The sequence below is a fragment of the Orenia marismortui DSM 5156 genome (assembly GCF_000379025.1).
Taxonomy (GTDB): Bacteria; Bacillota; Halanaerobiia; order Halobacteroidales; family Halobacteroidaceae; genus Orenia; species Orenia marismortui.
In genome coordinates, this window is the sequence record NZ_KB900619.1 from 186221 (window position 1) to 243891 (window position 57671).

Here is a 57671-nt window from a genome sequence, read left to right on the forward strand (position 1 = left end):
ATCATAGCTAAACTCTGCGATTAACTCTTCATTCTTGTAGACTTTAGCTAATCTACCTTGTAGATTATACTTGTATTCCCAGTACTCTACACCATCACCACTTATTTCAGTGAAGTTTACTATTTCACCTTCTATACTATATTTATTCCCTTTTTTGATTAGATTTCCTGCAGGGTCATAGACATAGGCATACTTATTCTTACTATCTATACTATAGGATTTCAAGCGATTTGTACCTTTGTAATAATTATAGACTGTATTCTCTACTCCTGCTGGATCGATTATCTTCTTACTGATTCGATTGCCGACACTATCATAATCATAGACTATGTTAACCTTGGTCTCGCGGCGATAGACCTTGACCATAGCTTTTAGATATTGTATTTTTATACAAAAAATAAAAAAATCCCCAGCTATTTCAACCAGGGAATCTTAACTATTTTATTCCACACTATCCATCTCTTTATCTACTTTATCTAACATTTCTTGCTTATATCCCTCTACATCTAAATTCTCTTCATCTAAAACATGGGGAGTAATATAAATAACCATCTCAGTCTCTTGATAATCTATAGACTCATCTCTAAATAGCCTTCCCAGTAAGGGAATACTACCCAAAATAGGTACTCTAGATTCAGTCTTTATACCTTCATTTCTAATCAATCCACCTAAGACAATCGTCTCTCCACTTTTAACTCTGACAGTAGTTGAGATATCCCTACGGTTAATATTTGGTGGTCCTTCTTCACTGGTTCTAGTACTAGGGTTACTGACAGTTGGCTTTAATTTTAAAGTAATCTCTTCAGAACTACTAACCCAAGGAGTAACTTCTAAGGTAACTCCTGTATTAATACTCTCATACTCTACAGTCTCTTCATCATTATCATTATCTCTACGAACTACTTCATAATACTGAACAGTCTCTACATTAATCTTAGCCTCTTGTCCATTCAAAGTAGTAATATTAGGCTTAGCCTTTACTGTAACCTGACCTTGTTTGACAAGAGATTGTAAGGTTAAATTAAAATCCTCAGGCAAGGTTAAAATAGATTTATAATTTAATAACCCATTCACACTATCCAATAAGGTTGTCCCATCCTTATCCTCATAATTAATCCCTAATTCAGCCCTAGGGCTTTTACCTGCGGTATGAGATATATCTATAATCAAGGCTTCAACTACAATTTGAGGAATCTTCTTGTCGATTTTAGCCATATAGTCCTTTAGTTTAAGAAGATCTCTTTCTGTTCCTGTAGCCATAATAGCATTCTGTTCCTTTAAAACTTTGATATTAGAACCAGAAAAATTATTTGTCAATAGCTTAGGTACCTGTTCAGCTTCTAAGTATTGTAAAGGAATTAACTCAGTAGTAGTTAACAAAGACGCAGCTGGACTATTAATATTCTTGTCTCCAATCAAATAAATTCCATCTATCTTACGATAAGTACAGCGAGTTCCAGATAGTATAAGTTCAATCGCATCTTCTATTGGAATTTCATCTAACTTTAAATCAACCCTTTGTCGTACTCCATCAAATAAAACCATATTAATCTTACCTAATTTAGCGATAGTTCTCAATACTTCTGCCATATCTGCCTGTTCTACATTAATAGATACTTTTCCATCAAAGACTGATATAGCCATATTGGTTTTTTTATTTCTACCATCAAGCTTAAAGACCCTATAAACACCATTATCTTCAGTTATAGAAAATCCATTTACCTCTAAAAAATTCCTTAATCCATGTTTTAGAGGAACCTTATCTAAATCTATTGAAAATTTTCCTCTTACAGAGTCCTCCATAATTATATTTATTCCTGCTTCTTCTCCAATTTTATTTAGAATACTCTTAATATCCCGCTCCACTACATGGAGGGTTAATAGTTTATCAACAACCTTAACTACCATAGACTTGCTAAAAGAATTTTTACTAACTAAAAAAGTATTCTCTTTAATCTTTTCAAATTTATATCCATAGGCAACTGTTAGTATATTTAGAGCATCTTCTAAATTTACATTATTTAAATTTAAAGTAACCTTTCCTTTGACAGTATTATCAGGAACCATATTAATCCCACTCTGCTCTGTCAACATCACTAGAACATCCTCAATATCAGCCTGTCTAACAGTTAAAGTAACTAATTTATCCTCAGCATTTATTGCCAAGGAAGTAAAAATCAAAAATAAGACCACAATAAACTGAATCTTAACTGCTCTCTCTCTAGCTCTACTCATTAATTTCACCTTCTCTATTAATCGCTTTAATTGTCAATTCAATTGACAATTGACTCTCCCTTGAATCAGCATTTATATCTAAATAATCTACCGCTAACAACTTCTCATTCTCTGTTAATTTTGATAAAAACAAAATCAAATTTTTTAAGCTTCCTTCTAACTTTAGCTTATAATTAATCATAGATAATTCCTTAATAATAGCTTTTTCCTGTGGACTAAGATCACTATAAGATAAATCATACTTAGTCAAATCCTCTAGATTTACACTCTTATCCTTAATCTTAAGGCTACTCTCTTTTAAGTATTGATCTATAATTTTTAATACTTGCAATTTAATCTTAGCTTTTTGACCATGAAAGTAGGTTTTATTTAAAGCAGCTAATTCACCCTTAATTGATTTCAACTTATTATTGTACTTCTCAGCATCCCTTAAGATAAACCTTCCTTTTTTTAGCTTATTCTCTGCCAAACTCAACTTAGTATCAATACTTTGATAATCATTCCAAATTGGAATCAAAATCCACTTTAATAATGATCCTCCTCCAATTATGATCAATGCTATAATCAGCATCCTTCTTTCTCTCTTATTTAATTGCATCTGCTAAATCACCTGCAATTCTAAATTCTTCTCTATCCTCTTTACTCACAATACTTCCTTCAAAGTGTAAGTTCTTAAAATAATCTGATTCTTCTAATAAACTCATAACTTTGGTAGCAGAGGTGGCTTCTCCAGCTAATAGAACTAATTTTTCTTCTTTAAAAATAACTTTATCAACCTTTACATCTTCAGATAATATTAAACTCAACTCTTTTAACCAAGGTAGATAGCTATAATTTCTTCTAAGCTGCCCTTTTAAAAGCTTAACTTTCTTTTTATTAACCTGATAATCGATTTTAACCTGCTGAACCTTCTCTACTAAAGGACTAATCTGCTTATTACTTACTTCAAAATTATTCAGTTTATTAATCTTAAGCTGCCATGCTAAAAATAAGCTTATCCCATTAACTAATAAGACTAAAATAATTAAATAAAATAACCTACTATAATCTTTCTTCTGCTTTTCTTTCTGTTTTAAAGAAATTTGGCTTAAAATATCCACTCCATCAAAGTTCTTCTCCACCACTCTTATCTTCTTCCAAAATAGATTCTTTTCTCTTATTTCTTCAAAACTGTTTAAAGTTACTGCCTTCTTAGCATCAATCTTCTCCCCATTCAAAAACAACTTTGGATCATCTTCTAAATTATATTTCTGCTTTAAATAGATAACAGTATCAGCAGTCTCTTCTGCCAAATCCTCAATATTTTGGCTACTTCTAATGTAGATGTCATTTTGATTATAGAAAGTATAATGTATGTAATTTGGGCTTAAATCAATGTATAATTGATTCTTTAAATCAATCTTATCTGTTTGATATAGATAATAAAAGACCAAACTTGAGGGAATAATACTATCAATTATTAATCCTAAATTAGAAGAAAGTTCATAGACCATATTAATATAATCTTTAGTAACTGTGAATACCAAAACAAGCAATTTATCCTTCTTATCCAAAATCTGATAACTATAATATAAATCTTCTATTCTATAAGGAAGCTTTCTTAAGACCTGTAACTTTATAATGTCTTTTAATTTATCTTTAGCAGTAAGCGGTAATTCTAGCCTACGAATAAATAACTTAGTGGCTGGTACAATTAAAGATATCTTTTTAATCTTATATCGGGCTTGGTCTAAATAATCTTTTAAATCGATATCTTTAAGCTCCTCTTCAAACTTAAAACTATCTTGGTACAGAATATTATTTTTGTCAAGTTGAACTAACCTTATATAATTATCATCAACTTCTAAATAACTTCTCTGCTTAGTAAATAGATCCATTTTTAACACCTTTCTCAGTTAATATTCTTGTCCCAAATAAATCTCCACTATCAATGGAGCAAAATTAACCTTCTCTAATTCAACTTCCAATTTCACAGCTATAGGTAATCTCTCCTCTTCCTGATAAGACCAGCTATCCTTCCAAAACTGATCCTTAGCATCATAAAAGTTAAACTCTACTCTCTTGAGATTTAAAGTTTTAAAAAACTCTATCTCTTCTATAACTTCATCAGTTTCTAGATTTTTTAGCTTTCTAACTAAAGAATTATTATTCGAATCATAAAAATAAGCAAATTCTTTTAAAGAGCCATCCTCCAAAAGAATACCTGATATACTTTGATAACTCCCTTGCAGCTTATTCTTCTGATAAAGTGATGATATAAACAGCTTATGAATATCCCTTCTTAGAAAAGAAGCTGCTACTCTCCATTCTTGTTCATATTTATTATTAGTATCACTTCTTTCCCATGTTGAAAAACCTAAATCTAAAGAAGTAAAAACACTTCCCAAAATAATTCCTGTTATTGTGATAGCAATTAAAATCTCAATTAAAGTAAAACCTTCTTCCTTCATCCAATCTCCCCTAATCTTCTCCTAGGATGTATCTAGTTAATGAATAAGATTTACTTTTATCATCTTCTTGCCACTGAACCCTTAAAATTAATTTCTTTAGCTTCTGAGTAATAATTTTCTCTTCTGTTGACCACCTATAATTTAAACTTTGATATTGAAAAGTACCATGATTATTTAAATCGATTCCAAGAGCTACCTCTTTTAACTTATTCTCTGCCCAACTAGAAACATAGGTATAATTCTTATTAGTCTCTAAACCATCATTAACCTCCATAAATCCTTGAATCAAAATACTGAAGCCAACTCCCAAAATTACCATCGCTATTAATACTTCTATTAAAGTAAAGCCTTCTTTATAATCATTCACTATTTTACTCCCCTACTTCAGTTCTTCCTGTAACTTTATCAATAACTAACTCAAACTCTTTATCATTATTCATCACAAAGTTTAAACTAGCTCCAGAACTCGTCCCATTTGGAAAGAAGCGGATCGTTTTTCCTTCACTGCTATCTTCTTTTTTATTATTTACAGTAATTCTTTTAATAGCTTTATTAAATTTAATTTTCTCTCCATTATCTCCTTGATAGATCAAAGTATCATCAACAACTAAGATACTTTGCTTACTATTGCTAGTTATAGCTTTATTTCTTATCTTAGCAAATAAATTAATAACTTTACGTTCTGTTGTCTTACCAGTAACTGAATCAAATAAGATATCAAAGGCCGGTAAAACTATTCCAATTATTAAAGTAATTAAAACTATACTAATTAATACCTCTAATAAGGTAAACCCCTTCTCCTTACCAGTTAGTAATATCTTCATTCTCTCCAGTTCCACCTTCTTTATTATCAGCTCCATAGGACCATAAATCATACTTGTGACTATTGTTTTTACCTGGAAAGCGGTAATTATATTCATTCCCCCATGGATCTAAAGGAATCTTATCTACATATGGTCCAGCCCAACTATCAGAAGATCCTGGATCTTCAGCTAAAACCTTAAGTCCTTCTGTTGTTGTAGGATATTTACCATTATCAATTCTATAATTATCTAACGCCAATTTAAATACATCAATTTGGTTATATGCAGATGTCTGCTTTGCTTGTGAAACACGATTAAATAAGTTTGGTCCTACCATTGTAGCCAAAAAACCAATGATAACTATTACAATTATCATCTCAATTAATGTAAAACCATCCTCTTTATTTAAAGTTCTGAACATCTTATCTACCTCCTTATTAATAACTATTATCGCTCACTTGTCACTTGTCACTTGTCACTTGTCACTTGTCACTTGTCACTTGTCACTTGTCACTTGTCACTTGTCACTTGTCACTTGTCACTTGTCACCTTTTTTACAATGAAAGATTACTAATGCCTAAGATCGGCAACAATATAGAAATTATAATAAAACCTATCATCAATCCCATAAATAAAATCAATAATGGTTCAAAAGCTTTCATAAATTTCTCTAAGTTCTTCTTGCTATCTCTTTCAAAATTTTTAGCTACCTCTAATAGCATAGCTCCCAATCTTCCTGTCTTCTCTCCCACACCTATCATATAGATTAAAATCTCAGGGAATATCTCTCTTTTGTTTAAAGCTTCTGATAGAGTTCTTCCCTTCTTCACTTCCAAAGAAGCCTCTTCTAATGCTTGCCTTAGAATAATATTATTACTAATATGCTGGCTAAGCTGCAAAGCTTTTAATAAAGGAACCCCACTTTCTAACATAGTTCCTATACTTCTACTTATCTTGGCTACTGATATCCCAACTATTAAATTACTTACTATAGGTAGGCTTAATATATATCCATCTACTTTTACTTTACCTTCTTTACTCTTATAATATTTCCAGCTAACTATAGCTATAGTAATTAAAGCTAGCACAATTACTATCCAATAGTTACTAAGAAATTGGCTAATCTTTAATAATATCTCAGTTGTAAAAGGTAAGGTTTGCCCATAGTTATCATAAATAACTAAAAATTTCGGCAAAACATAAGTTATCATTACTATAATAGCTAAAATAGCTACTATCGATAATATGGCTGGATAAATCAAACAAGAGATAACAAAGGATTTTAGTTGAGCATCATCTTCTAAATCTTTGGCTAATCTCTGACAAGCAGAATCCAAAAATCCACCTTCCTCCCCCGCCTTAATAATATTAATATAACTGGAAGAGAAATAATTGGGGTAATTAGCTAAAGATTCTGCAAAATTCTTTCCGCTTTTTATGGAATCATAAATATTTTTAATAATATTTTTTAATTCACTAGGCTTTAATAAGCGATGAACTATCTCTAAAGCTTCTCCTAATTGAATACCTGCCTTTAATAAATTAGCTAATTGATGAGTAAATAAGATTAGATTTTCTTCTCTTTTAGTAAAAATAAATTTCTTTTTTCTCTGTTTATCCTTCTCTTCTGTCAAATTAAAAGGAGATAAACTCTGAGCTTCTATCTTTTCCAAAGCCTCATCTTGACTTTTAGCTTCAATACTTCCTGTTATTGTATCACCTGTATCAGGGTTGATGGCTTCATAAGCAAATTTAGCCACCTTTATTCCTCCTATCATTAATTTTTAGTCGCTCTTAAAACTTCATCAATCGTAGTAATACCAGCTTTTATCTTCTTCCAACCAGCTTCAACTAGCATCTCCATCCCTTTTTCCTGGGCGGCTTTTTTAATAATATTTGTTCCTTTATGATGGCTGATTAAAGATTGTAGTTCTTGATCGATTTTTAATAATTCATAAATACTTGTCCTACCTTTAAATCCAATCTGATTACATTCTTTACAACCTTGATTATGATAAATTCCTATCTTTTCTTCTACTTCAGTGTTAATAAAACTTATCTCCTCAGAATCTGGATAATAAATTTCCTTACACTTTGGACATAATACTCTAATTAATCTTTGGCCTATCACCCCTCTTAAAGCTGAAGCTAAAAGGTAATCTTCTACTCCCATCTCTAATAAACGGGTTATCGCTCCAACAGCATCATTTGTATGTAAGGTAGCTAAAACTAAGTGGCCTGTCAAAGCAGATTGGATAGCTATTTTAGCAGTTTCAACATCACGAATTTCTCCTATCATAATTATATCGGGATCATGGCGTAATATAGCTCTTAAACCACTAGCAAAACTAAAATCAATCTCAGGCTTAACTTGAATCTGATTAATACCATCTAACTGATATTCTACAGGATCTTCAATAGTTATTATCTTTTTATCAGAAGAATTTAAATGATTCAAAGTTGCATATAATGTTGTAGTCTTACCACTTCCTGTAGGTCCTGTTACCAAGATAATTCCATGAGGGTACTTGACCAGATCTAAATAATCTTCCAAAACTCCTTTACTAAATCCTATATTATTAATATCTAATAACATTTCAGCTCTATCTAATAACCTTAAGACTACACTTTCTCCATACAAGTTTGGAATAATAGAAATTCTAATATCCAATTCTCTGCCCAGAACCTTAATTCTAACCCTTCCATCTTGTGGTAGCCTACGTTCTGCTATATTCAAATTAGACATTATCTTAATTCTAGTAACTATTGCTGGAAAGAGCTTTTTTGGTGGAGCAGGTTCTTCATATAAAAAGCCATCGATTCTATATCTGATCTTGCCTTGGTCTTCAAAAGGCTCAATATGGATATCACTAGCTCCTTTCTTAAGACCAGTAGTAATAATAGTATTAACTAATCTAATAATTGGTGCCTCTTGAGCCAACTCCTCTAAACTCTCTACTTTATAATCTAAATTGAGATCACTATAATCAGCTAATTGATTAGAATCAAAATCATTTAACATTCCTTCCACAGTATCTAAAGGTGCTTCAAGGTATTCATTAATTAGCCTTTCAATAATTTCTTCCTTGATTAATTTAAAATTAATTATAGAATTTGAATAAACCTCTAAATCATCAATAAGCTCCAAAGAAGGTCTATTATCACTAATAAATAGTATCTTCTTTCCTTCTTTTTTTATTGGTAATAATCTATATTCACGCAAAACCTCTTTAGGGAATTCTTTAATCAAATCCACTTTAATCTTTTTCTCAAAATAATTATAATCCATCTTATTCCTCCAGTTTAGTTAGAAAAATTCAATCTAAACTCTGCTTCTTTAAAACTCAAGATTACCTGATCTTCTTTAATCTCTTTAACTAAATAATCTTTAATCACTGCTCCCTCTTTTAAGATATAACTTTGTGAATTACTTTTATCTATTATAATAGCTCTACTATTTCCATCTTGCTTAGATATAGCCGATAAAGAAAAAAGCTCCTCAATCTTATTCTTCTTTTTTTCTGCTAAGAAAGTAGGTAGGTTGGTGTTGGGGAAATCTCCTTTTAAATTATCTGCTTCTAGATCTTTATCAATAATCTCCTTCATATTAAAAAAGTTATTATCGGCTATATCCTCCCATTCTTTACCTCTAAGATCAAGCTTATACTTAAATTTACTATCTTCTTTTATTTTTATATCCTGCTCTAATATCTTACTTAACTTAGCTAAATCTATATTTTGGGAAGCAATAACTGGATTATTCATCTGGGAAAATTGATAAAGATGCCAACAATAAATTATACTGATTCCAAGAGTGATTAATAACAGTATTTTTAATAACGATATAAATCTTAATGGCAATAACTTCACCTCCAAGCTTGCAATTATTCTTCATCCCATTTTAAGATTTTTATTTTCCAGTTATCATCTTCATCTTTATTTCTTTCTACAATACACTTTATCTCTTTAAGAGGCTTTCCATCATTTGAAAAAACTCTACTTGTAATTAAGAATAATTTAGATGACACTGTAAAATAGTTCAATAGATTTTTTTGAGATGTACTAATTTCAGACAACTCTTTTATACCTTCTCTTTGACGTAACTTAATTATCTTTTCTTTGTAACTAAGATTTATATTTAAACCCTTTAAAACTACTTCTAACAAATCTTCTGAAATAAAATTAATATTTAAATTTGAATTAACTGCCAGATATGGCCTGATACTATTTAAAGTTCTTTCACTTAAACCTTTTAAATATAGAGTCTCTAACTGTTTGATCTCTTTAATTCTTCTTCCTGCCCTCCTCTCCTTATTTAAATATCCATATATTAAATTTCTTTCAACACTATTCAACTCCAAAAATTCTAATAATCTCCTTAATTTATTTAAATCATCAGAATTCAGATTAAAATATCCATATGTAGTTAAACTATCTATAGCTTTAGAATAATCTTCCCCTAAGATATCTTTAATTAATAAAAGATTAATAACAAATCCTTGTTTAGCAATTTTTTCTTCTATCTGCTGCTCAACTTCTTCATTCCACCAATCTAACTTAGATAAGATATCTTGTTTAGTATAATTAATATTCAATTTACTACCTATATCTTCAATCTCCACTTTATATTCAAGCTGATCCTCTGTACCTTCTAAATTCTTATTCCATTCATCTTCTGGAATATCATATTCTGTATTATCACTTTTAAGCTTATCTATGCCCATAATAATCCCTGAAAGAGAAGTATTATATATTTTTTTCTTATCTAAATTATTGCGAATCAAAAAACTATTCAATTGAACCTCATCAAATAGATTAACAAAAATCACACTTAAGATTACTAGAGTCCATAAAACAATTATCAACGCATATCCATCACAATTTTCTTTTAAACTCTCCATCTTTACTCCTTTATTTATATAAATGATGATAAATTTTCATCCATTAGATTTTATTTACATATATTATATTCTCTCTCAACTACTCTTTTCCCTTTTAAGTATTAAAATTAATTCATTCTATACTAAGTAAAAAGGTAGCCCTAAATTTAGGGCTACCTTTTATCTTCTGCTAGTCTTATTATACTTATAAATTTAATTGTTATTTTAATTTACCATCTGCTCCTACTAAATAGGAGTCACCAGCTCTACTTGTAATAGAAATATGACCCCCTTTAGTTACTACTGGACTATTTAACTCTCCAGCATCAGCTAATTTAATGCTCCATTTCTCTTCTCCATCACTATTTACTGCATATAAGAAACCATTCTCTACACCAAAGTAAATAGTTCCATCTTTAGCTACTGCTAAATCCGTTAAAGCTAATTTTTCATCTTCATCATCATCTAAAATTAGACTTCTATCATCATTGTCTTCTACTGGAACTTCAAACTTCCAATCCAGTTGACTATCTGATTTTACTGCATATAAGACCCCTTCACTAGTACCCACAAAGATAGTTCCATTACTTGCTACTGCAGGTGAAGTCAATTTTGCATTTTTGAAGATAGGAAATTGCCACTTCAAATCACCTGTTGAATCAATTGCATATAAGAAGAACTTATTATCAGTAAAGTAGATCATCTCATCATCTATAGCTGGAGTTGTATCTGCTGCTAATTTCTTAGCTTGATTATATTTACTATAAGTATAGCTCCACCTTACATCACCATCTCTGTCTACTGAATATATAGAACCATTTCTTTGAACTATATTCTCAGCTTGGACCCCAATATTAGAAATTATCAAAACTGACAAGACCAACATAATCATAAATATTTTCTTATTAAACACTTTAATTACCTTCCCTTCTTCTAATTGTATAAACTGACTAGCTGGTCATTAATTTCTTGATTCAAGCCCAAAATCCTTCTTTATATCAACAAAAAAAATAAATTTTTTATTTTTTTCATTATTTTGTAACAGTAATTACAATGTTTTAATTATATTTACCTATCTATGGTTAATTAAGGTAAGTTTCAAAATTTTATTATAGAAAAAAGTTATCCACAATCTCTAAAAAAGCATAGTTTCCTAAAAAAAAGGTTGATAGCTTTTAGCTACCAACCTTAAATATTTATAAGAAAATTACTCACCTTTAAACAAACTCTTAACCTCTTGCTCTGGGACTATAGTAGAAATTGCATGCTTATATACCATCTCTTGTTTGCCTTGACTCTTAATTATAATAGTGAAATTATCAAAACCTTCTACAATTCCTGTTATCCGAAAACCATTAACCAAAAACACAGTAACTTTAACTTTATTCTTTCTGACTTCATTCAAGAAAGTATCTTGTAAATTAATCTGTTTTTTCATTAAGATTTCCTCCCCTTATATCATATCAGATAAACCCCAAGCCTCATTTCATTATCTACTTATATATTCTTTATTAAATATTTTTTTCCTTCTTAATGGATTTATACTCTAGCTCATCATTACATAATATACAAATTCCTTCCTCTAAACTCTTTCTTCTTAGAATTAAAGGAGCTGCTGCTTTAGCTTTTTTAATTCCATCTTTTTTACCAATATACCTCCCCCAAAAATAACCTATCACTAATGAGATTATTAATAATAAAATTATATACCTTAATTCCAAAAACTCACCTCCTAAAAAGGAGATTCATAATTAAATTTAAATAGATCTTGATGGAAAGATAATGCACACTTTTATATCTATTTACAATTGATAATCATTTAAATTAAGAGTCATGTTTTCAGACTCATAGGAACAAGTAAAATATTTCAAGATCTTTAAAACGAAAAAATTATTGTTTGAACAAAGCAAACATTCTCAAATAAATATAACAGTAGCACAATTTTTGAAGTAGCAGTACTATATTTGTAAATCTCAACAGACCTTGATTGCGTAGTGAGTTTTAACTTTTTCTAGACCTTTTGGTGACTTTTAGGGCAATGCTAAAAGTCACTCGTCCCTTTAGGACGAAAACTAAAAAGAACTCATCTATGCAAAATCCAAACAACAATATTAGCTATAGCAATTACTAATAATCCCCTTTGCCAATCAATCACCAAAGCCCCAACTAAAGTAAGTAATGATAAAAGTACTGTTCCTATCTTACCTAAGTAATTAATAAAGTTACCTCTATTTATATATTCTTCCAAATAATAATCAATATAATCATCAGTTAATTGCACAAAAGAGATTATCAATATAGAAAATAAAAAGAGCCTAGAATCTAAGACTAAAAAACCAAAAATCAACATAATTATAACTTCCTGATATGACTTTAGACCAGTGGGCAATTCATCAGAACCTATACCCATTCCTACAATATAACTAGCCCAAAACAGTGAAATCGTTAATTGGTAATCGATCAAAATAGAAAAGGTCAATAAAATTAATGAATAAGGTACAATAGCCCTATCTAATCTCATTGCTAAGGTAGTTCGCCCATTTAAACGATCAATTTCTTGATCTAAATAATCATCCATTAACTTAATTACTATACCAGTCAAGAAAACAACAGACATATCATTCAATAACTCCATTTTATCCTCCTAGATATTCTCTAATAAAAATAACTTTATCTTATCAAATCCCTCTTGATAGATTGCTGAAATTGGTATAAGCAATCTTTTATCAACTATCTTACTTAACTTCTCTAAATTTGATTTGTCAATATCTAGGTCTAATTTATTGGCTAAAATTTTATACCCTGATTCATCCTTTAAAAAATCATAAATTTCTTGATCTATTCTGGTTAAATTTTGATTTGAACTTAGTTGATTTAAATCAATTATATGCAATACAATCTCACTAAGCATTAACTCCTTAAGTGTTTGAGCCATTGATTTCCTAATATATTCTTGGGGATGAATCTCATCCACCAACCCACAACTGTCAACTAATCTAATATCTTTATCCTGCTTACCTACAGGTAATTTAAGCTGTATACTTTGTATATTGTTAGTTTTATGGGGCTTATCAGAGGTTAATTCATCATAAGCTTGCTCTAATTCATAAGTTCTAGTTGATACAAATCCTGCTGGCTGTCTAATCATAAATCTTAACTTCCTTATCCCTAAATAATAAGCAAAATTTATCAAAAAAGAAGTCTTCCCCACATTAGGTTGACCTATTATCAAAGCTGATGTCATACTATCACCCCAAAACTACAATTATAAGTAATAATTAAAATTTATCTTCAGCCTTACATAATATCCAAGACTTAAATACTTAGCTATTATAAATCATATGATAATTTATTAACCTATTACAGTTAAAAAGTTAAAATATAAATCAACTATAGTTACTAACTATCATTGAAATCTTCTCTATTAATCATCATTAAATCTACCTTGCTAATCTTCTCTTGCTTAACCAACCTAACAGCTTGATTCCTAATAGCCCTTTCTATCAAATTACGCACTGTTCTAGCATTACCTTCTTCAGGGCCAGCTTCCTTTCTTATCTTACTTAAGATGTTATACAATTTAGCTTCTGATCTTTGAGATAATTTATATTCTCGCTCTTTAACCATTAGTTTAGCTATCTCAATTAACTCTTCTAAAGAATAATCCTCAAAATTCACTTTAATAGGAAACCTAGAATTTAATCCTGGATTACTTTCTAAAAAATATTCCATTTCTTGAGGATAACCAGCCAAAATCACTATCAAATTCTCTCTATTATCTTCCATAAGCTTAACTAAAGTATCAATAGCCTCTTTACCAAAATCCCTATGTCCACCCCGTGCCAAAGAATATGCCTCATCAATAAATAAAATCCCACCTAAAGCACTTTGAACTAACTTTCTTGTTTTTTGAGCAGTATGTCCAATATACTCTCCTACCATATCTGCTCTTTCTACCTCTTTTAAATGTCCTTTTTCTAATAACCCTAGTTCTTTAAATAACTTAGCTAAAATTCTAGCTACTGTCGTCTTACCAGTTCCAGGATTACCTTTAAAGATCATATGCATTACTAAAGAATCAGACTTTAATTCTTGTCTCTGTCGTTCTTTTTGTATAGTCACAAAAGCTCTTAATTGCTTGACTAATTTTTTAATATTGTTTAATCCAATCATTTTATCTAATTCTGCAACTATCATATCTATCAGATTATTATCTTCCCTAGATACTGGATTATCCTTAGTATTAGATTTATCATCTTTTATTAGCTCAAAAGCTTTTATAAGAGAAATCTCTCCCATTTCTAATCTACGTAATACTTCTCTTCTTTTGGAACTATTATTTAAGGGCATTGCAATCCCTCCTAATAGCTTCTATATATAATATATGATTTGATAGTAATAAAATAGAATTCAAAGCAGAAATAATAATAATTTTCTAAGCCAATCCTGTGTAATGGTTCAAAATAAACTTAACTCCATAACCCTTTTTCGAGCTTAGTGACTCCTTTATGCCTATTAGAATTAGAGTTAAAGTGAAATATAAAGGATTTTAACTTTTAAATATAGACTTACACAAAAGCTATACCTATACAATATAAAAATAAGAAAGAGGAATTATTCCTCTCTCTTATTTAATCACAATATTCACATAGCATTATTATTTCATTATTATCATTAAATATTTCTTTACCTAAAGCTTTATTTACTAATTGATAGTCATTACATAATTCATAGCGGCAACAAGTATCACAAATGTATGCACCTATTACTTCACAATGAACATATTTCTCGTGATCTCCAATATTGCATTCACATATTGGACACTTTAAACCTTCTAAGAGCTCATTATCTGAAGTTAAAATATGGTGTTCTTTCTTCTCCTTAAGCTTAACTATTAACTTACTAACTTCTTTATTGTACTTCATCGTGAAGTTACCCCTCCTAAGTTATAAAAGCTTAATTAATAATTAACTATTAATTAAAAACTACTTGATTTTAGAACTAACTATTTCTTTTACTTCATTAAGTAAAGAATCAAAATCATATTCTTCCACATCAAACCAATTAATAGATTTATCCCTTTTAAACCAGGTAAATTGTCGTTTAGCAAAATGCCTAGTATCTCTTTTAATTAATCTAATTGCCTCATCTAAATCATACTCACCTTCAAAATAAGCAATTATCTCTTTATACCCTAATCCTTGCATTGAAATTAAATCTCTATTATAACCTTCATCATAATATAATTCTCTAACCTCATCTATTAATCCTTCTTTTATCATTAAATCTACTCTTTGATTAATTCTCTGATATAAATTCTCCCGACTACGACGCAGTCCAATCTTTACTACTTGATAACGAGGAGGAGTATTTTTAGCTTTCTCTTTGAAATAGGTTGTAGTCTTACCGGTTTGTTGATAAACTTCAATTCCACGAATGACACGCCGCAAGTCATTAGGATGTAGCTTGTCTGCTAATTTAGAATCAATCTCTCTTAACTTATCATGAACATGTTGAGTTCCATATTCTTCAGCTTCTTCTTCTAATCTTTTTCTAAGTTCCCAGTCAACCTCCATATCAGGAAAGATAAATCCATCTATAACTGATTTAACATATAATCCTGTTCCCCCAACAAGTAAAGGTAATTTACCCTTTTGACTAATTTTAGGTATCAACTCATCAACTCTTGTCTGAAAATCGGCTACACTAAACTCTTGATTAGGCTCTATAATATCTATCATATAATGTGGAACTAGTTTTTGTTCTTCTTGGCTAGCCTTAGCAGTTCCAATATCCATCTTCTTATAAATCTGCATTGAATCAGCGGAAATAATTTCTCCATCTAAATCTTGAGCTAAGGCTAAGGATAATCTTGTTTTCCCCACTGCAGTAGGTCCAACAATAGCTACTAAAGGCTCTTGCATAATATCAACTCCCTTTAAAGACAATTGATAATTGACAATTTAGAATTTATAATTAAAAGATTTAAATCGTACATTAAAGAATCGACTTCATTCTTTACCAATAAAAACATATAATCCCCTTATAAAAAACAATTAATACCAATTCCTTTTTAATGGAGAGCATTTTAGTTTTTTAATTATCAATTATCAATTATACATTTTAAATTGCTTTATATTCTCTTAAACTCTTTTTCCAATTCCTTCTTAGATAAGTGCATCATTACCGGACGACCATGAGGACAATTGCTAACTTCATAGCGTTCCATATCATCAATTAACTTATTCATCTCTCTTAAGGATAATTTATCTCCTGCTTTAATAGCAGTCTTACAAGAAATCATAATAATGATATTTTCAACCAATTTATAAGCTTCTCCTACTTCTTTTTCATCTAATAACTTATCTATACAATCTAAAATTAACTGTTGATCCTTTAAGTTATAAAGGCCTACTGGAACACCACGAACTATATAGCTGCTCCCACCAAAATTCTCTATACTAAAACCTAAAGCTTCTATCTCTTCTTTATTCTCATTTAAAAGTTCTACCTCTTGATGAGTTAATTCTAAATTCAAAGGTATTAACAATTCTTGAGTCTTAACCTCACCAGATTTAAATTGGGTTAATAATTCTTCATATCTCACCCGTTCATGAGCTGCATGTTGATCAATAATATACATCCCATCTAATCCTTGAGCAACAATATAAGTCTGATGAATTTGACCTATAGGTATTAAATTCAATTCTGCTTCTTCTGCCACAAATTCTTGATCATATTCTGGCTTATCTTCTTTAACCATAGTATCTTCTATAACTTCAGCTTTTATTTTACTTTTAGTCTCTTCTTGCTTTAAATCATCACTTTCTAATTTTAAACCCTCTACATTATAAAGTTTATCTATCTTTTTAACTCTAATTTCTTTGCTTTCCTTATTACTTTTAGGTGCAATGAAACTATAATTCTGTTTACTTTCTTTTTTAGATTTAGAAACTCTTATATCTTTTCTTGCCTCTTCTTTTTGATTAGAAGATTTACTGTCCAAGTCTAATTCATTCTGTGTATATTTTTCTTCTGCATCTGATTTGTTATTTTTTTTATTTAACTTTAATTCAGGTACCAAATCGCTGGCTTTTATCGCTTGGCTAACCCCTTTTTTTACTAAGTCATAAACCACACTACCCCTACTAAACTTTGCCTCCAATTTAGTCGGATGAACATTAACATCTACCAATATTGGATTTAATTTAAGACTTAAAATTACAATTGGATTACGATGAATTGTTAACAAGGTATGGTATGCTTCTTGTACAGCCTTACTCATTAAGGCACTCTTTACATAGCGACCATTAACAAAATAAGACTGATGTTTGCGCGAAGATCGAGTAATACTAGGCTTAGAAACATAACCCTTTAATTCCATATAATCATCCGAATAATCTACTTCAAGCATCTCTTTAGCCACTTGTCGACCATAGATATTAAAGATAACATCTAATAAATTACCATTACCTGTTGTCTCTAAAATTTTCCGTCCATTATGTTCTAAATAAAAAGCAATCTTAGGATAAGAAAGACTAAGTCTATTAACTATATCACTAATATGGCCAATCTCTGTTGAAGTCTGTTTTAAATATTTATACCGGACTGGTGTATTGAAGAATAGATCTTTTACAATAATATTAGTCCCTACCGCTGCACCACAACTCTCTTCTTTCTCTATCTCTCCACCTACTAATCGTAACTTAAGTCCGCTTAAACTATCCTCAGTTCTAGTAGTTAGACTTAATCTTGATACTGCAGAAATACTAGGTAAAGCTTCCCCTCTAAACCCTAAAGTTCTTAAAGCAAAGAGATCATTAGCCTTTTCCACCTTACTTGTAGCATGGCGTTCAAAAGATAACTTAGCATCTTCCGGAGACATCCCCTCTCCATTATCAATTACTTGAATCCAATCCTTACCACCATTTTTGATCTTAACTTCAATTTTAGTACTTCCAGCATCAATAGAATTCTCTACTAATTCCTTCACAACTGAGGCTGGTCTCTCAACAACCTCACCAGCTGCTATCTTATTAGCTACATTTTCTGCTAAGACCTTAACTTTTCCCATTTAAATCACCTCCGTTTTTAGGAATTAGGAGTTAGAATTTGGGTAATAGATGTTAGTCCTATTATCTATTATCTATTATCTATTATCTATTATCTATTATCTATTATCTATTACCTATTACCTATTACCTATTACCTATTACCTATTACCTATTACCTATTACCTATTACCTATCTACTAATTCATCTCCTCTTTAGCTTCTTGGTGTAATTTATGTAAAACATTCATCGCATCTAGGGGAGTTAACGACATAATATCTAATTTGCTCAATTTACTTAAAACTTCACTACCACCATTAGAAAATAATAATAGTTGAGATGGATTCTCTTTAACCTCATTATCTTCTTTCTCCTGAGGACTTGTCTCTTCTGATTTCTCTATTACTTTATCTCTTTTTAGTTTTTGAGTAGTAATCTCTATAGTATGCTCTTCTTGTTCTTCTAATTGAGCTAATATCTCCTTAGAACGATCAATTACTAGATCTGGAATCCCAGCCCTTTTTGCAACTTCAATCCCATAGCTTTGGTCTGCTCCCCCAGGAATAATTTTACGTAAGAAGACTACATCTTCTCCCTCTTCTTGTACTGCTACATTATAATTTTTGATTCCTTCCAAACGATCTTCAAGTTCTGTTAATTCATGGTAATGAGTTGCAAATAAACTTTTGGCACCTATCTTTTCTGAATCACTAATATATTCGATTACAGCCCAAGCAATACTTAAACCATCATAAGTACTTGTCCCACGACCAACTTCATCTAAGATAATTAGACTTTGAGAAGTAGCATTATTTAAGATATTAGCTACCTCATTCATCTCAACCATAAAGGTACTCTGTCCTGTAGTCAAATCATCAGAAGCACCTACTCTAGTAAAGATCCGATCAACAATTCCAATCTCAGCCTGCTTCGCAGGTACAAAACTACCAATTTGAGCTAACAAAGTAATTAAAGCAACTTGGCGCATATAAGTAGACTTTCCAGACATATTTGGTCCAGTAATAATTGAAAACCTCTCATCTTTTTGGTCAAGATAAGTATCATTTGGAACAAATACTTCAGCATCCATCATCTCTTCCACTACAGGATGGCGTCCAGATTTAATATTAATTGCTTCATTCTGATTAACTATTGGTTTAGTATAATTATTATTTAAAGCAACTTCTGCTAAAGAAACTAAGGCATCTAATTGTGCCAAAACATTAGCTGATCTTTGAATACGATCTGTTTGCTTAGCTACTTGATCTCTAATCTCTACAAATAACTTATACTCTAAATCTATACTATTCTCCTCAGCCCCTAGAATAACTGCTTCTTTCTCCTTTAATTCTGGAGTAATGTAACGTTCACTATTACTTAAAGTCTGTTTTCTAACATAATCCTCAGGCACAGAATCCAAGTTAGCTTTAGTAACTTCAATATAATAACCATGAACCTTGTTATGGCCTACCTTTAATGAACTAATTCCTGTTCTTTTTCTTTCTCGTTGTTGTAACTGTATAATCCAATCCTTACCATTGGTCATAGCATCTAGGTATTGGTCTAATTCTTCATCATAACCTTCTTTGATTATATCCCCTTCAGTAATAGTTGTCGGAGGCTCTTCTTTAATCGATCTTTCAATTAAATCATTTATATCTTCTAGCTTATCTAATCTTTCTCTTAAACCTTTAATCTTTTCACTATCAAATTGCGATAATAATTCCTTAACCTCAGGCAAAATAGCTAAAGAATTCTTTAAGGCAATTAAATCACGAGCATTAGCAGATCCATAAATCACCTTACCCATCAATCGTTCAATATCATAAACCTGATTTAATAATTCTCTTAACTCTTCTTTAAGCAATATATTTTCGCTAATCTCTTCTACACTATCTAAACGTAAAGTAATCTCTTCCACATCTAATAGAGGCTGTTCTACCCAACGTCTTAACCTTCTACCTCCCATAGCAGTTACAGTCTTGTCAATAACCCACAATAGACTACCCTTTTTTCGCTTATCACGCATAGTCTTGACCAACTCTAAGTTTCTTCTAGTATTAGCATCTAAAACCATATAATCGATAGTAGAATATGTAGATAATTGATTAATATGTCTTAAACTTCTTTTTTGAGTCTCAATTAAAAAATCTAAGACTGCTCCGGCAGCCATAATAGCTAAAGCTAAGTCTTCACATCCAAACCCCTCTAAATTTATCGTTTCAAAATGATCAGTCAATAATTCATAAGCTCGATCATGGCTGAAACTTTCTTTAATATCAGTTATAATCGGATTGATCTGTAATTTAATAAAATCCATAATTTTTGCTGATTTTTTAACCTGTTGATCTAATAACACTTCAGCTGGACTTATTCGTGATAACTCATCAATTACTTTATTAACTGCTTCTTTACCATCTAATTGTGTTACAGCAAACTCCCCTGTAGAGACATCAACTAAAGCAAAACCATAACCAGCTTGATTTGATACAATAGCTGATAAATAATTGTTGTTCTTATCTTCCAAAATATTATTATTTACTACTGTACCTGGAGTAATTACCCGTACTACCTCTCTTTTAACTAAACCACTGGCTTCACTAGGATCTTCTACTTGCTCACATATTGCTACCCGATAGCCCTTTTCAATTAATTTTGAAATATAAGATTCAGCTGAATGACAAGGAACTCCAGCCATAGGAATCTTATCCCCTTTGCCTTTATTTCTGGCAGTCAAAGTCAACTCCAATTCTCTGGCTGCAATTTTAGCATCATCATTGAACATTTCATAAAAATCACCCAATCTAAAGAACAAAATAGCATCTTCATACTCTTTTTTTATTGAAACATATTGTTGCATCATTGGCGTCAATTTTGCCATTACTTATACCTCCTGTATGAAAATAAAAATGTTTATTTTCCGCTGTTCTAATATATCTGCAACATAGTATTATATCACAAAGTCTTTATATAATAAAGGTGTATTCTCCCATTCTTAGTGTAAAATAAGTGTAGGTAAATTTAATCAAAAAATTAGAAAAAGGACTCCTCTTTTGATAAAGTGTTAAGTACCTAATCAAAACACATCAAGGAGGAGTCCCTATGGATACAATTATACAGCAGTTTGGAGAAAAAATTAAGGATAATTCAGAAGAATTTTTAAAAAATATTCTATTGAGTGATAAAGAAGATATTTCAGACTTTATAAATACTCTAAGAAAAGACTTTGATGAATTAGGTAAAGAGTTGTGTAAGTATATTATAGAAGTAATAGATGAAGTAATTAAGGAAAGTCCTGAGCGTAAAAAGAATTGGAAGATAGTAAGAAAAAAGAAGAGAAAATTGATAACAGAGTTTGGTGAAGTTGAATTTGAGAGAAGGTATTATAAATCTAAGTTCAATAAAGAGTATGAACATTTAGCAGATAAAAAATTAGGTATAGATAAGTATCAAAGGATAGATACTGGCTTAGAAGCAAAGATAGTAGATTTATCAATTGATAAATCTTACGCCAAAGTAGGAGAGGAAGTAGTGAATAATTTAACTATAACAGGTCAAACAGTTATGAATAAAATAAGAAAATTAGGTAAAATAGAAAACGATAAATTAAGTAATCCGAAAGCAAAAAGAAAGATTGATTATTTATATATAGAAGCTGATGAAGACCATGTTTCTTTGCAAAACGGGAAGAATGCTGTACCAAGATTAGTTTATGTTCATGAAGGAATTATTAAAGAAAATGGTAGAAATAAGTTAAAGAACAGTTATTCCTTTTCAGGTATGTATAACAAGTCGGAAGACTTGTGGCTAGAAATTATGGACTATATAGAGGATAATTACGACTTTGATAGCATAAAGCAGATTTATATTGCAGGAGATGGGGCACTTTGGATTAAAGAGGGTTTAAAGTGGTTGCCTAAAAGTAAGCAGATACTAGATAGATATCATTTAAATAAGTATGTTTTAAAGGCTACAGGACATGCCCAAAAGCTTAGATTTGATCTTTGGCAAGGAATAAATAATTTAGATAAAGTACAGATAAAAGAGATATTTAGTGAATTGATATCTCAAGCTGAAAAGGAATCTAAGAAGAAAGCGATAAGACAAAGTAGAAGCTATATTTATAATAACTGGGCTGGAATAGTAAACTATTATAAAGATGAAAATGCTATTGGTTGTAGTGCTGAAGGTCATGTTAGTCATATATTATCAGATAGATTAAGTTCAAGACCAATGGGTTGGTCTGAAGTAGGAGTAGATCAGATGGCAAGATTAAGGTCTTTTAAATTTAATGGAGGAACAGAATACGAATTAAAAGAAATTATTCTAGAGAAAGCAAGAAAAGAGCAAAAAGAAGAAAAAATAGTGGAAATAGAATCAAAAGTAGTGAAAAATAATTTGAAAAAGAAATTTGCTGAACCAAGCAATAATATCCCAAGTATAAATAAAGGAGTAAGAACTAGACTGTTTAAAGCAGTAAAGTCATTGCTTTAATTATCAAAAGAGGAGTTTTAAACTTTTACCTACAGAAACTTGACACTATCTCTCCCATTAAGCTTTTAGATCTTTCAAATTAATCATAATTCTAAATAAAAATTTAATGTTTGAAAAACTGTGTTTAGTCTGTGAAGATTCTTGGCTAAAAAATTTTTGAGGTTTTTATAAAAATATTTCACTTTAAGTTCACAAACCTATGGTAGAAAAATATTAGAGAATAATAAAAAATCAGTTTCAGAAATTATTTCTGAAACTGATTTAAAAAATACTAAACTACTTAGCAAAAGCATGATCACCAATTATTATCGTCTTTTCTCTAGTTTCTAGCCACCATAAAGTTTTTGCTGTTTTAGGATTATAAAAATACAGTGCTCCAAGTGATGGGTCACTTCCCTTTAAAGCCTCTTTAGCAGCCTTAAAAGAGGATTCACTTGGTGTTAAATAAATTTGCTTATCATCAACAGAACTAAATTGTCCTTCCTGATGGATTACATCATAAACATTATCGGGAAACTCTAAACTTTTCACTCGGTTAAGAACTACTGCTGCTACAGCAACTTGTCCTTTAAAAGGTTCACCTCTTGCTTCTCCATTAACTGCTCTAGCTAGCCATATTAAATCTTCATCACTATAATCACCTATACCATTAAAATCACTCTCATCTTTATTAAAGAATTTATTTGCTAAATACATCAATAGTAATGATATAGCTAAGCCTTTATATGCATCTTTCTCATCCATCTCTTGTGCATATGCAACTCCCGAAGATAAAACTGAAGTGAAGAAGGGAGCGACTAAAGAAAAAACTAGAGTTATAGCAATAATTTTAAATAACTTGCCCCTATTCTTCATTCTATCCCTACTTTCTAGTTACTTAATGATAATAATAAAGAGATTGCTAATCCCCCACCCAACCAATACATCTTTCTTTTCAAGTCTTCAATCTCACTTTGGCTTCCTGTATTATTTTCTAATCTAGTTACTTTCTCTTTTAAAACTTTATTTTCCTCTTCTAAACTATCTAACTTACTTTCTAATTTAGAAATTCTTCTTAAATCATTTAATATTTTACTTACCTCTTCTTGCAATTGGTTAATTCGATAATTGGTATTAATTAAATCTTCTTTAATTACTTTTTCCTCTTTAGCACTCTTTTTAATCTCTTCTTTTAAATCTTCATTCTGGCTAATAATATCTACTAATTCAGAACGAAACTCTGTAGATAACTTTTTTAAAGTTAAAACATCTCCCTTTTCTGAAACAACTTGACCCTGTTCAATATTATTTAAAATCTTAGCAATTACTTTAGCCAACTCATAGCGTGTAACTTTATTTTCTCCCTTAAATTGATTATCTTGATATAAAGATAAATAACCCTTTTCTACTAATTCTTTAACACTTTGATAAGCCCAATGATTACTAGGCACATCTTTTATTTTAGTACTCGCTAGAGCAGGCAAACTACTACTGGCAAGTAAGATAAAGACCAAGATAAGATTAATAACTTTACTTTTTAATTTCATTCTAATTCCTCCTAATATTAAGCAGATTATCAGTTAACTCTAATTTTATTTTCTCTTCATTCTCATTATAAGCTTTAAAATCTACAAAATGTAAATCAAAGCTACCCAAACTTTTAATTTTAAAGTGAATATTAGCTACAACCTCATTGTTAATACTCTGTTCTTGATTTAAAGAAGCAGCAATATTCTTAATTATTCCTTCTTTACTATCAATCACAGGCATATTCCATTTTAAATACTTACCTTTTTCTACAAATAAACTCCCTCTAGAAACATAAATAGCCTCTAAAACATCCTTATTATATCTAATATTACTTTTCAAACTATAAAAATCAGCTAAATTCTTAAGTTTGATTTGAGCTGTTATATAATCTCCAACCATATACCCACCTTTTTTAGCTAAAATTTCTATTGTAGCTTTAGGATCTAACTTTGGTATATAAATCTTCTTACTCTCTACTTCAATTGGAGCATTAGTACTATTAATCTCTAGTGAATAAGCTAATTCACCATCAACAAGAGAAATAGGTTTAATCTTCCATGGAACTACAATTGATTCTCCAGGTTCTAAAAAACCTAAAAATTTGTTATACTTATCTCCTTTACTTAAAGTTAGTCCTGGAGATAAGGCTAGATAAGTATCAATTCCATAAGCAGTGGAAGCACCTTGATTGGAAATTTTTGCTTCTAAGTTAAAGTTGTCCTGGGCTAAACTATCATTTTTAACTCCAATCTTATTAGGAGCTCTTAATTCTAAGGATAATTTAGGTGGACCAACTAATTTTAATCCTCTACTAACTTGATTATCATCTGTATTTTCAGCTGTAGCTTTAACACTATATTCTAGTTCTTGCTCTGATAAATCTAAAGGTCTAACTTCCCACATAACTTGGCTTGTTTCTCCAGGTTCTAAATTCCCAATCTTCTTAATCTGATAATCCCTTATTAATTCTAAATTATTAGGAAGGTCTAATTGAACTTTTACATCTTTTACAGTAATTTCTGCTGTGTTCTGTATATAAGCAACAATATCTAATGTCTTATTTGGATTATCCATTACTACTTCGGCAGGTGAAGTAACCCCTAGGGATAATAAACCAGGAACCATAGTAATTCCACCTAAACCATAGTTAGTAACATAAGTTCTAGTCTCTCCAGGCTTTAATCCTTTAGCTTGCCAGAATAAAGCTGTAGCACTATCTAATTCAAATTCACCTTTTCTCAAAAACTCTTCAGCACTATTAAATTCAAATTCCCATAACCCATCTGCTAAACTTCCCCAATCAGCAAAATATACCTCCTCAGGAGTAGTTAAACCAGGACCTTTAATAGTTCCTTGAGCAGTTACCTTAGGATCAGTTAACTCATCAAAAGCTTGCCAAAAGCTTGGAATATCATCTTTTGAAAATAGATTATCTCCAGTAATTGCTTGATTTTTCACTCTAAAAGGAGCACCATCATTTTCTCCTAACATAGTATCAATCATAACTCTAGTACCAACTTGATGATCTTTATTATCTTTATTACTTACCCGATAAGTAATTTGTACTGTATCAGGTAGACCAGTTGTACTACTTTTTACTAAATTTAAAATTTGGCTAACAATTATTTTATCAAATTTGTATTTAGTAATGATACTATTATTTTTAATAGTAGGTGCTTGAAGTAACTCTCCATAATTTCCATTCTTTCCAGCCCTCTTATCTGTTTTACCTCCAAAGACATAATTTTTTCCATCTATTTTAATGGTTGTGTAAGAACTCCAAGGATAAGGATGTCCATAGACTAAAGGCTTTCCATCATCTCCACTCCTCATGGGAGCTCCACCTGTAACATCAATCGCAAAACGTCCCTTATTGAATTCATTTTGATTAACAATTACAGAAATATAATTATTCTTTAGTTGTAAATTACCATATTGATCTATACTGGCAAAGGCTGAAGAAGAGAGGATCACCAGGAATAGCAGAATTAAAATAACCTTATTTTTCACTAGTTAACACCTCATTTCTCCTCAAAAGATAAATCAATATATTCTACGTCTACTTGATTTTGATGATTAATATTACGGAAATGAACCATCAATATAATTTTATAATTCGATTTATCAGCCTTAAATTCCCATCCATATTCTATTGTTCTTTTAGCTATATTATCTAATCTCTTATCATCTGAAGATTCTAAAATCTCTACCTGATCTATACTCCCATCAGCTTTTATCTTGACTAATAATTTCACATCTCCCTCAACACCAGAGTTCTGTGCATTTTTAGGATATTTCGGAACTATATTAGTAGCGATCATATCTTTAGGTGTTGGTGGTGGAGGTGGTGGTTCTTCTTCCACTTCCTCTTTTGTTTGTTGCTTGCTAGCTTCGCTTTCTGTTGCTGTTTTTTTAGATTTTTCTTTATCTTCTTTAACTACTTTTGGATCTTCAGATTTTTCAGAAACTTTAATCTCTTCTGTACTTGTCTTACTTGTTAAAACCTCGTCATCTTTTTCTGCTATATTTTGAGTTGATTGATCTTCACCAACTTCTTTTTGGATGACTTCTTCAGCTGTCTTTTTAGATGAACTTTGACTCTTGTCATCAACTTCTTCTCTTTCTTGTAATTTATCATTCTTAACAACTTTTGCAGCTGAATTTGTATCTTCTTTCAATTCTTCTGTTTTTTGATTTTGGGCTTCTTTCTTTTCTTCTTTCTTTTCTTCTTTCTTTTCTTCTTTCTTTTCTTCTTTCTTTTCTTCTTTCTTTTCTTCTTTCTTTTCTTCTTTCTTTTCTTCTTTCTTTTCTTCTTCTGGCTCTTCTTTAGATATTTGAGTGTTAGTTTGTGCATTATCTGTTAAGTAAATTAAATCAACTTTAGTATTATAATTACCCGAATCAGTTTGAAAAGCAGGCTGAATTCCAGTAGCTAAATATGAAAGAACATACAATAGTATAGCATGAAAAATCAGTGATACAACTAAATACTTGTAAAATCCCCCTTGTTTTCTACTCTTATTTATCATAATTATCACCTAATCCATATCTTCTTGCTGAGCAGCCAAGGCCAATCTATAACCGCCAACTTTACGTACTGTATCCATTACTCCAATAACTTTTTCATACTTCACTGCTTTATCAGCTTTAATGATAAAGATAGCATCAGGAGATTGATCGATAATTTTAGAAACCTCAAATTCTAAGGATTCTTGGTCAATATTTCTTTTATTTAAGTATAATTCTCCATCTTTAGAAATATTCAAAGTTAATTTAACATCTTTTTCTTGTTTGGTTACAGTCTTAGCCTTAGGTAGATTAATTTCTAACCCAGCAGGAGTTGTCTTAAAGGTTGTAAATAACATAAAAAAGACTAATAAGAAAAATATCACATCAATCATTGGGAGTATCTGAATATTAGGTCTTTTCTTTAAATTAGACTTGAACATCATTACCACCCTGACCTAATAACTCTACTAAATCTACAAAACAACGATTAATTTCATCAATTCTATCTTGTATTAAACCTAATAGGTAAGTATAAACTAACATTGTTGGAATAGCTACAACTAGTCCAAGAGCTGTACTGATTAGTGCTTGAGCTATACCAGAACTTAATGCACTAGGTGATGCCATCCCTTGAGCTCCTGCTAAAATATTAAAACTATCAATAATTCCTAAAACAGTACCTAATAAACCTAATAATGGAGCTATTGTAGCAATCAGATCTAAAACCCCTAACCTCTTTTCCATTTTTTTAATTTCAGTCTGCCCAACAATTTCCAAATTACTTCTTAGCTCTTGTTTCTCCTGACCATAATATTTAATACCCTCTTCTAGTATTCCTGCAATCACACCACTTTCTTGACTAATAATTTCAGAAACCTCATTAATTTTACCTCTATTTAATTTTAACTTCACCTTCTCAATCAATCTAAAATTATTGCCTTTAGCTTTTTTTAAATAAATTAACCTCTCTAGACTCACAGCTAAACCAACTATAGAACAAATTAATAGTGGTATAACTGTAACCCCACCTTCTCTTAAAATATCTAACATAAGCTTGTCCTCCTTCTCTCTTTTAAGTATTCTTAGTTTGCTTATTAATCAATTAATAGAAGTAATTAAGTCTGAATTCAGACTTAATTACTTCTATACTGCCTTAAGCTCTCCAAAATATCATAAGAAGCTTTTATTTTCCCTATTAAAACCTCGCCTTTTCTCCTTGGACCATGACAATCGGAACCACCAGTTATTAATAAACTATTTTTTTGGGCAAATTCTAAGTATCTCTTACTGTCCTTATCATCCTGCTCAGTATGATAAACTTCTATACCTTCAATTCCCCATTCAATTAGTTGATCTAATAATTCATCCCTTTCAATTAAAACAGGATGAGCTACAACTGGAATCCCCCCAAACTCTTTAATTAACTGAATTGCTTCCTGAGGAGTTAGTTTCTTTCTCTCTACATATGCTGGGGCTCCCTTAGCTATATACTTATCAAAGGCTTCACTCCATTCCTCTACATAGCCTTTATCTAGCATAATCTGAGCAACATGAGGACGACCTAAAGCTCCACCATCAGCATTCTTTTTTACCTCCTCAAAGTCAATCTCTAATCCTAAAGCATTTAACTTCCCAACAATCCGCTTAATTCTATTATATCTAGCCTCTTTCAAGGATGCTAGTTTATCTATAAATTTCTGATCTTTATAATCAATATAATAACCTAACACATGGATTTCGGTATTTTCATAATCAGTATTCATTTCAATTCCAGGCACTAATTCAATATCTAATTTTTCAGCTAGATCTATTCCCTCTGTTATTCCATCAATTGTATCATGATCTGTTATAGCAATAGCACTAAAACCTAATTCTTTAGCTTTAGTTACTAATTGACTAGGTGTAAAACTACCATCTGATGCAGTCGTATGCAGATGCAAATCTATATATTTTTTCGGCATTATATTCTCTCCTATTCTATAAAATCCTACCTTCTATAACTAATCTTTCTAAAAATTTTAAATTTAATATTAATTCAAAAAACTCGAAGATAGATAAAAACTATAGTTCCATTTTTAAGATTAACATTATATTTAATTCGATATTACTAGTCAAAAATCCTGCTTTTATCCAAAGACTAATCGACAAATGAATACAGCAGCTAAAAAACCGGCTAAATCAGCAATTAATCCAGCTAAAATAACATGCCGACTATTTTTTATTCCTATAGCTCCAAAATAAACTGCAGCTACATAAAATGTAGTCTCTGTACTCCCTTGCATTGTAGAAGCTAATTTTCCAATAAATGAATCTGGACCATACTGCTGAATCAAATCAGTAATTATCCCCAAAGCACCTGTACCAGATAAAGGTCTAATTAAAGCAAGAGGGATTACTTCTTTAGGAATCCCTAATAAATTCATGGGTCTTGCCAATAAATTCAATAATATATCTAAAGCTCCTGAAGCTCTAAAGATTGAAATTGCCATTAACATAGCAAGCAAATAAGGTAATATTTTAAAACCTACCGATATACCTTCAACAGCCCCATCAGTAAAAATTTCATAAACTTTTAGTTTTTTAATAAAGGCAATTGAAATAATCACAGCTATAATTAATGGAATAGCCCATTGTGAAAAGCAGTTAATTAAATTAATCATATCTTGACATCTCACTTAATTTAATTAAGATTTTATTTACACTAACGCCTACCAAAGTGGAACAGGTAGTAGCAAAAATAGTAGTACCTATAATTGATGTAGGAGAGCTAGAAGCAGCACCTATTCTTAATGCTAAAACTGTCGTGGGAATTAAAGTAACACTAGATGTATTAATTACTAAAAAAGTACACATAGCATTTGAAGCTATTACTTTATTTTCATTTAATGATTGTAACTCTTGCATCGCTTTAATCCCTAAAGGAGTTGCTGAATTACCTAGCCCCAAAAAATTAGCACTCAAGTTCATCATTATTGCCGCTAAAGCTGGATGACCTTCTGGAACATTTGGAAATAGAACTCTAGCCATTGGCCTAAACATTCTAGATAATAATTTAGTAAGATCAGCCTCTTCTGCTAATTTCATCAGCCCTAGCCATAGAGCCATAGGACCAATCAATTTAATAACTATCATCACACTAGCTTCAGCACTTTGTAATATTGCTATTGAAACTTCTTCCATTCTCCCATTAATAGCTGCTGTAATAATTCCTGTTATTATCATAATAAACCAAATTATATTTAACATAGTTTCCCCTCCTCACTTAATTTTATGTTCATTAAGCAAGGATATGAAATTAGATTATATCTAAATAAATATATAGTTATCTTTATAGCTATGACAAGCTTCTTGTTCATATTTCTTAGGCTTTATCGAAAATAATTTTGCAAAAAAATAACCTATTTGCCAAAATGGCAAATAGGTTATTAAGTATAGATCTAATTTTCAAATAGGTCTCCAAATACATCGCCTAACTTAACACCAGATCCTTCATCTTCATTTTGAGTATTAAATTGAGGCTTTGCTTTACTTTTCTTCTTAGGTTTAGATGCCTTAACAGGCTCTAACTCTTTCATGCTTAATCCTATTCTGCGATCATCTTCTTCAATATTAATAACTTTAGCTTCTACTTTATCTCCACTAGAAACAACTTCTTCAACAGTATCTACATGCTTTCTAGAAAGCTGAGATATATGAATCAAACCTTCTACACCTGGTTTAATTTCCATAAAAGCTCCAAAATCTACAGTTTTAGTAATTTTACCTTCTACTACATCTCCAACTTTATACTCTTCTATAAATTCTTCCCAAGGGTCTCTTTGAGTTTGCTTTAAACCTAATGAAATTCTTCCCTCTTCAGGTTTAACAGATAAAACCATAACTTTTATCTTTTCTCCTTCTTCTAAAACTTCAGTAGGATGATCAATTCTTCCCCAAGAAATTTCAGAGATATGCAAAAGCCCTTCGGCTCCACCCAAATCTACAAAAGCACCAAAATCTACTATTTTAGTAATAGTACCTTCCACTACTTGACCTTCTTCTAAAGAATTTAAAAGTTCCTCTTTCTTCTCTTCTCTCTCTTTTTCTAAAATAACTTTATGAGATAAAACAACATTATTATTTTCTCTTTCAACCTCAATCACTTTTAAGCTTAAAGTTTCTCCTACAAATTGACTTAAATCTTCTACATAATCAACTGAAACATGAGAAGCAGGAATAAACCCTCTTAATCCTATATCAGCAACTAATCCACCTTTAACCTCTTTAGTCACTTCTGCTTCAATAACCTCACCAGAATTATATGCTTCTTCTATTTTATCCCAAGCTTCTTGACTATCTGCTCTTCTTTTTGATAAGATTGCTTTTCCTTCCTCATCTTCTGGATTTAAAACAAATACTTTAACTTCTTCTCCTTCTGAAAGAACTTCCCCAATAGCTTTCCCTACATTACTCACTTCATTAACAGGAATAAAGCCTTCAGTTTTAGTTCCTACATTTACATACACTCCATCTTCAGTTATCTGTTCCACTTGACCACTAACTACTTGACCCTTAGTTAGTATATTCTCTTCTAAATTTTCTTCATGCTTTTCTTTAATTTCAGACATTCTTTTTAAGACCTCCTTAATTATCCAATTGGGGGTTGAAGCCCCAGCAGTAATACCAACTTTTTTAATATTTTTAAACCAATCTTTGTTTAACTCTTCTGCCCTTTCTATATGATGGGTTTGAACACCACTTTCAGAGCAAATTTCAGCCAAACGATTGGTATTTGCACTATTATAACCACCAATTACTATCATCATATCTACCTTTTTAGATAAATGTGCAGCCTCTCTCTGACGCTGACCAGTAGTTGTACAAATAGTATTGTAAACCTTTAATTCTGATACGTTTTTGAGCAAATAAGTAGTTAACTTCTGTAGCCTTTCTAAACTTTGAGTTGTTTGAGCTACAACTCCAACCTTCTTTAGGTTGTCTAATTTTTCAAAATCAGATTCATCTTGCACAACAATTGCCTGATTATCTGTATATCCTAAAATAGCAATAACCTCTGGGTGATCTTGATCTCCACTAATTACAACATCATACCCTTCCTCCATTAATTCTTTAGCATTTCTTTGGGCAGTTTTAACAAAAGGACAAGTAGCATTAACTACTTCTAACTCTTGTTTTCCAGCTTGTTCTAATATCTCAGGTGAAACACCATGAGATCTAATAATTACTGTACCCTCTGTTATTTTTTCTATATCTGACTCTACCCTAACATCTACTTCTTCTAATTTCTTAACTGCTTGTGGATTATGTATTAAAGGCCCTAGTGTATGTACTTTTCCATCTTTATCTTTTCCAATTTTTAATGCTAAATCCATTGCACGATTAACTCCAAAACAAAATCCTGCATGCTCTGCTAAAATTATTTCCATTCTTGTTTCACCTTCCCAACATTACAACTACTTACAATACCATATTTTTATTATTCCCAGTTAGCAAACAATTATTAAATTTTCTTAATATCACCTATATGATTAGACTTCTTTACTTATTAAAAAACACCTTTAGATAACTCAAAATAAAATTTTGCTTCATTGTAAAATCAAATTGAACAAAATAAAAATAGCCATAGGGCACCAACCTGTAATATAATTAAATCACCACAAAATAACCAGTTACAGGAGGGTGCACACTATGACTTACTTAAATGATACACCAAAATCCCGAAAAAATAAACACCTAAATGCTTATGAACGTGGTCAAATTGCATTATTACATTCCGAAGGAATGAATCCAAATGCTATTGCAAAACGTTTAGGTAGAGCTTCTAATACCATTAGAAACGAACTAAAACGTGGTACAGTTTCTCAAATTAAAGCTAATAAAAAGATTATGGTCTATTACCCTGACACTGGTCAAAGAGTTTATGAATCTAATCGCAAGAATTGTGGTCCTAAATTTAAACTTTTGCAATGTGAAGAGTTCATTGATTATGTTATAGAACAGTTCTACGAAAAAGGACATTCTCTTGATGCTATATGTGGTGCAGCAAAACTTCATAATAAATTTCCAAAGCCAGAGATGGTATCTACTAAAACGCTTTATAACTACGTCAACGCTGGATTATTGACAATTAAAAACATTGATTTACCTTTGAAGCTTAAGCGTTCTTCAAAAAGAAAGCACACTAAAAATAATAAAAAGAAGCTTGGTACAAGTATAGATCAACGCCCTGAAAGTATTAATAATCGTAGTGAGTTTGGTCACTGGGAAATTGACACTATGATAGGCAAAAAGACTAAAAATGAATCAGTTTTACTTACTATGACAGAACGTATGACTCGTAAAGAAATTATTCGTAAAATCCCTGCCAAGACTGCTCAAGCAGTTCAAGATGCTATTTTAAAGCTCGTTAATGAAGCAGGAGATTGTTTTCCAAAAGTATTTAAAAGCTTCACTTGTGATAATGGCTCTGAGTTTGCTCAAATGTCATTTTTAGAGCAAATTAGTGATACTAAAGTATACTTTGCACATCCATATTCATCATGGGAAAGAGGAACTAATGAGCGTCATAATGGTCTTATAAGACGCTTTATCCCTAAAGGTAATAGTCTAAACCAATTCTCTATTGAATCTATTGCTAGAGTCCAAAACTGGTGCAATACTTTACCAAGAAAAATCTTAGATTACCTAACCCCTGATGAAATATTTGAAGATAAATTAAAACAAATTCTTTATGACTAAATAACCAAATTATTACAGTTTGAAAATGTTCAATTTATTATTGCAATTTAAGAAAATAAAATTTTAACTTTATAACTACAATTTATTATAACAAAAAATAAAATAAAAAATAATTTAATTCCTATTTATATAAAATCAAAATACAAATTTTTAATAATAGTGATATAAAAATTCAAAAATAAAATTAATATTAATAAGGTTTACCAATTAAAAATTTATAAAATTATCTTTTAAAACTATTTTGAAAAATTATTTGGAGCTTAAAAGAAGGTTTTTTTTTTTCTGAAAAAATATTTAGAAAAAAAGCAGATTACTTTAATCAAAAGGAAATAAAAAAATCTTTTTTATTTAAAAAAAGAAATTTTAAAAAAAGTATATTAAAACTAAAAATGAGGAAATAAAATTGAACTCGAAGATGAATTATTAGATTGGTAAAAATTAAAAAAGACAAAATTTTAGCCTCTATTCCTTTAATGAATTAAAAATTAAATTACTCAAAAATTATTACATTTTTTGAAAAAAATGATTTTTAACACCAATTTTATTAATTTGACAAATTTTTAGAGAAAAAAATAAAATTTTTTTTTTAAACTTTTTTTTTATAAAATTAAAACAATTTATTTTAATTATAACAAAAAAAATTAAAATTAAAAAAAAAAGGAATTTTTTTTTAACTCCTATTTTTTAAATTGAAATTCAAGATTTTTTATCACTGAAAATATGCAAATTTAAAAAATATTAATTATGAAAATATAAAATAATTAAAATTTTCAATTTACAACTTTGTTTTATTCAAAAGATACTTTTTGTCTATTCTGAAAAAATAGTTTGGATAAAAAGCATATTTAAGCAGGTATTCTTTATCAATTAGAAGAAGATTATACTAAAAAGGAGGTATCTAATTATGAAAGGAAATAGATCTATTGAACTCGAAGATGAATTATTAGATTGGTGGGATAATACCCCTAATGAGACAATTAAAGAAATTTTATTAAATAAAATAAAAGAACTAAACAATTTAGTTGATGATTCTTTTAATAAGAAGAATTATATGTTTATAGATAATAATAGTTTAAAAGTAAGTCCTAAAGAAGATATTAATTATAATAAAGATTTCTTTGAATACTTTACAAAAAACCATATAATATACTCTACTGCTCAAGCAAAAAAAATCAAAGAAAAGTCTACAGAAAATAAAATTCAAGTACTAAGTTCTCAACTAAAAGATAAAACTCTAATCTGGTGGGGCTATATAGACTTCTCTGTCCCTGCTGTTATTATCAATGATGGATATAAAACTTATTGTTCTCAAAATGGACTTTTAGAAGAAAATATTACAGAGATCTCTGAAAATACTATTATCAAATACTTTAAAACTGTTTATTCTTTATATCATAAGTACTTTGCTAATGAAGATAAAGCACAAATTAATACTCATGTCAAAACTGACTTTGGTATTGCTGATATGATTATTGAAGATAAAGAAAATACTACAATCTATGAATTTAAAACTGATCTGAGAAAAGATAATGTTAAAAGAGCTATTGGACAAATTTTAACTCATTCTCAAAACTATGATGATCCAAAATTAAAAATTATCGGTTTAGAAGGAGATGGAGCAGAACTAGCCACCATTGTGAATGAATTAGGTATAGAATTACACCAAATTTCAAAAGAACTATCATTAGTTATATCTCACATGAATAGTAGAGGCTTAATATAACAACTAAAAATAATGTAAATTTATAGTCAACAAACTCAATCTTAAAATATCAATTTTTATAATATAAGTTAATTTTGGCTCATCAAAGAACTTTGTGATTAATATTAATTTTAGATTTAAGCTAAAGATCAAAAATCAAATCTTAAAAATAAAATACAATTATTTAACCACGCCCCTGAGAGAAACCATAAAAATTAAAATCCTACGAAGGGTTATGTCTCTAAACCCGAAGGGAAACTTTAAAACTTAAAATCTTGCGAAGGATTATTTTGGGCTATGTCAGGTCGAATTATTTTTTCAAATTCGTAGGTCAAACCCGAAAGTGTTTTTCTCACGGAAGTACTCCTTGGGTCGAGCAATCACTAGTCAATAGCCGCTAGCTAATTACTATTCGTGTTAATTCGTGCTAAAAATAAGGTTTTAAAAATTACTTCCACAAAAGTCCTGGAAGAATCTTAATATTTTATTGAATATCCCATTAAAAATTAATCATTAATTTAACAAAATGTTACAATATAAATAATTTACTTAAGATTAAAAAATTATAGACTTAATAAATCTACTCCTCTTTCTTCCCTTCCTCAACCTAAAGTTTCTCTAATATATTAATCTCTTTCTTCTAATACATGTTCTAAACCTTGATTAAATAGTTGTACAATATGATAGTCGTCTAATGAATAATAAACTATACGGCCTTCTTTTCGATATTTAACTAAATTAAGGTCTCTTAACTTTCTTAGTTGATGAGAAATAGCAGACTGACTGATATTTAATAATTCTGAAATATCACATACACATAACTCTTGATTGGCTAGAGCATGAATAATCTTTATTCGTGTTGGATCCCCTAAAACTTTAAAAGTAGCTGCTAGCAACTTTATAATATCTTCTGATAACTCTTTTTTCTTCAAAGTTGTTATTACCTTTTTATGAGGACAATACTCTTGACATACCAAATCTTCATCTCCCATTCTACCCCTCCTTTTTTTATTACAACTACCTTTTAAACCAAAGAAATAATTTACTCTCTATTCATTAAATTCTTTTTAATTTGATCCAATTCTGATTTGCTAACTAAGCCTCTTTTTATATATTGGATCTTACCTTCTTGATCAATAAAATAAGATGTAGGAATAACTGAAGCACGATAAACAAAACTAAGTTGTCTGCTTTGATCTAATAAAACAGGATAATTATAACCTCTGTCATTAATAAACTTTTTAACAGTTTTTTTATCCTCACCAATATTTACTCCTAAAACCACAAATTGATCTTTATTCTCTTGATAAAATTGATCTAAATCCGGCATTTCTTTACGACAAGGAGGACACCAACTAGCCCAAAAATTCAGCATAATATACTTCCCTCTAAAATCAGAAAGACTCACTTCTTCACCAGTTAAATCATCTAAGCTAAACTCTGGAGCATAATTACCTATCCCTAAGCCATAATTAGATTCTTTTTCTTGCTTAGACAGATTATTATCTTTTTGCTTAAACTGATCTTCCTTTATAAATTTATCTTCTTTAATTATTAATTTATCATCACCTTGCTTATTATTGTTATAAAATATCACTCCACTAATTACTACTATAATAATTAAAGTTAATATTCCAAATTTAAGATTATTATTACTCATCTTTTCCTCCAATCCCTAAATATTTAAATATATTTGTAATCTCTATTAACATTTTAATGATTTAGCTCAAATACAAAGATAAGGGTGTAAAAGACACCCTTATACCTATAATAATTCAGCTATTTTAGCCATAATCTCTTTTCCAACTTCCTTCATTTCTTCTTTATCTAGCTTCCGGTTATAATATTTATCTAACATAAAAGCCTTACCTATATTAATCATCAGATCTTCTTTAAAGGGTTTTTTAGTCCCTTTCAAACCTACTGGAACAATAGGAACTTCCGATTTAAGAGCAAGCATTACAGCCCCTAATTTAGCCCTTTTTAATTTTCCAGTCTTACTTCTAGTTCCCTCTGGAAATATCCCTAATACTTCACCATTTTTTAATAACTTCAAAGCAGTCTTAATTGCTCCCATATCTCCTCTTCCTCTTTTAACTGGAAATGCTCCTACACTTCTCATATATTTGTTCTTTATAAAGCCATCAAAAAGATCTTCCTTAGCCATAAAATGAACTTGTCGATTTAAAGAGCAACCTAATATTGGAGGATCATAATTACTTTGATGATTGGCTACTACAATTACCCCTCCTTCTTCTGGAAGGTTTTCTAGCCCCTTAACCTTCCAAGCAGCTCCAATTCCAAATAGACCCCTTAATGCTAAGCAAGTAGCTTTATAAGTAAAACCCATACTATACCTCCTGACAAATTGAAATGATATTTTGAACAACTTGATTGATATCTAATTTTGTAGTATCAACCCTAATCGCATCTTCTGCTTCTACTAAAGGAGACACTTCTCGATTTTGATCGATCTCATCACGGCAAGTGATTTCTGTCTTAATCTGTTCTAAATCAACTTGCTCTCCTTTAGAAATTAATTCTTGGTATCTTCTTTCTGCTCGTTCTTCCACAGAAGCTGTAAGAAAAATTTTAACATCGGCATTCGGTAAAACTACTGTACCTATATCTCTTCCATCCATTACTACTTTTCCGCTCTTAGCCATCTGACGTTGTAAACTTACCATCTCTTCTCTTACTTGTGCTACTTTAGCAACTAAAGATACATTATTACTTACTTGATTACTTCTAATCTCTGTTGTTACATTTTTATTATCTAGCAGAACAATATTATTTTCACCTTGCTTTGCTAGCCTTATATCGGTATTATGTGCTAACTTTGATAGTTCCTTTTCAGACTCCAAATCAATATTATTATTTAAAGCTTTTAAGGTAAGAGCTCGATACATAGCTCCTGTATCAATATAAACATATCCTAGCTTGTCCGCTATAATCCTCGCAACTGTACTCTTTCCTGCACCTGCTGGTCCATCAATAGCTATAACTAATTCTTTTTCTAATTCCATAAAATATCATTTCCTTTCTCTCTTACTATCTATTTCAATGTACAACTTACTTTATTCGATAAAAATTAGATTTATCCTTTAGTAATATTTAATCTATTAGATATAGCTAATCTTATAATAATAATTACAATCCTTATATTAACCAATTATACCAACTGATAAACTCATAAATACATTGCTAGTCTTCATATTTTTAAATTCGAAATATTTCATAATAATCTAATTTTTAGGAATTAATTAATGATTCTAATAAACTATCCGGAAAATAATAATAACTATTTTCCGCATGCTATAAAATAAAATAAAGTGGCAGCTGCCACTTTATTTTATAAAAAATCTTTCAATTTCTTACTTCTAGTAGGATGTCTCATCCTCTGTAAAGCTTTTTTCTCTATTTGTCTAATTCTTTCACGTGAAAGATTATAATCTTGACCAATTTCATTTAATGTTCTTCTTCTCCCATCTAATAAACCAAACCTTAATTCTAAAATTCTTTTTTCTCTTAAAGGAATTGTATCTAAAGTTTCATCTAATTCTTCCTTAAGTAACATATCATGGGTAATTTGATCTGGAGTAGGCATAGTCTGATCTTCAATCACATCCCCTAAATAAAAATCATCTTCTTCACCGACAGGACTATCTAAAGAAGCAGGTTCTTGGATTAACTCTTTAATCAATCTTATCTTTTCCTCTGAAATATCCAACTCTTCACAAAGTTCTTCAATACTAGGATCTCTTCCTAATTCTCTAGTTAACATATTTAAGACTTTCAAATATTTATTCATCATTTCCCACACATGTGCTGGAATTCGAATAGTTCTAGATTTATCAGCTAGAGCACGATTTATTCTTTGTCTAATCCACCAAGTTGCATAAGTACTAAAACGATATCCTTTTTGGTAATCAAATTTCTTAATAGCCTGCATCAATCCTAAATTACCTTCTTGAATCAAATCTAAAAAATCCAGACCTTGACCCAAGTATTTTTTAGCAATACTAATTACCAGCCTTAAGTTTGCTTCAATTAAAATTTGTTTAGCCTCATTATCTCCTTCAGATATTCGTTTAGCTATCTCTCTTTCTTCCTCTGCTGATAATAATTCATGAGCTGACTGCTTTAAATATAATTTAATCCCGTCATTTACTGGTGATTCCAAATCCTCCCCCTCCTCAAAACATCTTTCTTTATTATATCTATTCTTTTACAAGACAAAACTTTCCTATAATAATTATTTCTCAACAGAAAAATCTTTTCCTGCAAATTTATAAATTTTATAAAAAACTATAATACTCAGCCTATTAGATGATTTGTTGACTATTATGCTTTGAAGAGATTATAAAATATATATTAAAGAACTAATTTCAGTAATTATTATAATATAAATATATTGCAATCCTTTCACTTTTGAAAAATAAATAATATTTATCCAAAATCAGATCAATCACCTATATATTATAACTATATTATGGATTGATATTTAATTGATATATCATTTTAACCTTCCAATAAAATATAGATATCCAAGTCTAAAGTAAAACTTAATGAGTATAAAGAGACACTTTTAGGTGCTAGGTGATAGGTCATAGGAGTTAGTAAGATCTTTCTATGTCCTAGCTCCTAACGCCTAACTCCGAAACTGTCGCTTTATCTATAACGATATATTTAAATACCATTCTAAAGTTGGGTGACTATAATTCAAATATAATAATAGCTAATTTAATATTAAATTAGCTATTATTCCACAATTATAAATACCCAAAATAAAAACCTCTGCAAGCAGAGATTTTTATAGCTTATCTAATATTTTTTTAAAATTAGGAAATGAAATATTAATACAATCAGAATTTTCAATCTCTATATCATCTTTAGAAATTAATCCTGCTACTGCCAAAGACATAGCAATTCGGTGGTCATGATAGCTCTGACAAACTACTCCACCTTTTATTTCTTGTTTACCTATAATTTCCATTCCATCTTCTCTCTCTTTAACCTCTACACCCAATCTAGTTAATTCTTTAACCATAGCATCAATTCTATCGGTCTCTTTAACTCTCAATTCTTTAGCATCTTTAATAATAGTCTTACCATCTGCTTGACTAGCTGCTACTGCTAAAATTGGAATTTCATCTATTAAAAGTGGAATTAAATTACCATCAATTATTGTTCCTTTTAGTTGACTATTTTTAACCTTGATATCTGCTATTGGTTCGCCGTTAACCTCACGTTCATTTAATAATTCAAAATTACCATTCATCTTTCTTAAAGCTTCAATCACTCCATCTCTAGTAGGATTCAAACCAACATTCTCTATGATTATTTCTGAATTCTCAGTTATCATTGCTGCTACCATTAAAAAGGCTGCAGAAGATATATCACCAGGTACTACTACTTTCTTAGCAGTTAATTTAGGATTACCTTGTACTTTAACTTTTAAACCATCAACCTCTATATCAGCTCCAAAATACTCTAACATTCTTTCAGTATGATCTCTTGATTTAGCCGGTTCAATAACTTCAGTTTCACCTGCAGCATATAATCCTGCTAACAGAAGTGAAGACTTTACTTGGGCGCTAGCCACTGGGGAATTATAAGTAATTCCTTTTAAATCTGATCCTCCCAGAACTGAAATCGGTAATAAATTTGCACCATCTCTACCATAAAAACTGCCACCCATTTTACTTAAAGGTACCGTTACTCTATCCATAGGTCTAGTTCTCAAAGAATCATCACCAGTAACTACAGTATAAAAATCTTGTCCCGATAATATCCCTAACATCAACCTAGTAGTAGTCCCAGAATTCCCTAAATCCAATACATTATCTGCTTCTTTCAGACCATGTAGACCAACACCATGAACTAACATATTTTCAGTACCTACACCTTCAATTTTAACCCCTAAATCTTGAAAAGCCTTAACAGTACTTAGACAATCTTCACCAGTTAAAAAGCCTTCAATTTCCGTCTTTCCTTCAGCCAAAGAACCTAACATTACAGCTCTGTGAGAAATTGACTTATCTCCTGGGACCTTTATTTTTCCTTGTAATTTATCCTTTGGACTTATTTTTAATTTCATACTTCAATCCTCCCTACTTTTTGGTCACTTTATAACTATTTTGCTGCAATAGTTGATAAGCTTCCAACTGCTCATCTTCTTGTCGAAAACTAAGTCTAATTGTTCCTCCATCTTCTCTAACTTTTAGCACTTCAATATCTTGAATATTTATTTCATTATTCCCTAACAGAGTAGCTACTTTGGCGATAGCTTTTGGTTTATCTTCTAAAGTTAAAATTAATTCAAAATTACTTGGAAGTAAACCTTTCTTCTTCATTGGAAGTTTTAACCTAGCATCTCTAGTTTCAGATAGCATAGCTGTTAATTTTTCTGTAGAATCTCTATTTATTATTTCCTTTAAATAACTTAATTTCTCTTCAAATAAACTAATAGTATCTAAAACTGCATCTTTATTATTTAAAAATATATCACGCCACATAATAGGATCTCCAGCAGAAATTCTAGTAGTATCTCTAAAACCACCTGCAATTAATGAGGTTACCAATTCATCTTCTTCTGCTAATTCGGCAATTACGCTCATTAAATTTACTGCTACTAAATGGGGAAGATGACTAGTTATGGCTACAATTTTATCATGTCTTAAAGGAGAAAGAATAAGAGCTTGCGCTCCTACTCTCTCTATTAAATCTTTTAATAGTAATAAATAATCTTGCTTAGTATTTTCAGTTTCTGTCAAGACATAAATAGCATTTTCAAATAAATATTTATCAGCCCCTCGAGGTCCAACAGTTTCAGAACCAGTCATTGGATGACCACCAATATAATTATAACCCTTTGTTAGCTTTTCTAATTCACCTACCAAATTAGATTTTGTACTACCAACATCAGTAATTATAGTATTTGGATTAATATAAGGTAATATCTTTTGAACCAAATCCTTGATGATACCAACAGGAGTAGCTAATATAACTAAATCAACATTTTTAACTCCTTCTTTCAAAGAATCTGTTCTATTGATAGCTCCTATATCTAAAGCTTGTTGTAAATAATCAGAATTCTTATCAATACCTATTACCTCTTCAACTTCATTAATATCCTGAAAAGCCAAGCCCAAAGATGAGCCAATTAAACCTACTCCAACAATTGCTACTCGTCTAATCATCAAAACCATCCTTTATAATTTTCGGTTAACAGCAGAAGCTATAATCTTCATCTCTTCTACCATAGTCTTGAATTTCTTAGGTTTTAATGATTGAGGACCATCACATAAAGCATTCTTAGGATCCGGATGTACTTCAACCATAAGACCATCTGCCCCAACTGCTAAGGCTGCTTTAGCTAATGGTGATACATACTTCCAATTTCCTGTTCCATGGCTTGGATCTATAATTACAGGTAAATGACTTAACTCTCTAATCACGGGAACAATAGCCATATCTACAGTATTTCTTGTTTCAGTAGTAAAAGTTCTAATTCCCCTTTCACATAAGATAACATTATAGTTACCTCCAGCCATAATATATTCAGCTGCCATCAATAATTCTTTATATGTCGCTGTCATCGCTCTCTTTAATAAGACAGGTTTATCAGTTTTTCCTACTTCTTTTAGTAATGGGAAGTTCTGCATATTGCGAGCACCAACCTGTAATATATCAGCATATTTAGCTATTAATTCTACATCTCTAGTATCCATTACCTCAGTAACTATCTTTAGTCCTGTTCTTTCTCTAGCTTCTGCTAATAATTTTAATCCTTCTTCCTTCATACCTTGGAAGCTATATGGCGATGTTCTTGGCTTAAATGCACCACCACGCAAGATCTTAGCTCCACCCTCTTTTACCTGTTGGGCAGCTTCAAATAATTGTTCTCTACTCTCAATTGCACATGGCCCTGCCATAATTACAAAATTATCTCCACCAATTTTTACACCATCAACATCGATTACTGATGGCTCAGGCTTAAACTCTTTACCTGCTAATTTATAAGGTTTACTAATCTCCACTACCTTATCTACACCAGGAAAAGCGCCAACAGAGTTAAGTAATTGCTCTCTCTTTCCTTCGCCTACTACACCAACAATAGTCTGATTCTTACCATTATCAGGATGGGCCTCAAACCCTGCCTCTTCAATCTTTTTAATTACATTTTTAATCTCCTCTTGCTTTGCATTACTTTCCATTACGATTACCATTTAAATCTCCTCCTTATTTTCTACTTTCTTCTACCTTCTCTTAAATAAAGATTTTTCTTTATATAATTTACTTTAATAAAATCACATAGTAATTTTATATCATGTAATATCAATTAACTTATATTAAACTCCTAATACATTTTTAAGAACTTTAACAAGCTTTTTATTCTCCTCTGGTAAACCAATTGTAATTCTAACTTCAGTATTATAGCCGTAAGAAGATAAACTTCTAATAATAACTCCTTCTTTCAACATTTCTTCAAAAACTTTGTCATTTGACATAGGTAAATCTACTAATATAAAATTGGTCTCTGTTGGAACATATTCTAAGCCTAACTTCTCAAACTCTTGATATAAATATTCTTTACCTTGTCTATTATAATCCAAAGTTTTAGCTACATGGTCTGAATCATCCAAACTAGCTGTAGCACCTATTTGAGCAATTGTATTGACATTAAATGGTTGTCTTACTCTTTCCATATAATTGATTAAACTCTGATTAGCAATACCATAACCAACTCTCAAGCCACCTAAGCCATATATTTTAGAAAAAGTTCTTAAGATAATAATATTATCATAATCTGATAGATAATTAATTGTCTCTGGATAATCAGTGCTCTCTACATACTCATAATAAGCTTCATCAAAAACTATCACTACATCATCAGGTACTTCTTTTAAGAATTTCTCAACTTCATCCTTCTTTACTATAGTTCCAGTTGGATTATTAGGGTTACAAATAAATATTACCTTAGTTTTATCAGTTATTTCTTTAGCCATAGCTTCTAAATCATGAGTATTATTCTTTAAAGGAACTTTATTGATCTTAGCTCCCATCAGCTTAGTAGCAAATTCATATTCACTAAAAGTAGTTTCAGCCATAATAACTTCATCATCACTTCTCATAAAAGCCTGACCTAACATTACCAATAATTCATCTGAACCATTTCCAAAGATAAGTTGATCTGATTCAACACCTAGGTTAGTACTTAACTTACTTCTTAAATTATGTACATTACCATCAGGATAGATATTAACCTTGTTAATTGCTTCCTTCATTTGCTCAATAGCTTGAGTTGAAGGTCCTAAAGGATTTTCATTTGAAGCTAATTTAATTACTTGATCTAAACCTAGTTCTCTCTTCACCTCTTCTATTGGCTTTCCAGGTATATAAGGTTTAAGGTTCATGATTTCCTCTCTTACTATCTTCTCATCTACCATTTATACCCTCTCCTTTCTTTATTAAATCTGGCCTTAACTTTTTTGCTTCTCTTAGATAAATATGTCGAATTTCATCGGCTTTTTTATTGGTATTATAATGGATTAAAACTCTAATACATTTTTTTAAAGCCCCCTCAACCTCTAATTCTTGAGAACAGAACAAAGGAACAGCAGTCCAACCTATTTCTCTAGCGGCTACTGCAGGAAAGGCTTGATTTAAATCTGAAGTCATTGAAAAAATAACTGAAGCTATCATATCTTGATCGATATTATTAGATTCAACTATTTCTTCTAATAATTCTTTAGTAGCAGATAAAATTTCATTTTTATCATTATTCATTACTGTAATTGCTCCTCTAATTCCTCTAATCATAATAATCACTCCTCCATACTCTAATCAATAATGAACAACTAAATTAATATATAATTTATGTAACTGCTCTATGCCCCAATCCGATTGCCATTTCATTTAAATGTAATAATCCAATCGCAAAGAAGATTGCAACACTAATATGATCATCTTGTCTTGCAATTCCAATTTTTCCTCCTACATTAAAACCTATTGCTTTAGAATTAAGCTGAGTCAAAGCTTCTCTGGTAGCACCTGCTACTGCACCTTGATCAGTATGTGTTTCTTTAATCACATTCTCCCGTTTGGCTGCTATAATTGCCCGTTCAATAATAGTCTTAATAGAAGAATTATAATCACCACCAAAATCCACTGCGGCTACCTTCATCTCATCCTTTTTATAATCTTTCTTTAATTTTCCCTCTTCTTTCCGATCACTCAGTGCCATTTTTATTGCTGCTGTTGCAACTTTCTTACTATTTGAATCTTTACTTGCCATTTTAATCACCTCTTTTATCTTAATATTATGACTATAAATATTATTTGTTATAATACAAATTTATAAACCATTATAATAAAAAAAAGCACCCCATACAGATAGGAGTACTTATAATTATCCCTTGTTTTACCTACTCTACCTACTGTACTACAAATAATATTATTCAATTATTTTCTAAACTAAAACAGTAAATCATTGTTACTACAATACCTACTATTAAGCTTCTACTATACTACTTGATTACTGCTTTATAACATATTAACATAATTATTCTTTCAACGCAAGAAGAATTTAAAATCTTTTTTAATACATAGTAATTGAATATAAATTCAAGTTTATTTCTTTTAAACTCTAATATTTATACTTGCTGCAATCTAATAAAAATTATATAATATAAGTAATTATTATAGGTTTAAGATTTGGGAGGCAATAATAATGAAAAGTCTAATTGTATATAAATCAATCCACCATGGTAATACTGAAAAAATTGCTATGGTGTTAGCAGAAGTACTGCAAGCCAAGTTATTATCAACTCGAGAAGCAACACCACAAATAATAGGGAGATATGACTTAATAGGTTTTGGCTCAGGGATATATTTTGGGAAACATCATCATAAATTATTAAGTTTAGTAGATGATCTTCCACAAATTAAAGATAAACAGGCTTTTATATTTTCTACAAGTGGAATTAGAAAATTACCTATTATTCATAATTTTAATAAAGAATTAAGAAAAAAGCTATTATCTAAAAATTATAAGGTCATTGGTAATTTTTCTTGTCGAGGCATTGATAGTTATGGTCCTCTAAAATTAATAGGAGGAATCCAAAAAAAACATCCAGATCAAGATGATTTTGATCGTGCAGCTTTATTTGCTGAAAATCTAATCAAATAAAAAAGACCAACTTGGAGTTGGCCTTAAATAGATTATAATTATATTAACTTCTAATCAACAAATCCTACATAGTCAACTAGCTTCTTTTGATCATCCAAAGAGATAATCTCTATCTTATCCTCATTAATAACTGCTAAAGTAGCAACTTTAGGCTCTTGCTTAGGCAAAGATATACTACCCGGATTTAATAACACAACCCCATCTACTTTTTTAGCTACTGGTTGATGTGTATGGCCAAAAATCAATATATCTGCTCCAAATCTTTTGGCAAATTCAATTCTATCCTGCTCATTTTCATGTTGATATCCATGATACATCACAATTCTACATCCATTATTATCCACTACAGCATACTCAGGTAATGGATATGGTAAAACCCAATCATCTACTACTGCATCTACATTACCCTTTACCGCTAATAAATTACCCTCGAAATCATTAATTTCTGATACTAAAGCTTTAGTATTATATCCTTCTGGTAAGGGATTTCGTGCTCCATGATAAAGGATATCCCCAGCTACTAAAATCATCTCTACATCATCTAAACATTCAACAGCTTTCTTAAAAGAAGTTAAACTTCCGTGAATATCACTGATTACACCTATTTTCATTAGTAATCACCTCTAAATAATTTTCCCTTAATAAGATCAACAATTCTATCTCAACTTTTAATATAACTATTCTGCTAAGCAGGTCTGGTCTTTACCATTTTCTTTGGCTTGATATAAGGCATTATCTGCAGCACTAATTAATTCTTTTTGAGACTTACCAAACTTATAATTAGCTGCTCCTATACTTATTGTCACCTTTAACCTGAGGTTATCATAACTTACTACCATTTCTCTAACTCGTTTATTAATCCTTTCTGCCATTATAACTACACCTTCACTATCAGTTTCTGGTAAAATAACAGTAAATTCTTCGCCACCATATCTAGCTACTATATCAGTATCCCTAGCTTCTGCTTCTAATAACCTAGCTAAATTCTTCAAAACTTCATCGCCAACTTGATGACCATAAGTATCATTAAAATCTTTAAAATTATCTATATCCATTATTATTAGAGAAAGTTCTCTATTATAACGATTTGCCATACTTATTTCTCTTCTTAAAGAATTTTGGAAATAACTATGATTATAAAGTTTAGTCAACCCATCTCTTGTAGCTAACTCTTCCATTTGCTTATAAATTGTAGCATTTTCAATAGCAATAGCCATTTGATTTGCTAGAGTAGTTAGAAATCTTCTATCAGCCTCTTTAAAGTTTCTCTTAAATCCAACTTGTGCAGCAGCAATAACACCTAAAACTCTACCCCTTACTTTCAATGGAATAATGACCGCTGACATCAGATTAATAAAATCAAATTTCTCTTTAGCTTCTTTAGGAACTTCATCTGTAATTAATGGGCTATCCTCTTTAATAGTTCGCCAAGCTATCTCTTCGGCTAAACTAATTAATTTTTCTTTATCTTCATTTTGAGGAAAGCCTACAGAAGCAACTAGGTCTAATTTATCTTCATTTTCATCATTAACCAAAAATAAACCAGACATTGAAACCCCCATCGTACCCATAACTACATCTACAGTTAGATTAATTACTTCATCTAAATTCAAAGTAGAATTAATAGTATTACTGGTTCTTTGTAAAGTGGAAAGACCTGCCACATTTCTTTCCATCTTTTCGAAAAAATGAGCTTTCTCAATTACTAAAGGTGCTTGTTCTACTATTGTTTGAATAGGCATTAAATGTCTATTCGAGAAAAACCCCTCTTCCTTGTGCAAAAAGAAAACAATCGCTTTAATGTCACCTTCTATAAAAATTGGAGATATTAATAAAGACTTAAAACCATCTTCAATAAATAAAGTAACATCTTCATTCTCTTCTTTATCTAGAGAATTAATAATAACACTACCAGACTCTTTCAATGGATGGCCAAAATATAAATTACTCTTTTTTATTTTCATCTTTTTTAAATATTTCCTATCTAATCCTACAAAAGATTTGATATCAAAATATCCTTCTTCTTCTGATTCTGCTAATAATCCACCATAATTAATTCCTAACTGTTCACATCCGATCTCTACCAAAGAATCATAGGTCTCTTCCAAGGTAAAATTAGAACTCATTCGATTATTAATATCATGTAATCCAGTTAGACTATTGCAGGTTAAACTAACATCTTCTAATTCTTTTTCTTTATCCTTAAGTAGTTGTATTTTTCTATTATAATTATTTATAATCATTAAAGTTACCCAAAAAGTCAAAGTATTAAAAATAAAATTTACAATTAAATCATCTTGGTAGATTAAAATTAATGCTAAAACTAAACTAATATATAAATTTTCTAATTTGTCATCTATATTCTTCAGATCGAAAAATGATATTAGATCTATAGCTACCCCAATTAATATTGCTTCTAAAGCAAAAGAATATAAATTTATTCCCAAATAATTGCTATAAAAAGCAGCTATCAATCCAAGAATTAATCCATAAGGCCTTCCTAATAATTTTCCACTTAATATAATAACTAAATAATAAAGACCTATATTATAAGCACCTAAAAAATAACTTCCCAAAAATAATAATAATATAAAACTAATATTAAGATAGAATTTATTTTTCTTACTTATATCTGTAACTTTTTTCCCAAAAGAGAATTTAAAATTTGTAATTAAATAAGTAACAGATATAAATATAGATAATTTTAAAACCAAATAAATTCCTAAAGTGATCTCCCCCATAATAATTCCTCCGCCTCTATATCCTAATTTTATATTAGTTAGTAATTTGGCTAATATAATTTTACTTGTGTATAACTAAACTTTTAATTAATATGATGCTAAACTTTATATTTATAAATATCTTTATAATATTTCTAGATAAAGAGTTTTTTACCTTCATAATTAGAAATATTTTAATTAAAATATTTCTAATTATGAAGTCTCCTTAAGATATTAGATTTAAAGAAACTGAGCTAGATTGCTCAGTTTAATTATTATCTTCCACTGCTAAAATAATTACTTTATCCTCTTCCTTTCGATCTAAGTTCATGGCTATTTCCATATCCTCTAACTTTCTCTTCTCATGGCCAGTTAATCTAGCATACTTAACATTTTTATCTTCCATCTTAATGCCTCCTTAAATTTTATATATTCACTATATAATAAAAGTTTAATGTCCAAATAACCAATTTATTTATATATATGATTTGAAAGTTTGGAGGACTTTATGTATTAAAAAATAAAATTAAGTTATAGAATTTAGTGCGTAAAACCTGATGGGCTTACCCTCATGGATGTAAGCACTAACAATAAGCTAATTCGATATTAGTTTATTGTTAATTGTTACTATACATATTATCTTGAATTTGTGGTAAACTAATATTAATTAAGGTAAATCTTCTTACAGGCATAGCCTGACGTGATAAATCCACAACTGAATATATGGAGTTGCAACAGGAATTGAAGCGATAACCAAGCTCCTCTGTTGCGTAAAATATTCAAGGTATCAGAAGTCCTTAATCGTCAGTACTGTAGGGCATACAGGATTGGATTCATCACGAAGAGTTTTTAATAAAAACTCGTAGGTAAGCCTCTGGAGAAACTGTAAGACCTATTAGGCTTAATACTTGATATTAAGTTGACATAGGCTCGTTTCTAGGAATGAGGAATCCACATTGGGCTTGCCCTGTGGAGTGTCAATTATTTAAATACTCTTTGGCATATAATAAATTTAATATGGATAAAGAATGTTTAATTTGACCTGAAGAGATAAGACTATCAATCTCAGTTAACTTAACTAACTCTATTTCAATATCCTCAGTTAAATCTAAGTCTTGTTCTGATGTTAAAATAACATCTTTTGCCAAATAAAAATGACAATAATTATTTTGAATTGCTGGGTTAGCTGCTACTTTACCTAAAGAAACTATATCATTACTAGAATAACCTGTCTCTTCTAGTAGCTCTCTTTGAGCAGCAAGTTGAGGATCTTGCTCACCCTTATCTAAAGTTCCTGCTGGCACCTCTAATGTAACCTCATCAATTCCAAACCGATACTGTTTAACTAATACTACCTCTTCTTTAGTAGTAAGTGGAACTATATTTACCCAATCCAAAAACTCCATTTTAAAGAATGGATGGATTATTTTCTTCTTAGTATGATAGCATTTTTCTTCTTTAAAAGAAACAATTCCACTTTTATAAATTATTTTTCTATCTTGTACTTCCCAAAAATTCTTCATATCTATTTCTCCTATATATAATTTATTGATATCTCCAAAATGGGAGTCCAGTTTTTTCATCATATTTTCTTTCAAGTTCTTCTCCTTCAAACTCCTCAATTATAAATTCACAAGCAAATACTGTAGTCCCTGTAGTAAAATGCCCACCATATAATCTTCCATCTTCATCACCTAAAGCTATATGAGCATGAAGCATAATTTCATTATCTTTCAAAGAAATATTACCTAATAAACTTACAATCTCTAAAGGTTTGTTAATCTCATCTTCCTCATAGACCTTTTTTTTGGTTATAAAAAGATAGCTTTGCTTTTTCTACAGCCCCTATAGCCGTTATTCTACCTAGCTTTATACCTGCATTATTGATAATCTCTGTAATTTTTTCTAGAAGATCATCTCCTCTTTCTAATCTTCCTTGATAAAGATTTGATACTTTATATTTCTTTAACATCATACCACCTCAGAATATATATTTCTTATGGCTGTTCACTAATAAACAGTTATTATTAGCTATCTAAAAAAACATTTAAATATTCAACCACAAAATTCCACCTTAAAAATAATCGATTTGTATATATTATAATAAATTTAGAACTAACTTACAAAAGTATAAATTCCATTATATTTATAAAGACAATAATAAAAAAATCAAATTAATTTAAAGTATAATAATCATTATCAAAGTCATACTAACATATAAATAATATATTATCTTATTAAATTCTTTATAACTATAAGGGAGGTTTCAATCATGCCAGAAGAAATTATTAATAAGAACAGAGTAGTATCTACACTCAATGAAATATTAAAACAAGAACATATGTCTATAGATTCCTATAATGATTTTATTGCTAAAGCTAAAAACACAGATACTAGACAACTATTACAAAACATGCAACAAGACCATAAAGACCATGCCAGTACTTTAACTACACATATACAAAATTTAGGGGCAGCCCCTCAAGAAGATAGAGGTCTTAGTGGAGTAATCTCTAATACTATGATGGAATTTGGGAGTCTATTAGGAATAGAAACTGACAATAATCAATTATTAGAAAAACTTTATACTAAAGAAAAAAATGGTATCAAAGAAACAGAAAAATTTATGAATCAAAAACTTGATCAACGGAGTAAGAAAATAGTCACATCTCTTCTATCAACTAGAAAAGACCATTTGAAAAAAATTGAAAATAATTTAAAATAAATTTTAATCTTAAATTGCAATATTAAATTGAACTAGTTTCAAACTGTAATAATTTGGTTAATTAGTTATATAGAATTTCTCTTAGTTGATCTTCAAAAGCTTCATCAGGAGTTAGGTATCCTAAAATTTTTCTTGGTAGAGTATTACACCAGTTTTGAACTCTAGCAATAGATTCAATAGAGAATTCACTTATACTTCTGCCTTTAGGTATAAAACGTCTTATGAGACCATTATGACGTTCATTGGTACCTCTTTCCCATGATGAATAGGGATGAGTAAAATATACTTTTGTATCAACTATTTCTTCTATAGAACCTAGCTCTGAAAATTCAGAGCCATTATCGCAGGTAAAGCTTTTAAATACATTAGAAAAAAGCTCTCCAGAGTCTTTGATTAGTTTTAATATAGCATTTTGAACAGATTCAGCTGTTTTACCAGGAATTTTACGAATGATTTCTTTACGAGTCATGCGCTCTGTCATAGTGAGTAAAACTTCATCATTTTTATTCTTTTTACCAATAACAGTGTCAATTTCCCAATGCCCAAATTCACTGCGATCATTAATATTTTCAGGGCGTTCATCGATACTTGTGCCAAGTTTCTTTTTATTACGCTTAAGACATTTTGATTTTGAAGAACGTTTAAGCTTCAATGGCAAATCAATATTGCTAATCTGAAGTAGTCCAAGATCTATATAGTTATATAGAGTTTTAGTGCATACCATCTCTGACTTTGAGAATTTGTTATGCAGCTTTGCTGCACCACAAATAGAATCAAGAGATTGTTTATGCTCGCAAAATAACTCTATAACATAATCAATGAATGTTTCACATTCTAAAAGCTTAAATTTCGGTCCGCAATTTTTACGATTAGATTCATAAACTTTTTGACCAGCGTCAGGGAAGTAAATCTCTACAGTTTTATTGCCTTTAATTTGGGAAACTGTACCACGCTTTAACTCGTTTCTAATTGTATTAGAAGCTCTACCTAGACGTTTTGCAATAGCATAAGGCGACATTCCTTCGGAATGTAACAATGCAATTTGACCACGCTCATAAGCATTTAGGTGTTTATTTTTTCGGGATTTTGGTGTATCATTTAAGTAGTCCATAGTGTGCACCCTCCTGTAATTTTTTGTTTTGTGGTGATTCAATTATATTACAGTTTGGTCCACTATGGGCATTTTTTTATTAGTTCAATTTAATTATACAATCAACCAATAAATTTTAATCTTAATTTGACTAATATTAGTCAAATTAAGATTTTTATATTCTATTTAATCTTATACTCATCTTCTTCTAAAGTATATTCACTATTATTACCTTCTTCTTCTTTTCTAATTAAATTGAACATATAATTCCAGACAGTTAAAGCTATAACTGTATCATCTAACCAGCCTAATAAAGGCAATAAAATCTCTGGAATCAAATCAACTGGAGATAATATATATACTAACGGAAAAATTAATAATATCTTTCTCATTAAAGATACCTTAGGATCTCTGATATATTTATAAGCTAATTTTATATTATTAATCATCAATTTAAATTTGTTTAATTTAGACATTTTATTCACCCCATCATCTATAGTATGAATAATTATGATATCAAAAATACCGTTAAAAATTATATTTGAGAAATTCTAACTTCAAAAAATTGATCTTTATCAGCATTGCAAACAGGACATCTCCAATTATGAGGTAAATCATTGAAAGGAACCCCTTTCTCTAAATTAAACCTTTTATCCCCTACTTCTGGATTATAGGTATAACCACATACTTCACATTTATATTTTCTATTTTCTTTGTTATCTATTGTCATTACCTCCCCTTTAAAGCCACTTTTTCTTCTTGAAATAAATTAACATTCCTATTACCATAAATAACATTACTATTAAAGTAATTGGGTAACCTAATTCGCTTTCTAATTCAGGCATGTATTTAAAGTTCATCCCATAAATTCCAGCAATAAATGTTAGAGGAATAAAAATAGTAGAGATTATAGTCAACACCTGCATTATTTCATTCATTCTATTATTAACACTAGATAAATAAGTATCTAAAATTCCATTAATTATATCTCTAAAGGTCTGAATTGTATCTATAGTTCTCTCAACATGATCATTAACATCCCTTAAGTATAAGATAGTATCTTCCTTAAAAAAATCATTATCCACCTTAGATAAACTAGTGATTAGACCCTTTAAGGGCCAAACAGCTTTCTCTAAAAATATCAATTCTCTTTTTATTTGCTGTATATCTGGTAACATATCTTGAGAGGGATCCATAATTAACTCTTCTTCCATCAAAAATAAGACTTCACTTATTTCATCTAAAACTACAAAATAATTATCAACAACTATATCTAATAAAGCATAAGCTAGATAATCAGAAGAAAGCCTACGAATTTTAGACTCCTTATTCCTAATTCGACTTCTAATGCTTTCAAATACATCTCCTTCTTTTTCTTGAAAGGTTATAACAAAATCCTTGCCTAAAATAATACTGATCTGCTCTATATCAATCTCTTCATTTTCATTATAAGAAAATAATTTAATTACTAAATATATATAATCATCATAGATATCTAATTTAGGACGTTGTTCTGTATCTAATATATCCTCTAATACTAAAGAGTGAATTTCAAATTCTTCTCCTACCTTTTTAATTAAGTCTACATTATGTAAGCCATCAATATTGATCCATTTAATCCCTGTTTCATTTCTATGATTTAAAGCTTCTTCAATCTCAACATCTTTCTTTTCTATATAAAAGCCATTGCTATAATGAAAAAAATCGACCTTAACCTTTTCATCTTTATGCTTTCCACTATGTATCAAAGTGCCTGGAGGTAATCCTCTCTTTTTAATATAAGTCTTTCTTAATTTATAACCCATTAACTATCCCCCCCAACTCATCCCATTTATTTTAATAAGGTAAAAAAATTTTGCTAATCATTTTAGATAGATTAAATTAATATTTTAATGAATAAGCATTAAAACCTTCTTATACCTCAAATGTTATTATAGCAAATTACTTATATCTCTCAATAAATAAACTAATTTATGGATACTCCTTTTTGAGCAACTAATATATAGATACTGTTATCTATTAATTCCCATTCAGTTAGCTTAAAACCATATTGCTCTAATAAATCAGAAATCTCAGTCTTAGAATAAATCTTTAAAGAATTGTTTAGTATTGCCCTAAATAAATTATTAATTTGCCTTAAAGGAGTTATCTTCCAATAATCACCTACTATAAGATAGCCATTGGGCTTTATAACACGTTTCATCTCTGATAAGACTCTTTCTGGATGAGTATAACGTTGAAAAGCCTCTGAACATACTACTAAATCAAAGCTTCCCTCATCCCAAGGTAATATCTCTGAATCACAAATAATCAAATCACTTTTTTCTCCTAACCTTCTTTTAGCAACTCTTATCTTATCTGCTGAAGAGTCTAAACCTGCAAGAGTAATAGACTGATCAAATTTATTAACCCTTGCCAACAAACTTCCTTTTCCACATCCTACATCTAAAATAGAACTAAAATTTAGACTGTGTAACCTTTTTAATAAGCTATCATACAATAAAACTCTATCTGCCTCATACTTTTTGCAAGCATAAGCATCTGTATGCCAAGAAAAACTACCACTTATACTTCTTTTATCTTCACATAAATCTCTATCATTCACTACTTTCGGCCTCCTCTTTAATGTTTCCAGCCTACTTTACAATAATACTTATCTTCCTTCTAGCAGACAGTTTAAAATTATTAATGCTAGTGAAAACTTCTTAATAACTCCTCTAAAACTATGTATATTAATTTCTAGCAATTAATTTAATTACCTTTTCTTATCTAAGACAAATTCATAACTTATTTGATAGACATTTTTCAATTAATATCTAAAATCTTTTAGATAAAATTTATGATTTAGATATCAAAATTATTATATTATAAGAATAAAAATTATTTTATTGCTAAAGTTACTCCTAATTAGTCTTATATTATTTTAAGAGTAAAATAATCTTATTAAATTCCAACTAAATCAATATAACTTTTATTAGTTATAATAAATATATTAATAAGTTTATCCAAAATAAGCAATTTAAAACTTACTTCTATTTATATTAAATAACTTCTCTTGACACTAATTATTTCATAATAGTATGAACTTTATTAAAAAATAATTTTACTAATATTTAGTTTTGAATTTTTTGAATTCACCTTGATAATCTTCATCTATAACCTCTACTTTCTTTACTTGGGCCAGTGGAGATCCTATACTAATAAAATCTATCATCTTCTTCACCTTATCCTTATCACCACTAATAATGGCTTCTACTCTGCCATCAGATAGGTTTTTGACCCAACCTTTTATGCCTAAATAAGCTGCTTTTTCAGAGGTATACCAACGAAAACCCACACCTTGTACTTTACCACTTATGTAAAGGTGTTTACGTACCTTTGCTGACATTATTACACCCCTTTCAATAATTTTATAGTAAATACCTTAAACAATCTATATTTTCATCTTTCTTTATGAGCTTAATTTCTCCTTCTTTTATCCAAAAATTTACATTTAGTTTAATTGCACTACAACTGAAGAGAACATATAAATTTATAATATTAGCTTAGGAATATACTAAAAGTAACTACTGTAAGATAAGAAACAAATTAAGGACCTTAGTAGTTATATATGAAATATTAATATATCAAGAAATTATATCATGTAGCCATATAAATAATTAAACCTTCCAAAATAGATTTTAAAACAGTCTTTTAATTTAGACTGTATCTACTTTAGAAGGTTTAATCAGAAATCAGAAATAATTATTTAATTAAGCTTTCCAAATATTTTTTTCTCCATTACCATCTACTGAATTTTTATAAACTGCTCTATCAGCAGTAATTTTAATAATATATCCCTCACCTGACATATGATTAAAGGGACAATACTTTTCAGCTTCCTGATAGAGTGATGAATCAGACTTAGCTATTTCTGCTTGTCCAAAAACTTGCACACCTTTAATTGTTTTATAATCTCCATAAAATTCTGTACTTACTAATAGACAAACATCCTTATTCTGTCTTAAATTATCGAATTTAGAACCTCCATCACTGTGAATATAAATATCAAGGTCTTCTCCAAGAAAATA

At 30.0% G+C, this 57671-nt stretch carries 59 protein-coding genes and 1 pseudogene (2 of these 60 running past the window's edge); 5 read left to right on the forward strand and 55 right to left on the reverse strand.

Translation table 11 applies throughout. The features are described from left to right. The 22 genes from OREMA_RS0109150 to mutS all read right to left on the reverse strand — a co-directional run. A protein-coding gene (locus OREMA_RS0109150; protein WP_083900098.1) for a glycohydrolase toxin TNT-related protein crosses the window boundary here: on the reverse strand, positions 1-366 show its 5' end (the start). It extends 1362 nt beyond the left edge of the window; the window shows 366 of its 1728 coding nt (coding positions 1-366); its start codon is at positions 364-366; its stop codon lies off the left edge, out of view. Positions 367-441: 75 nt separating this feature from the next. Beyond that, positions 442-2235, reverse strand: a complete 1794-nt coding sequence (locus OREMA_RS0109155) for a secretin and TonB N-terminal domain-containing protein (protein ID WP_018248973.1) — start codon at positions 2233-2235, stop codon at positions 442-444. Continuing rightward, positions 2228-2833, reverse strand: a complete 606-nt coding sequence (locus tag OREMA_RS0109160) for a hypothetical protein (protein ID WP_018248974.1) — start codon at positions 2831-2833, stop codon at positions 2228-2230. The genes OREMA_RS0109155 and OREMA_RS0109160 overlap by 8 nt, the downstream gene beginning before the upstream one ends. Further along, entirely contained in the window at positions 2820-4112 is a 1293-nt protein-coding gene (locus OREMA_RS0109165) for a hypothetical protein (protein WP_018248975.1), read from the reverse strand. The genes OREMA_RS0109160 and OREMA_RS0109165 overlap by 14 nt, the downstream gene beginning before the upstream one ends. Before the next feature lie 18 nt (positions 4113-4130). Next, the gene (locus OREMA_RS0109170) at positions 4131-4685 is read right to left on the reverse strand and encodes a prepilin-type N-terminal cleavage/methylation domain-containing protein (protein ID WP_018248976.1); all 555 of its coding nucleotides are present in this window, start codon (positions 4683-4685) and stop codon (positions 4131-4133) included. Positions 4686-4695: 10 nt separating this feature from the next. Then, positions 4696-5052 carry a type IV pilus modification PilV family protein gene (locus OREMA_RS17560; protein ID WP_018248977.1) on the reverse strand — a complete coding sequence of 119 codons (357 nt, stop codon included), beginning with the start codon at positions 5050-5052 and terminating at the stop codon, positions 4696-4698. 4 nt (positions 5053-5056) lie between these two features. Continuing rightward, positions 5057-5509 carry a pilus assembly FimT family protein gene (locus OREMA_RS0109180; RefSeq protein WP_018248978.1) on the reverse strand — a complete coding sequence of 151 codons (453 nt, stop codon included), beginning with the start codon at positions 5507-5509 and terminating at the stop codon, positions 5057-5059. After that, on the reverse strand, positions 5487-5909 hold the full coding sequence (gene gspG, locus OREMA_RS0109185) for a type II secretion system major pseudopilin GspG (RefSeq protein WP_018248979.1): 423 nt from the start codon (positions 5907-5909) through the stop codon (positions 5487-5489). Before gspG ends, OREMA_RS0109180 begins: the two co-directional genes overlap by 23 nt. A 133-nt stretch (positions 5910-6042) precedes the next feature. Further along, positions 6043-7248 (reverse strand): type II secretion system F family protein, encoded by a 1206-nt coding sequence (locus OREMA_RS0109190; RefSeq protein ID WP_018248980.1) that lies wholly within the window; start codon positions 7246-7248, stop codon positions 6043-6045. A gap of 17 nt (positions 7249-7265) precedes the next feature. After that, positions 7266-8777 carry a type II secretion system ATPase GspE gene (gene gspE, locus OREMA_RS0109195; protein WP_018248981.1) on the reverse strand — a complete coding sequence of 504 codons (1512 nt, stop codon included), beginning with the start codon at positions 8775-8777 and terminating at the stop codon, positions 7266-7268. 14 nt (positions 8778-8791) lie between these two features. Continuing rightward, positions 8792-9349, reverse strand: coding sequence for a hypothetical protein (locus OREMA_RS0109200; RefSeq protein ID WP_018248982.1), 558 nt, complete (start codon positions 9347-9349; stop codon positions 8792-8794). Between the two features lie 23 nt (positions 9350-9372). Beyond that, positions 9373-10389, reverse strand: a complete 1017-nt coding sequence (locus OREMA_RS0109205; protein ID WP_018248983.1) for a type II secretion system minor pseudopilin — start codon at positions 10387-10389, stop codon at positions 9373-9375. A gap of 199 nt (positions 10390-10588) precedes the next feature. Beyond that, complete coding sequence (locus OREMA_RS0109210; RefSeq protein WP_018248984.1) at positions 10589-11281, reverse strand: outer membrane protein assembly factor BamB family protein; 693 nt, start codon at positions 11279-11281, stop codon at positions 10589-10591. A 294-nt stretch (positions 11282-11575) separates the two neighbouring features. Beyond that, entirely contained in the window at positions 11576-11806 is a 231-nt protein-coding gene (gene hfq / locus OREMA_RS0109215; RefSeq protein WP_018248985.1) for an RNA chaperone Hfq, read from the reverse strand. A gap of 73 nt (positions 11807-11879) precedes the next feature. After that, positions 11880-12089 (reverse strand): hypothetical protein, encoded by a 210-nt coding sequence (locus OREMA_RS0109220; RefSeq protein ID WP_018248986.1) that lies wholly within the window; start codon positions 12087-12089, stop codon positions 11880-11882. Between the two features lie 362 nt (positions 12090-12451). Further along, the gene (locus OREMA_RS0109225) at positions 12452-13003 is read right to left on the reverse strand and encodes a hypothetical protein (protein ID WP_018248987.1); all 552 of its coding nucleotides are present in this window, start codon (positions 13001-13003) and stop codon (positions 12452-12454) included. A gap of 9 nt (positions 13004-13012) precedes the next feature. Beyond that, positions 13013-13612 (reverse strand): GTPase, encoded by a 600-nt coding sequence (locus OREMA_RS0109230; protein ID WP_018248988.1) that lies wholly within the window; start codon positions 13610-13612, stop codon positions 13013-13015. A 155-nt stretch (positions 13613-13767) separates the two neighbouring features. After that, positions 13768-14718: an AAA family ATPase gene (locus OREMA_RS0109235; RefSeq protein ID WP_018248989.1), complete on the reverse strand. Its 951-nt coding sequence runs from the start codon at positions 14716-14718 to the stop codon at positions 13768-13770. A gap of 281 nt (positions 14719-14999) precedes the next feature. Beyond that, positions 15000-15293, reverse strand: a complete 294-nt coding sequence (locus OREMA_RS0109240) for a hypothetical protein (protein ID WP_018248990.1) — start codon at positions 15291-15293, stop codon at positions 15000-15002. Positions 15294-15353: 60 nt separating this feature from the next. Next, positions 15354-16292, reverse strand: coding sequence for a tRNA (adenosine(37)-N6)-dimethylallyltransferase MiaA (gene miaA / locus OREMA_RS0109245; RefSeq protein WP_018248991.1), 939 nt, complete (start codon positions 16290-16292; stop codon positions 15354-15356). A gap of 209 nt (positions 16293-16501) precedes the next feature. Beyond that, a complete protein-coding gene (gene mutL, locus OREMA_RS0109250; protein WP_018248992.1) occupies positions 16502-18442 on the reverse strand; it encodes a DNA mismatch repair endonuclease MutL in 1941 nt (646 codons plus the stop codon). Positions 18443-18619: 177 nt separating this feature from the next. After that, the gene (gene mutS / locus OREMA_RS0109255) at positions 18620-21301 is read right to left on the reverse strand and encodes a DNA mismatch repair protein MutS (RefSeq protein WP_018248993.1); all 2682 of its coding nucleotides are present in this window, start codon (positions 21299-21301) and stop codon (positions 18620-18622) included. Between the two features lie 221 nt (positions 21302-21522). Here mutS and OREMA_RS0109260 point away from each other — a divergent pair, with 221 nt between their 5' ends. Beyond that, positions 21523-22914, forward strand: coding sequence for an ISLre2 family transposase (locus OREMA_RS0109260; RefSeq protein WP_018248361.1), 1392 nt, complete (start codon positions 21523-21525; stop codon positions 22912-22914). Positions 22915-23190: 276 nt separating this feature from the next. Here OREMA_RS0109260 and OREMA_RS0109265 read toward each other — a convergent pair whose 3' ends face one another. The 10 genes from OREMA_RS0109265 to OREMA_RS0109310 all read right to left on the reverse strand — a co-directional run bounded on the left by OREMA_RS0109265 (position 23191) and on the right by OREMA_RS0109310 (position 32858). Next, the gene (locus OREMA_RS0109265) at positions 23191-23769 is read right to left on the reverse strand and encodes a cell wall hydrolase (protein WP_018248994.1); all 579 of its coding nucleotides are present in this window, start codon (positions 23767-23769) and stop codon (positions 23191-23193) included. A 14-nt stretch (positions 23770-23783) separates the two neighbouring features. Beyond that, positions 23784-24440, reverse strand: coding sequence for an S-layer homology domain-containing protein (locus tag OREMA_RS0109270; protein ID WP_018248995.1), 657 nt, complete (start codon positions 24438-24440; stop codon positions 23784-23786). A 1-nt stretch (position 24441) separates the two neighbouring features. After that, a complete protein-coding gene (locus OREMA_RS0109275) occupies positions 24442-26433 on the reverse strand; it encodes a cohesin domain-containing protein (RefSeq protein WP_018248996.1) in 1992 nt (663 codons plus the stop codon). 11 nt (positions 26434-26444) lie between these two features. Next, positions 26445-27452 carry an energy transducer TonB gene (locus tag OREMA_RS0109280; protein WP_018248997.1) on the reverse strand — a complete coding sequence of 336 codons (1008 nt, stop codon included), beginning with the start codon at positions 27450-27452 and terminating at the stop codon, positions 26445-26447. A 9-nt stretch (positions 27453-27461) separates the two neighbouring features. Further along, positions 27462-27872 (reverse strand): ExbD/TolR family protein, encoded by a 411-nt coding sequence (locus OREMA_RS0109285; RefSeq protein ID WP_018248998.1) that lies wholly within the window; start codon positions 27870-27872, stop codon positions 27462-27464. Continuing rightward, positions 27859-28482: a MotA/TolQ/ExbB proton channel family protein gene (locus OREMA_RS0109290; protein WP_018248999.1), complete on the reverse strand. Its 624-nt coding sequence runs from the start codon at positions 28480-28482 to the stop codon at positions 27859-27861. The genes OREMA_RS0109285 and OREMA_RS0109290 overlap by 14 nt, the downstream gene beginning before the upstream one ends. Before the next feature lie 83 nt (positions 28483-28565). Beyond that, on the reverse strand, positions 28566-29393 hold the full coding sequence (locus tag OREMA_RS0109295; protein WP_018249000.1) for a PHP domain-containing protein: 828 nt from the start codon (positions 29391-29393) through the stop codon (positions 28566-28568). 165 nt (positions 29394-29558) lie between these two features. After that, positions 29559-30092 (reverse strand): spore maturation protein, encoded by a 534-nt coding sequence (locus tag OREMA_RS0109300; RefSeq protein WP_018249001.1) that lies wholly within the window; start codon positions 30090-30092, stop codon positions 29559-29561. Then, positions 30085-30678: a nucleoside recognition domain-containing protein gene (locus tag OREMA_RS0109305; protein WP_018249002.1), complete on the reverse strand. Its 594-nt coding sequence runs from the start codon at positions 30676-30678 to the stop codon at positions 30085-30087. The genes OREMA_RS0109300 and OREMA_RS0109305 overlap by 8 nt, the downstream gene beginning before the upstream one ends. 191 nt (positions 30679-30869) lie before the next feature. Beyond that, positions 30870-32858 carry a bifunctional 4-hydroxy-3-methylbut-2-enyl diphosphate reductase/30S ribosomal protein S1 gene (locus OREMA_RS0109310; protein WP_018249003.1) on the reverse strand — a complete coding sequence of 663 codons (1989 nt, stop codon included), beginning with the start codon at positions 32856-32858 and terminating at the stop codon, positions 30870-30872. Positions 32859-33120: 262 nt separating this feature from the next. Here OREMA_RS0109310 and OREMA_RS0109315 point away from each other — a divergent pair, with 262 nt between their 5' ends. Beyond that, the gene (locus tag OREMA_RS0109315; RefSeq protein ID WP_018248379.1) at positions 33121-34170 is read left to right on the forward strand and encodes an IS30 family transposase; all 1050 of its coding nucleotides are present in this window, start codon (positions 33121-33123) and stop codon (positions 34168-34170) included. A gap of 904 nt (positions 34171-35074) precedes the next feature. Continuing rightward, complete coding sequence (locus tag OREMA_RS0109320) at positions 35075-35893, forward strand: hypothetical protein (protein WP_018249004.1); 819 nt, start codon at positions 35075-35077, stop codon at positions 35891-35893. A 605-nt stretch (positions 35894-36498) separates the two neighbouring features. On the opposite strand, the gene OREMA_RS0109330 is transcribed toward OREMA_RS0109320, so the two are convergent. From OREMA_RS0109330 to OREMA_RS0109380, 11 genes are all read right to left on the reverse strand, one after another. Further along, complete coding sequence (locus OREMA_RS0109330; protein ID WP_018249006.1) at positions 36499-36864, reverse strand: ArsR/SmtB family transcription factor; 366 nt, start codon at positions 36862-36864, stop codon at positions 36499-36501. 50 nt (positions 36865-36914) lie between these two features. Then, positions 36915-37532: a TlpA family protein disulfide reductase gene (locus OREMA_RS0109335; protein ID WP_018249007.1), complete on the reverse strand. Its 618-nt coding sequence runs from the start codon at positions 37530-37532 to the stop codon at positions 36915-36917. Between the two features lie 105 nt (positions 37533-37637). Then, positions 37638-38222 (reverse strand): lysophospholipid acyltransferase family protein, encoded by a 585-nt coding sequence (locus tag OREMA_RS0109340; RefSeq protein ID WP_018249008.1) that lies wholly within the window; start codon positions 38220-38222, stop codon positions 37638-37640. Between the two features lies 1 nt (position 38223). Beyond that, positions 38224-38898 carry a (d)CMP kinase gene (gene cmk / locus OREMA_RS0109345; RefSeq protein ID WP_018249009.1) on the reverse strand — a complete coding sequence of 225 codons (675 nt, stop codon included), beginning with the start codon at positions 38896-38898 and terminating at the stop codon, positions 38224-38226. A gap of 326 nt (positions 38899-39224) precedes the next feature. Continuing rightward, positions 39225-40055 (reverse strand): sigma-70 family RNA polymerase sigma factor, encoded by an 831-nt coding sequence (locus OREMA_RS0109350; protein ID WP_018249010.1) that lies wholly within the window; start codon positions 40053-40055, stop codon positions 39225-39227. Between the two features lie 630 nt (positions 40056-40685). Next, the gene (aroA, locus tag OREMA_RS0109355; RefSeq protein WP_018249011.1) at positions 40686-41972 is read right to left on the reverse strand and encodes a 3-phosphoshikimate 1-carboxyvinyltransferase; all 1287 of its coding nucleotides are present in this window, start codon (positions 41970-41972) and stop codon (positions 40686-40688) included. A gap of 13 nt (positions 41973-41985) precedes the next feature. Then, the gene (locus OREMA_RS0109360; protein WP_018249012.1) at positions 41986-43074 is read right to left on the reverse strand and encodes a prephenate dehydrogenase; all 1089 of its coding nucleotides are present in this window, start codon (positions 43072-43074) and stop codon (positions 41986-41988) included. A gap of 12 nt (positions 43075-43086) precedes the next feature. Next, positions 43087-44103, reverse strand: coding sequence for a 3-deoxy-7-phosphoheptulonate synthase (gene aroF / locus OREMA_RS0109365; RefSeq protein WP_018249013.1), 1017 nt, complete (start codon positions 44101-44103; stop codon positions 43087-43089). Between the two features lie 123 nt (positions 44104-44226). After that, on the reverse strand, positions 44227-45324 hold the full coding sequence (hisC, locus tag OREMA_RS0109370) for a histidinol-phosphate transaminase (RefSeq protein ID WP_018249014.1): 1098 nt from the start codon (positions 45322-45324) through the stop codon (positions 44227-44229). After that, the gene (gene aroH / locus OREMA_RS0109375; RefSeq protein WP_018249015.1) at positions 45314-45697 is read right to left on the reverse strand and encodes a chorismate mutase; all 384 of its coding nucleotides are present in this window, start codon (positions 45695-45697) and stop codon (positions 45314-45316) included. Before aroH ends, hisC begins: the two co-directional genes overlap by 11 nt. Positions 45698-45752: 55 nt before the next feature. After that, entirely contained in the window at positions 45753-46172 is a 420-nt protein-coding gene (locus tag OREMA_RS0109380; RefSeq protein WP_018249016.1) for a HutP family protein, read from the reverse strand. Between the two features lie 435 nt (positions 46173-46607). Between OREMA_RS0109380 and OREMA_RS0109385 the strand changes: the two genes are divergently transcribed. Beyond that, positions 46608-47066, forward strand: coding sequence for a flavodoxin family protein (locus OREMA_RS0109385; RefSeq protein ID WP_018249017.1), 459 nt, complete (start codon positions 46608-46610; stop codon positions 47064-47066). A 50-nt stretch (positions 47067-47116) separates the two neighbouring features. Here OREMA_RS0109385 and yfcE read toward each other — a convergent pair whose 3' ends face one another. From yfcE to OREMA_RS19435, 5 genes and pseudogenes are all read right to left on the reverse strand, one after another. Then, positions 47117-47677: a phosphodiesterase gene (gene yfcE, locus OREMA_RS0109390; RefSeq protein WP_018249018.1), complete on the reverse strand. Its 561-nt coding sequence runs from the start codon at positions 47675-47677 to the stop codon at positions 47117-47119. Between the two features lie 66 nt (positions 47678-47743). Continuing rightward, positions 47744-49807, reverse strand: coding sequence for a diguanylate cyclase (locus tag OREMA_RS0109395; protein ID WP_018249019.1), 2064 nt, complete (start codon positions 49805-49807; stop codon positions 47744-47746). A 247-nt stretch (positions 49808-50054) separates the two neighbouring features. Then, on the reverse strand, positions 50055-50192 hold the full coding sequence (locus tag OREMA_RS18860; RefSeq protein WP_018249020.1) for a hypothetical protein: 138 nt from the start codon (positions 50190-50192) through the stop codon (positions 50055-50057). 571 nt (positions 50193-50763) lie between these two features. Further along, a complete protein-coding gene (locus OREMA_RS0109405; RefSeq protein WP_018249021.1) occupies positions 50764-51309 on the reverse strand; it encodes an NUDIX hydrolase in 546 nt (181 codons plus the stop codon). 22 nt (positions 51310-51331) lie between these two features. Beyond that, positions 51332-51761, reverse strand: a pseudogene (locus OREMA_RS19435) (PPC domain-containing DNA-binding protein). Between the two features lie 297 nt (positions 51762-52058). On the opposite strand from OREMA_RS19435, the gene OREMA_RS0109415 reads away from it, so the two are divergent. After that, entirely contained in the window at positions 52059-52511 is a 453-nt protein-coding gene (locus OREMA_RS0109415; protein WP_018249022.1) for a DUF2383 domain-containing protein, read from the forward strand. A 61-nt stretch (positions 52512-52572) separates the two neighbouring features. Here OREMA_RS0109415 and OREMA_RS0109420 read toward each other — a convergent pair whose 3' ends face one another. From OREMA_RS0109420 to OREMA_RS17580, 7 genes are all read right to left on the reverse strand, one after another. After that, on the reverse strand, positions 52573-53622 hold the full coding sequence (locus tag OREMA_RS0109420; protein WP_018249023.1) for an IS30 family transposase: 1050 nt from the start codon (positions 53620-53622) through the stop codon (positions 52573-52575). Positions 53623-53783: 161 nt separating this feature from the next. Next, a complete protein-coding gene (locus OREMA_RS17570) occupies positions 53784-54077 on the reverse strand; it encodes a DUF1232 domain-containing protein (RefSeq protein ID WP_018249024.1) in 294 nt (97 codons plus the stop codon). Positions 54078-54136: 59 nt separating this feature from the next. Continuing rightward, entirely contained in the window at positions 54137-54331 is a 195-nt protein-coding gene (locus OREMA_RS0109430; RefSeq protein WP_018249025.1) for a rubredoxin, read from the reverse strand. Positions 54332-54341: 10 nt separating this feature from the next. Then, entirely contained in the window at positions 54342-55406 is a 1065-nt protein-coding gene (corA, locus tag OREMA_RS0109435) for a magnesium/cobalt transporter CorA (RefSeq protein WP_018249026.1), read from the reverse strand. A 161-nt stretch (positions 55407-55567) separates the two neighbouring features. Then, positions 55568-56206 carry a class I SAM-dependent methyltransferase gene (locus OREMA_RS17575; protein WP_018249027.1) on the reverse strand — a complete coding sequence of 213 codons (639 nt, stop codon included), beginning with the start codon at positions 56204-56206 and terminating at the stop codon, positions 55568-55570. Between the two features lie 501 nt (positions 56207-56707). After that, a complete protein-coding gene (locus OREMA_RS0109445; protein WP_018249028.1) occupies positions 56708-56989 on the reverse strand; it encodes an acylphosphatase in 282 nt (93 codons plus the stop codon). 364 nt (positions 56990-57353) lie between these two features. Next, positions 57354-57671 carry the 3' portion of a pyridoxamine 5'-phosphate oxidase family protein gene (locus tag OREMA_RS17580; protein ID WP_018249029.1) on the reverse strand. The gene runs 120 nt beyond the window's last position, so the window shows 318 of its 438 coding nt (coding positions 121-438); the start codon falls outside the window, past its right edge; it ends in the stop codon at positions 57354-57356.

What these genes read in the sequence shown, in the direction of transcription:
- aroH (WP_018249015.1), bottom strand. Translation starts at nt 45,697, where the DNA reads ATGATTAGAGGAATTAGAGGAGCAATTACAGTAATGAATAATGATAAA.
- OREMA_RS0109285 (WP_018248998.1), bottom strand. Translation starts at nt 27,872, where the DNA reads ATGTTCAAGTCTAATTTAAAGAAAAGACCTAATATTCAGATACTCCCA.
- OREMA_RS0109170 (WP_018248976.1), bottom strand. Translation starts at nt 4,685, where the DNA reads ATGAAGGAAGAAGGTTTTACTTTAATTGAGATTTTAATTGCTATCACA.
- gspE (WP_018248981.1), bottom strand. Translation starts at nt 8,777, where the DNA reads ATGGATTATAATTATTTTGAGAAAAAGATTAAAGTGGATTTGATTAAA.
- OREMA_RS0109305 (WP_018249002.1), bottom strand. Translation starts at nt 30,678, where the DNA reads ATGTTAAATATAATTTGGTTTATTATGATAATAACAGGAATTATTACA.
- cmk (WP_018249009.1), bottom strand. Translation starts at nt 38,898, where the DNA reads ATGGAATTAGAAAAAGAATTAGTTATAGCTATTGATGGACCAGCAGGT.
- OREMA_RS0109180 (WP_018248978.1), bottom strand. Translation starts at nt 5,509, where the DNA reads ATGAAGATATTACTAACTGGTAAGGAGAAGGGGTTTACCTTATTAGAG.
- OREMA_RS0109205 (WP_018248983.1), bottom strand. Translation starts at nt 10,389, where the DNA reads ATGGAGAGTTTAAAAGAAAATTGTGATGGATATGCGTTGATAATTGTT.
- OREMA_RS0109280 (WP_018248997.1), bottom strand. Translation starts at nt 27,452, where the DNA reads ATGATAAATAAGAGTAGAAAACAAGGGGGATTTTACAAGTATTTAGTT.
- OREMA_RS0109380 (WP_018249016.1), bottom strand. Translation starts at nt 46,172, where the DNA reads ATGGCAAGTAAAGATTCAAATAGTAAGAAAGTTGCAACAGCAGCAATA.
- gspG (WP_018248979.1), bottom strand. Translation starts at nt 5,909, where the DNA reads ATGTTCAGAACTTTAAATAAAGAGGATGGTTTTACATTAATTGAGATG.
- corA (WP_018249026.1), bottom strand. Translation starts at nt 55,406, where the DNA reads ATGGGTTATAAATTAAGAAAGACTTATATTAAAAAGAGAGGATTACCT.
- OREMA_RS18860 (WP_018249020.1), bottom strand. Translation starts at nt 50,192, where the DNA reads ATGGAAGATAAAAATGTTAAGTATGCTAGATTAACTGGCCATGAGAAG.
- hisC (WP_018249014.1), bottom strand. Translation starts at nt 45,324, where the DNA reads ATGGTAGATGAGAAGATAGTAAGAGAGGAAATCATGAACCTTAAACCT.
- OREMA_RS0109415 (WP_018249022.1), top strand. Translation starts at nt 52,059, where the DNA reads ATGCCAGAAGAAATTATTAATAAGAACAGAGTAGTATCTACACTCAAT.
- OREMA_RS0109160 (WP_018248974.1), bottom strand. Translation starts at nt 2,833, where the DNA reads ATGCAATTAAATAAGAGAGAAAGAAGGATGCTGATTATAGCATTGATC.
- OREMA_RS0109445 (WP_018249028.1), bottom strand. Translation starts at nt 56,989, where the DNA reads ATGTCAGCAAAGGTACGTAAACACCTTTACATAAGTGGTAAAGTACAA.
- yfcE (WP_018249018.1), bottom strand. Translation starts at nt 47,677, where the DNA reads ATGAAAATAGGTGTAATCAGTGATATTCACGGAAGTTTAACTTCTTTT.
- OREMA_RS0109430 (WP_018249025.1), bottom strand. Translation starts at nt 54,331, where the DNA reads ATGACAATAGATAACAAAGAAAATAGAAAATATAAATGTGAAGTATGT.
- mutS (WP_018248993.1), bottom strand. Translation starts at nt 21,301, where the DNA reads ATGGCAAAATTGACGCCAATGATGCAACAATATGTTTCAATAAAAAAA.
- OREMA_RS0109240 (WP_018248990.1), bottom strand. Translation starts at nt 15,293, where the DNA reads ATGAAGTACAATAAAGAAGTTAGTAAGTTAATAGTTAAGCTTAAGGAG.
- mutL (WP_018248992.1), bottom strand. Translation starts at nt 18,442, where the DNA reads ATGGGAAAAGTTAAGGTCTTAGCAGAAAATGTAGCTAATAAGATAGCA.
- OREMA_RS0109420 (WP_018249023.1), bottom strand. Translation starts at nt 53,622, where the DNA reads ATGGACTACTTAAATGATACACCAAAATCCCGAAAAAATAAACACCTA.
- OREMA_RS0109165 (WP_018248975.1), bottom strand. Translation starts at nt 4,112, where the DNA reads ATGGATCTATTTACTAAGCAGAGAAGTTATTTAGAAGTTGATGATAAT.
- OREMA_RS0109320 (WP_018249004.1), top strand. Translation starts at nt 35,075, where the DNA reads ATGAAAGGAAATAGATCTATTGAACTCGAAGATGAATTATTAGATTGG.
- OREMA_RS0109290 (WP_018248999.1), bottom strand. Translation starts at nt 28,482, where the DNA reads ATGTTAGATATTTTAAGAGAAGGTGGGGTTACAGTTATACCACTATTA.
- OREMA_RS0109360 (WP_018249012.1), bottom strand. Translation starts at nt 43,074, where the DNA reads ATGATTAGACGAGTAGCAATTGTTGGAGTAGGTTTAATTGGCTCATCT.
- OREMA_RS0109230 (WP_018248988.1), bottom strand. Translation starts at nt 13,612, where the DNA reads ATGACATCAGCTTTGATAATAGGTCAACCTAATGTGGGGAAGACTTCT.
- OREMA_RS0109315 (WP_018248379.1), top strand. Translation starts at nt 33,121, where the DNA reads ATGACTTACTTAAATGATACACCAAAATCCCGAAAAAATAAACACCTA.
- OREMA_RS0109300 (WP_018249001.1), bottom strand. Translation starts at nt 30,092, where the DNA reads ATGATTAATTTAATTAACTGCTTTTCACAATGGGCTATTCCATTAATT.
- OREMA_RS0109405 (WP_018249021.1), bottom strand. Translation starts at nt 51,309, where the DNA reads ATGAAGAATTTTTGGGAAGTACAAGATAGAAAAATAATTTATAAAAGT.
- OREMA_RS0109235 (WP_018248989.1), bottom strand. Translation starts at nt 14,718, where the DNA reads ATGCCCTTAAATAATAGTTCCAAAAGAAGAGAAGTATTACGTAGATTA.
- OREMA_RS0109265 (WP_018248994.1), bottom strand. Translation starts at nt 23,769, where the DNA reads ATGAAGAATAGGGGCAAGTTATTTAAAATTATTGCTATAACTCTAGTT.
- OREMA_RS17570 (WP_018249024.1), bottom strand. Translation starts at nt 54,077, where the DNA reads ATGTCTAAATTAAACAAATTTAAATTGATGATTAATAATATAAAATTA.
- OREMA_RS0109335 (WP_018249007.1), bottom strand. Translation starts at nt 37,532, where the DNA reads ATGAGTAATAATAATCTTAAATTTGGAATATTAACTTTAATTATTATA.
- OREMA_RS0109395 (WP_018249019.1), bottom strand. Translation starts at nt 49,807, where the DNA reads ATGGGGGAGATCACTTTAGGAATTTATTTGGTTTTAAAATTATCTATA.
- aroF (WP_018249013.1), bottom strand. Translation starts at nt 44,103, where the DNA reads ATGGTAATCGTAATGGAAAGTAATGCAAAGCAAGAGGAGATTAAAAAT.
- OREMA_RS0109340 (WP_018249008.1), bottom strand. Translation starts at nt 38,222, where the DNA reads ATGGGTTTTACTTATAAAGCTACTTGCTTAGCATTAAGGGGTCTATTT.
- OREMA_RS0109260 (WP_018248361.1), top strand. Translation starts at nt 21,523, where the DNA reads ATGGATACAATTATACAGCAGTTTGGAGAAAAAATTAAGGATAATTCA.
- OREMA_RS0109270 (WP_018248995.1), bottom strand. Translation starts at nt 24,440, where the DNA reads ATGAAATTAAAAAGTAAAGTTATTAATCTTATCTTGGTCTTTATCTTA.
- OREMA_RS0109155 (WP_018248973.1), bottom strand. Translation starts at nt 2,235, where the DNA reads ATGAGTAGAGCTAGAGAGAGAGCAGTTAAGATTCAGTTTATTGTGGTC.
- OREMA_RS0109330 (WP_018249006.1), bottom strand. Translation starts at nt 36,864, where the DNA reads ATGGGAGATGAAGATTTGGTATGTCAAGAGTATTGTCCTCATAAAAAG.
- OREMA_RS0109310 (WP_018249003.1), bottom strand. Translation starts at nt 32,858, where the DNA reads ATGGAAATAATTTTAGCAGAGCATGCAGGATTTTGTTTTGGAGTTAAT.
- hfq (WP_018248985.1), bottom strand. Translation starts at nt 11,806, where the DNA reads ATGAAAAAACAGATTAATTTACAAGATACTTTCTTGAATGAAGTCAGA.
- miaA (WP_018248991.1), bottom strand. Translation starts at nt 16,292, where the DNA reads ATGCAAGAGCCTTTAGTAGCTATTGTTGGACCTACTGCAGTGGGGAAA.
- aroA (WP_018249011.1), bottom strand. Translation starts at nt 41,972, where the DNA reads ATGAAATTAAAAATAAGTCCAAAGGATAAATTACAAGGAAAAATAAAG.
- OREMA_RS0109295 (WP_018249000.1), bottom strand. Translation starts at nt 29,393, where the DNA reads ATGCCGAAAAAATATATAGATTTGCATCTGCATACGACTGCATCAGAT.
- OREMA_RS0109385 (WP_018249017.1), top strand. Translation starts at nt 46,608, where the DNA reads ATGAAAAGTCTAATTGTATATAAATCAATCCACCATGGTAATACTGAA.
- OREMA_RS0109225 (WP_018248987.1), bottom strand. Translation starts at nt 13,003, where the DNA reads ATGGAGTTATTGAATGATATGTCTGTTGTTTTCTTGACTGGTATAGTA.